General features: G+C 70.0%; 46 protein-coding genes. 28 read left to right on the forward strand and 18 right to left on the reverse strand.

Features of this window, described 5'->3' with window-relative positions:
* Positions 1 to 113: 113 nt before the first annotated feature.
* The 4 genes from AB0F44_RS26335 to AB0F44_RS26350 are packed head-to-tail and all read left to right on the forward strand — an operon-like array spanning position 114 to position 4,031.
* On the forward strand, positions 114 to 1,109 hold the full coding sequence (locus AB0F44_RS26335) for an ABC transporter substrate-binding protein (protein ID WP_357359848.1): 996 nt from the start codon (positions 114 to 116) through the stop codon (positions 1,107 to 1,109).
* A complete protein-coding gene (locus AB0F44_RS26340; RefSeq protein WP_357359768.1) occupies positions 1,109 to 1,960 on the forward strand; it encodes an ABC transporter permease in 852 nt (283 codons plus the stop codon). The genes AB0F44_RS26335 and AB0F44_RS26340 overlap by 1 nt, the downstream gene beginning before the upstream one ends.
* A complete protein-coding gene (locus tag AB0F44_RS26345) occupies positions 1,933 to 2,685 on the forward strand; it encodes an ABC transporter ATP-binding protein (protein ID WP_357359770.1) in 753 nt (250 codons plus the stop codon). The genes AB0F44_RS26340 and AB0F44_RS26345 overlap by 28 nt, the downstream gene beginning before the upstream one ends.
* Entirely contained in the window at positions 2,685 to 4,031 is a 1,347-nt protein-coding gene (locus AB0F44_RS26350) for an LLM class flavin-dependent oxidoreductase (protein ID WP_357359772.1), read from the forward strand. Before AB0F44_RS26345 ends, AB0F44_RS26350 begins: the two co-directional genes overlap by 1 nt.
* On the opposite strand, the gene AB0F44_RS26355 is transcribed toward AB0F44_RS26350, so the two are convergent.
* Positions 3,968 to 4,381, reverse strand: a complete 414-nt coding sequence (locus AB0F44_RS26355) for a helix-turn-helix domain-containing protein (RefSeq protein WP_357359774.1) — start codon at positions 4,379 to 4,381, stop codon at positions 3,968 to 3,970. The genes AB0F44_RS26350 and AB0F44_RS26355 overlap by 64 nt on opposite strands.
* A gap of 47 nt (positions 4,382 to 4,428) precedes the next feature.
* Between AB0F44_RS26355 and AB0F44_RS26360 the strand changes: the two genes are divergently transcribed.
* Positions 4,429 to 5,391, forward strand: a complete 963-nt coding sequence (locus AB0F44_RS26360) for an MBL fold metallo-hydrolase (RefSeq protein ID WP_357359776.1) — start codon at positions 4,429 to 4,431, stop codon at positions 5,389 to 5,391.
* A 25-nt stretch (positions 5,392 to 5,416) separates the two neighbouring features.
* Here the strand turns inward: AB0F44_RS26360 and AB0F44_RS26365 are convergent, their stop codons facing one another.
* Positions 5,417 to 6,448 carry an LCP family protein gene (locus AB0F44_RS26365; protein WP_357359777.1) on the reverse strand — a complete coding sequence of 344 codons (1,032 nt, stop codon included), beginning with the start codon at positions 6,446 to 6,448 and terminating at the stop codon, positions 5,417 to 5,419.
* A 308-nt stretch (positions 6,449 to 6,756) separates the two neighbouring features.
* On the opposite strand from AB0F44_RS26365, the gene AB0F44_RS26370 reads away from it, so the two are divergent.
* Positions 6,757 to 7,512 (forward strand): ATP-binding protein, encoded by a 756-nt coding sequence (locus AB0F44_RS26370; RefSeq protein ID WP_357359779.1) that lies wholly within the window; start codon positions 6,757 to 6,759, stop codon positions 7,510 to 7,512.
* Complete coding sequence (locus tag AB0F44_RS26375) at positions 7,499 to 8,173, forward strand: response regulator transcription factor (RefSeq protein WP_357359781.1); 675 nt, start codon at positions 7,499 to 7,501, stop codon at positions 8,171 to 8,173. The genes AB0F44_RS26370 and AB0F44_RS26375 overlap by 14 nt, the downstream gene beginning before the upstream one ends.
* Before the next feature lie 19 nt (positions 8,174 to 8,192).
* Here the strand turns inward: AB0F44_RS26375 and AB0F44_RS26380 are convergent, their stop codons facing one another.
* Genes AB0F44_RS26380 through AB0F44_RS26395 form a run of 4 tightly spaced genes read right to left on the reverse strand, consistent with a single transcriptional unit; the run spans position 8,193 to position 11,833 of the window.
* Complete coding sequence (locus tag AB0F44_RS26380; protein WP_357359783.1) at positions 8,193 to 8,825, reverse strand: DapH/DapD/GlmU-related protein; 633 nt, start codon at positions 8,823 to 8,825, stop codon at positions 8,193 to 8,195.
* A gap of 60 nt (positions 8,826 to 8,885) precedes the next feature.
* Complete coding sequence (locus AB0F44_RS26385; protein ID WP_357359785.1) at positions 8,886 to 9,917, reverse strand: hypothetical protein; 1,032 nt, start codon at positions 9,915 to 9,917, stop codon at positions 8,886 to 8,888.
* Positions 9,914 to 11,164, reverse strand: coding sequence for an MFS transporter (locus tag AB0F44_RS26390; protein WP_357359787.1), 1,251 nt, complete (start codon positions 11,162 to 11,164; stop codon positions 9,914 to 9,916). Before AB0F44_RS26390 ends, AB0F44_RS26385 begins: the two co-directional genes overlap by 4 nt.
* A 6-nt stretch (positions 11,165 to 11,170) precedes the next feature.
* The gene (locus tag AB0F44_RS26395; RefSeq protein WP_357359789.1) at positions 11,171 to 11,833 is read right to left on the reverse strand and encodes a hypothetical protein; all 663 of its coding nucleotides are present in this window, start codon (positions 11,831 to 11,833) and stop codon (positions 11,171 to 11,173) included.
* Positions 11,834 to 11,997: 164 nt separating this feature from the next.
* Here AB0F44_RS26395 and AB0F44_RS26400 point away from each other — a divergent pair, with 164 nt between their 5' ends.
* The 5 genes from AB0F44_RS26400 to AB0F44_RS26420 all read left to right on the forward strand — a co-directional run bounded on the left by AB0F44_RS26400 (position 11,998) and on the right by AB0F44_RS26420 (position 16,945).
* Positions 11,998 to 13,569, forward strand: coding sequence for an AMP-binding protein (locus AB0F44_RS26400; protein ID WP_357359791.1), 1,572 nt, complete (start codon positions 11,998 to 12,000; stop codon positions 13,567 to 13,569).
* Positions 13,570 to 13,571: 2 nt separating this feature from the next.
* Positions 13,572 to 14,447, forward strand: coding sequence for an SGNH/GDSL hydrolase family protein (locus AB0F44_RS26405; protein ID WP_357359793.1), 876 nt, complete (start codon positions 13,572 to 13,574; stop codon positions 14,445 to 14,447).
* Between the two features lie 28 nt (positions 14,448 to 14,475).
* Complete coding sequence (locus AB0F44_RS26410) at positions 14,476 to 14,883, forward strand: 4'-phosphopantetheinyl transferase superfamily protein (RefSeq protein WP_357359794.1); 408 nt, start codon at positions 14,476 to 14,478, stop codon at positions 14,881 to 14,883.
* Positions 14,876 to 15,277, forward strand: coding sequence for a VOC family protein (locus tag AB0F44_RS26415; RefSeq protein ID WP_357359796.1), 402 nt, complete (start codon positions 14,876 to 14,878; stop codon positions 15,275 to 15,277). The genes AB0F44_RS26410 and AB0F44_RS26415 overlap by 8 nt, the downstream gene beginning before the upstream one ends.
* 393 nt (positions 15,278 to 15,670) lie before the next feature.
* Complete coding sequence (locus tag AB0F44_RS26420; protein ID WP_357359798.1) at positions 15,671 to 16,945, forward strand: DUF222 domain-containing protein; 1,275 nt, start codon at positions 15,671 to 15,673, stop codon at positions 16,943 to 16,945.
* Positions 16,946 to 17,690: 745 nt separating this feature from the next.
* Here the strand turns inward: AB0F44_RS26420 and AB0F44_RS26425 are convergent.
* The 6 genes from AB0F44_RS26425 to asnB all read right to left on the reverse strand — a co-directional run bounded on the left by AB0F44_RS26425 (position 17,691) and on the right by asnB (position 22,986).
* Positions 17,691 to 18,026 (reverse strand): metalloregulator ArsR/SmtB family transcription factor, encoded by a 336-nt coding sequence (locus tag AB0F44_RS26425; RefSeq protein WP_357359799.1) that lies wholly within the window; start codon positions 18,024 to 18,026, stop codon positions 17,691 to 17,693.
* Positions 18,027 to 18,030: 4 nt separating this feature from the next.
* Positions 18,031 to 18,672: an SRPBCC family protein gene (locus AB0F44_RS26430; RefSeq protein ID WP_357359801.1), complete on the reverse strand. Its 642-nt coding sequence runs from the start codon at positions 18,670 to 18,672 to the stop codon at positions 18,031 to 18,033.
* A 43-nt stretch (positions 18,673 to 18,715) separates the two neighbouring features.
* Positions 18,716 to 19,651, reverse strand: coding sequence for a hypothetical protein (locus AB0F44_RS26435; protein WP_357359803.1), 936 nt, complete (start codon positions 19,649 to 19,651; stop codon positions 18,716 to 18,718).
* Entirely contained in the window at positions 19,644 to 19,871 is a 228-nt protein-coding gene (locus AB0F44_RS26440; protein ID WP_357359804.1) for a hypothetical protein, read from the reverse strand. Before AB0F44_RS26440 ends, AB0F44_RS26435 begins: the two co-directional genes overlap by 8 nt.
* Positions 19,872 to 19,951: 80 nt before the next feature.
* Complete coding sequence (gene nadE / locus AB0F44_RS26445; RefSeq protein ID WP_357359806.1) at positions 19,952 to 20,971, reverse strand: NAD(+) synthase; 1,020 nt, start codon at positions 20,969 to 20,971, stop codon at positions 19,952 to 19,954.
* The gene (gene asnB / locus AB0F44_RS26450; protein WP_357359808.1) at positions 20,968 to 22,986 is read right to left on the reverse strand and encodes an asparagine synthase (glutamine-hydrolyzing); all 2,019 of its coding nucleotides are present in this window, start codon (positions 22,984 to 22,986) and stop codon (positions 20,968 to 20,970) included. Before asnB ends, nadE begins: the two co-directional genes overlap by 4 nt.
* A 182-nt stretch (positions 22,987 to 23,168) precedes the next feature.
* On the opposite strand from asnB, the gene AB0F44_RS26455 reads away from it, so the two are divergent.
* The 10 genes from AB0F44_RS26455 (at position 23,169) to AB0F44_RS26500 (ending at position 35,898) form a co-directional block, all read left to right on the forward strand.
* A complete protein-coding gene (locus AB0F44_RS26455) occupies positions 23,169 to 23,444 on the forward strand; it encodes an acyl carrier protein (protein ID WP_357359810.1) in 276 nt (91 codons plus the stop codon).
* Positions 23,445 to 23,454: 10 nt separating this feature from the next.
* Positions 23,455 to 24,063 carry a serine acetyltransferase gene (locus tag AB0F44_RS26460; protein WP_350661960.1) on the forward strand — a complete coding sequence of 203 codons (609 nt, stop codon included), beginning with the start codon at positions 23,455 to 23,457 and terminating at the stop codon, positions 24,061 to 24,063.
* Positions 24,060 to 24,890 carry a glycosyltransferase gene (locus tag AB0F44_RS26465; protein ID WP_357359812.1) on the forward strand — a complete coding sequence of 277 codons (831 nt, stop codon included), beginning with the start codon at positions 24,060 to 24,062 and terminating at the stop codon, positions 24,888 to 24,890. Before AB0F44_RS26460 ends, AB0F44_RS26465 begins: the two co-directional genes overlap by 4 nt.
* A 19-nt stretch (positions 24,891 to 24,909) precedes the next feature.
* On the forward strand, positions 24,910 to 29,664 hold the full coding sequence (locus AB0F44_RS26470; RefSeq protein ID WP_357359814.1) for a DUF4082 domain-containing protein: 4,755 nt from the start codon (positions 24,910 to 24,912) through the stop codon (positions 29,662 to 29,664).
* Positions 29,665 to 29,745: 81 nt separating this feature from the next.
* The gene (locus AB0F44_RS26475) at positions 29,746 to 30,816 is read left to right on the forward strand and encodes a Gfo/Idh/MocA family oxidoreductase (protein WP_357359816.1); all 1,071 of its coding nucleotides are present in this window, start codon (positions 29,746 to 29,748) and stop codon (positions 30,814 to 30,816) included.
* Positions 30,813 to 31,829, forward strand: coding sequence for an NAD-dependent epimerase/dehydratase family protein (locus tag AB0F44_RS26480; protein ID WP_357359817.1), 1,017 nt, complete (start codon positions 30,813 to 30,815; stop codon positions 31,827 to 31,829). The genes AB0F44_RS26475 and AB0F44_RS26480 overlap by 4 nt, the downstream gene beginning before the upstream one ends.
* Positions 31,826 to 32,959, forward strand: a complete 1,134-nt coding sequence (locus AB0F44_RS26485) for a DegT/DnrJ/EryC1/StrS family aminotransferase (protein ID WP_357359819.1) — start codon at positions 31,826 to 31,828, stop codon at positions 32,957 to 32,959. The genes AB0F44_RS26480 and AB0F44_RS26485 overlap by 4 nt, the downstream gene beginning before the upstream one ends.
* The gene (locus AB0F44_RS26490; RefSeq protein WP_357359820.1) at positions 32,956 to 33,609 is read left to right on the forward strand and encodes an acetyltransferase; all 654 of its coding nucleotides are present in this window, start codon (positions 32,956 to 32,958) and stop codon (positions 33,607 to 33,609) included. Before AB0F44_RS26485 ends, AB0F44_RS26490 begins: the two co-directional genes overlap by 4 nt.
* Complete coding sequence (locus AB0F44_RS26495; RefSeq protein WP_357359822.1) at positions 33,606 to 34,715, forward strand: DegT/DnrJ/EryC1/StrS family aminotransferase; 1,110 nt, start codon at positions 33,606 to 33,608, stop codon at positions 34,713 to 34,715. The genes AB0F44_RS26490 and AB0F44_RS26495 overlap by 4 nt, the downstream gene beginning before the upstream one ends.
* The gene (locus AB0F44_RS26500) at positions 34,708 to 35,898 is read left to right on the forward strand and encodes a glycosyltransferase (RefSeq protein WP_357359823.1); all 1,191 of its coding nucleotides are present in this window, start codon (positions 34,708 to 34,710) and stop codon (positions 35,896 to 35,898) included. Before AB0F44_RS26495 ends, AB0F44_RS26500 begins: the two co-directional genes overlap by 8 nt.
* A gap of 16 nt (positions 35,899 to 35,914) precedes the next feature.
* Here the strand turns inward: AB0F44_RS26500 and AB0F44_RS26505 are convergent, their stop codons facing one another.
* Genes AB0F44_RS26505 through AB0F44_RS26515 form a run of 3 tightly spaced genes read right to left on the reverse strand, consistent with a single transcriptional unit; the run spans position 35,915 to position 39,594 of the window.
* Positions 35,915 to 37,465, reverse strand: coding sequence for a glycosyltransferase (locus tag AB0F44_RS26505; RefSeq protein WP_357359825.1), 1,551 nt, complete (start codon positions 37,463 to 37,465; stop codon positions 35,915 to 35,917).
* Positions 37,458 to 38,927, reverse strand: a complete 1,470-nt coding sequence (locus tag AB0F44_RS26510; RefSeq protein ID WP_357359827.1) for an oligosaccharide flippase family protein — start codon at positions 38,925 to 38,927, stop codon at positions 37,458 to 37,460. Before AB0F44_RS26510 ends, AB0F44_RS26505 begins: the two co-directional genes overlap by 8 nt.
* Positions 38,920 to 39,594 (reverse strand): hypothetical protein, encoded by a 675-nt coding sequence (locus AB0F44_RS26515; protein ID WP_357359829.1) that lies wholly within the window; start codon positions 39,592 to 39,594, stop codon positions 38,920 to 38,922. Before AB0F44_RS26515 ends, AB0F44_RS26510 begins: the two co-directional genes overlap by 8 nt.
* 120 nt (positions 39,595 to 39,714) lie before the next feature.
* Here AB0F44_RS26515 and AB0F44_RS26520 point away from each other — a divergent pair, with 120 nt between their 5' ends.
* Positions 39,715 to 40,464, forward strand: a complete 750-nt coding sequence (locus AB0F44_RS26520) for a hypothetical protein (protein WP_357359831.1) — start codon at positions 39,715 to 39,717, stop codon at positions 40,462 to 40,464.
* Positions 40,465 to 40,474: 10 nt separating this feature from the next.
* A complete protein-coding gene (locus tag AB0F44_RS26525; RefSeq protein ID WP_357359833.1) occupies positions 40,475 to 41,803 on the forward strand; it encodes an O-antigen ligase family protein in 1,329 nt (442 codons plus the stop codon).
* 33 nt (positions 41,804 to 41,836) lie between these two features.
* On the opposite strand, the gene AB0F44_RS26530 is transcribed toward AB0F44_RS26525, so the two are convergent.
* The 3 genes from AB0F44_RS26530 to AB0F44_RS26540 all read right to left on the reverse strand — a co-directional run bounded on the left by AB0F44_RS26530 (position 41,837) and on the right by AB0F44_RS26540 (position 45,427).
* Complete coding sequence (locus AB0F44_RS26530; protein ID WP_357359835.1) at positions 41,837 to 43,450, reverse strand: DUF4082 domain-containing protein; 1,614 nt, start codon at positions 43,448 to 43,450, stop codon at positions 41,837 to 41,839.
* 128 nt (positions 43,451 to 43,578) lie between these two features.
* Positions 43,579 to 44,637, reverse strand: coding sequence for a hypothetical protein (locus AB0F44_RS26535; protein ID WP_357359837.1), 1,059 nt, complete (start codon positions 44,635 to 44,637; stop codon positions 43,579 to 43,581).
* A 124-nt stretch (positions 44,638 to 44,761) separates the two neighbouring features.
* Positions 44,762 to 45,427, reverse strand: a complete 666-nt coding sequence (locus AB0F44_RS26540) for a polysaccharide deacetylase family protein (RefSeq protein ID WP_357359838.1) — start codon at positions 45,425 to 45,427, stop codon at positions 44,762 to 44,764.
* 122 nt (positions 45,428 to 45,549) lie between these two features.
* Between AB0F44_RS26540 and AB0F44_RS26545 the strand changes: the two genes are divergently transcribed.
* The 4 genes from AB0F44_RS26545 to AB0F44_RS26560 are packed head-to-tail and all read left to right on the forward strand — an operon-like array spanning position 45,550 to position 48,842.
* Positions 45,550 to 46,488, forward strand: coding sequence for a glycosyltransferase family 2 protein (locus tag AB0F44_RS26545; protein WP_357359840.1), 939 nt, complete (start codon positions 45,550 to 45,552; stop codon positions 46,486 to 46,488).
* Positions 46,485 to 47,339 carry a hypothetical protein gene (locus tag AB0F44_RS26550; RefSeq protein ID WP_357359842.1) on the forward strand — a complete coding sequence of 285 codons (855 nt, stop codon included), beginning with the start codon at positions 46,485 to 46,487 and terminating at the stop codon, positions 47,337 to 47,339. The genes AB0F44_RS26545 and AB0F44_RS26550 overlap by 4 nt, the downstream gene beginning before the upstream one ends.
* A gap of 1 nt (position 47,340) precedes the next feature.
* The gene (locus tag AB0F44_RS26555; RefSeq protein ID WP_357359844.1) at positions 47,341 to 48,540 is read left to right on the forward strand and encodes a pyridoxal-dependent decarboxylase, exosortase A system-associated; all 1,200 of its coding nucleotides are present in this window, start codon (positions 47,341 to 47,343) and stop codon (positions 48,538 to 48,540) included.
* A gap of 35 nt (positions 48,541 to 48,575) precedes the next feature.
* Positions 48,576 to 48,842: an acyl carrier protein gene (locus tag AB0F44_RS26560; protein WP_357359846.1), complete on the forward strand. Its 267-nt coding sequence runs from the start codon at positions 48,576 to 48,578 to the stop codon at positions 48,840 to 48,842.
* Positions 48,843 to 48,994 lie beyond the last annotated feature (152 nt).

Here is a 48,994-nt window from a genome sequence, read left to right on the forward strand (position 1 = left end):
TCGTACGCAGCACCTACGGCCCCGCTGCCGAGGCCGTTCTCGGGCTCTACCCGGCGAGCGCCTACGACGAGCCGCGGCACGCCCTGGCCGCGATCTCGACCCTGCTCCTGGGGCTGACGGCCTGCGGCGGTGCCGATGCCTCCAGTGCCTCCAAGCTCGCCGCCGACGCGGCGCTCCCCGACCAGGTCCCGGAGGGGACCGTCCTGCGCCTCGGGCTGCCGCCCATCGAGGTGGCGCTGAAGGCGTCCGGCCTGATCGACGAGGTCGAGGGCTACGAGATCGAGTGGGCCAACATCTCCGGTGGTCCGAAGAGCATCGAGGCGTTCCGCGCGGATGCGCTGGACGCGAGCTACGTCGCCGACATCCCGCCGCTGTTCGCGACCTGGACCGACACCCCGGTCAAGATCGTCGCGGTCACCGAGAACCCGGACCCGCTCGAGAACCCGATCTACGAGCTCGGCATCGCGCCGAAGTCGAAGGTCAAGACGCTCGAGGACCTGAAGGGCAAGAAGATCGCCTACTCGCCCGGCCAGGCCCAGGGTGCGCTGGTCCTCAAGACGCTCAAGGCTGCCGGGCTCACCCAGGATGACGTCGAGCTGGTCGAGATCCAGAGCGTCGACGACACCTTCTCCAACGCGCTGGCCTCCAACCAGGTCGACGTCGCCCCGCTGGGCGGGCCGCAGCTGACCTCCTATCTGGCCAAGTACGGCCGTGACGGTGCCACCTCGATCCGGACCGGCATCCGCGACGACGCGACCCTGATCTACGGGCCGGAGGAGACCTTCGAGGACGCCGGCAAGGCGGCCGCGTTCAAGGACTTCCTCGCGCTGTGGGTCAAGGCCGAGAAGTGGGTCGACGAGCACCCGGACGAGTGGATCCAGGCCTACTACGTCGATCACGAGGGACTCACGTTCGAGGACGGCAAGAAGGTCTTCGAGGGCTCCGGCCAGAACGTCATCCCGGAGAACTGGGACGACTTCATCAAGCGCCAGCAGGAGACCGCGGACATCCTCTCGAAGGAGCAGAACCATCCGGAGCTGGACGTGACCGAGCTCTACGACCGCCGCTACGAGAAGGTCATCGCAGAGGCCGTGAAGGGCGGTCAGTGATGGCCACCACCGCAGTCGAGGCGCCGATCGTCGGCGTCGTCTCCGAGAAGACCACAGACAAGAGAGTCGTACGCCGCCGCCTCGGCCCAGGGCCGCGGGTCCCCGGCACGCTGTGGATCGGACCGGTCCTGCTCCTGGGCCTGTGGTTCCTCGCTTCAGCGACAGGCGTGCTTGACCCGCGTACGTTGTCCGAGCCGTGGGTGGTGGTCGAGACCGCGCAGCGGCTGATCGCCGACGGACGGCTTCCCGAGGCGCTGGCGACCTCGGCCTACCGGGCCTCGCTCGGACTGGTGATCGGGGTCGGCGTCGGGTTGGCGCTCGCGCTGGTCTCCGGGCTCAGCCGGGTCGGTGAGGCGGTGATCGACGGTCCGGTGCAGGTCAAGCGGGCCATCCCGAGCCTGGCGCTGATGCCGCTGCTGATCCTGTGGCTCGGGATCGGTGAGCCGATGAAGGTGATCACGATCGCCCTCGGCGTACTCATCCCGATCTACATCCACACCCACAACGGGCTGCGTGGCATCGACAGCCGCTACGCGGAGCTCGCCGAGACCGTCAGCCTGGGGCGCGGCGCGTTCGTCCGGCATGTGGTGCTGCCGGGCGCGACGCCGGGCTTCCTGCTCGGGCTGCGGTTCGCGGTGCTCAACGCGCTGCTGTCGCTCGTGGTCGTCGAGCAGGTCAACGCGACCAGCGGCATCGGCCACATGATCACCCTCGCGTCCAGCTACGGCCAGACCGAGATCATCGTCGTCGGCCTGGTCGTCTACGCCCTGCTGGGCCTGGTCGCCGACGGCATCGTCCGCTTCACCGAGAGGAAGGCACTGGCATGGCGACGCACGCTGGAGAGTCACTGACAGCACCCGAGGGACCCGCCGTACGCGTCGAGGGGCTGCGTCGCAGCTTCTCCGAGGCCGGCGGGGTGCTCAACGGGCTCGACCTGACGATCGCCCGCGGCGAGTTCGTGGCGCTGATCGGGCGCTCGGGCTCCGGGAAGTCCACGCTGCTGCGGGCCCTGGCTGGTCTCGACCGCTCGGTCTCGGGATCGGGTGTCGTGGACGTGCCCGAGCGGGTCTCGGTCGTCTTCCAGGACTCCCGGCTGCTGCCGTGGCGGCGGGTGCTGGACAACGTGATCCTGGGGCTGTCAGCCTCCGATGCTCGTGCCCGTGGTCTCGAGGCGCTCTCCGAGGTCGGGCTCGAGGGCCGTGACAAGGCCTGGCCGCACGAGCTCTCCGGCGGCGAGCAGCAGCGCGCGGCGCTGGCGCGGTCGTTGGTTCGCGACCCGCAGCTGCTCCTCGCCGACGAGCCGTTCGGCGCCCTGGACGCGCTGACGCGGATCAAGATGCACAAGCTCCTCAAGAAGCTGTACGCCGCCCACAACCCCGCCATCCTGCTGGTCACCCACGATGTCGACGAGGCGATCGCGCTCGCCGACCGGGTGATCGTGCTGGGCGACGGCGTCGTCGGCTCCGACCTCCGGATCGACCTGGGCGCGAAGCGGAGCCCGGGCGACCCGCGGTTCGCGTCGCTGCGGGCCCAGCTGCTGGCCGAGCTCGGCGTGGTCGAGGAGGAGGTGGCCTGATGGGTGCCCGACAGCTCCACTTCAACCTGTTCCTGCTCGACACCGGTCACCACGAGGCGTCGTGGCGGCTGCCTGCCTCGGACCCGCACGCCAACCTGTCGCTCGCGGCGCATCAGCACCTGGCGCGGGTGGCGGAGGAGGCCAAGTTCGACTCGCTGTTCCTGGCCGACTCCCCGGCCCTGTTCGGCGAGCCCGGCCGTCGGCCGTCGGGGCGGATCGAGCCGACCGTGCTGCTGTCCGCGCTGGCGGTCTCCACACAGCACATCGGCCTGATCGCCACGGCCTCGACGTCGTACAACGATCCGTTCAACCTCGCCCGCCGGCTGGCCTCGGTCGACCACATCTCCGGCGGACGGGCCGGGTGGAACATCGTCACGACGGCGGGGGACGCCGCGGCGCGCAACTTCGGTCTGGAGGGGCAGCCGCTGCACAAGACCCGCTACGAGCGGGCTTCGGAGTTCCTGGATGTCGCCACCAAGCTGTGGGACAGCTGGGACGACGACGCGATCGTGGCGGACAAGGACGCCGGAGTGCATGCAGTCGGAGACCGGATTCGGCCGATCTCTCATGTTGGGCCTCACTTCTCGGTCGAGGGTCCGCTCAACCTGGCGCGGTCGCCGCAGGGCCACCCGCTGCTCGTCCAGGCAGGCTCCTCCGACGACGGCAAGGAGTTCGCGGCCCGCTGGGCCGAGGCGATCTTCACCGCCCAGCCGACACTGGCCGAGAGCCAGGCGTTCTACGCCGACATCAAGCGGCGCGTCGTCGCCGCCGGCCGCAACCCGGATCACGTGCTGGTGCTGCCCGGGATCGTTCCGGTCCTCGGCGAGACCGAAGCCGAGGCGCGTGAGCTGGAGGCCGAGCTCGACCGGCTGATCGCTCCGGAGTACGCCGTCGCCCAGCTCGCTCAGCTGCTCCGGGTCGATCCTTCGCGGCTGGACCTGGATGCGGAACTGCCCGACGATCTACCTTCGGAAGACTCCATCGAGGGTGCCAAGAGCCGCTACACGCTCGTCGTCGACTGGGCTCGTCGTGATCGGCTGACCGTGCGGGAGCTGATCGGGAAACTGGGTGGTGGGCGCGGTCATCGCACCTTCACCGGGACCCCTGTCCAGGTTGCTGACACGATCCAGCACTACTTCGAGAACGGTGCCGCTGACGGGTTCAACATCATGCCCGCTGTGCTTCCGTCGGGGATCGAGGCGTTTGCTTCCTCTGTCGTGCCGATCCTGCAGGAGCGTGGGCTTTTCCGGACTGAGTACACCGGGGTCACTCTTCGGGATCACTATGGGTTGCCGCGTCCGGAGCGGGTCGATCTCGGGGAGGTTGCCTCCCCGGCGATCGCGTAGTCGCGGCACTGCCGGCACTCGTCGACGACCGGATGCTCACACTCCGCGGTGTGGCGCAGGAAGGTGGCTGCCGCATCGAGTCGGTTCGCCTCCGCGGCCATCCGCTCGGCTGAGGCTGTCAGCCGGGCCGAGCGGTGGCCAGCGGGGGCGGATCGGAGCTCTCTGATCTCCGCGAGGCCGATGCCGGCTTGGCGAAGGCGATGGATGATCCGCGCCTCGTTCACGTGCTGATCGGTGAAGTCTCGCTGATTTCCGTTCTGCCGGCTCGGCGCGAGCACCCCTTCGTCCTCCCAGTGCCGCAGGACGTGGGCGGGTACGCCGACGAGGTCGGCGGCCAATGAGATCCGCATGAAAGCATCTTGCCTTCAGGTCGACCTGAAGTTCTAGCGTTCGGGACATGGAACTACGCAACCGACCCAACCCGTTCGCAGGACTCGATCCACTGCCCGCCGCCTACACCTCCCGGCAGCTGGTGGAGACGGCTGTGGCGGGAGCTCGCTCGTTCGTGGCGCCGAGACGAGCCGACCGGCGCCTGCTGGACTCGTTGTCGGAGCGCGCGCAGGGTCCGCTGCCACCGGCGACGAGAACCGTCCGGCTGCAGACGCTGCGGCAACGACCGCGCCCGGTTCCGAGCCGACTGTTGTACGAGGGGATGCCGGGCGCGGGGCGGCTGAGCCTCCAGTCCTTCGTGGTCCATCATCCCGAGGCGACGATCCTCATCGACCCGGCGGTGCCACGAGACGCTGACGCCCAGGCGGTGTCCGAGCTCCAGCCGCTGCTACGGCGGATCGTACGACCGCCGGCGACGACGATCCCGACGGTCGAGGCCCTCGCGACGGCGGGAGTCAGACCCGACCTCGCCCTGAGCACTCACGCCCACTGGGACCACGTCTCGGGGCTGCTCGACCTCCCGGGTCTGCCGGCGGTCCTCCATGACGAGGAGCTGACCTGGGCCGCTGCCGGGGACCAGGCACCGGTGGGCGGCGTACGCCGTGGGCTCGCGGATCGGGACCTCCTGGAGTTCTCCCTCGACGGGCCGCCGGTCCTCACCTTCGAGCGGAGCCACGATCTGTTCGGCGACGGCAGCGTCGTGCTGGTGGACCTGGCCGGGCACACGCCCGGGAGCGTCGGCGTCCTGCTCGCCACCGCGGGCGGGCCCGTCCTGCTCGTCGGAGACGCCGCGTGGCACGGGCTGCAGATCGAGCACCTGCGCCAGCGTTCCGGCTTCCCCGGCTGTCTGGTGGACGTGGATCGTGAGCAGACCTGGCGCGCGCTGCACCGTCTCCATGCCCTGCCGGCCTCGGTGAAGGTGGTCCCTGCCCACGACCACGAGCGGGCGTCCGACTGGGCCACCCCGTGAGCAACCGGTGATCGACGATCTCAGGTCAGCGGACGACGTCGGGTGTCAGCAGATCCTGGTTGTCCTCAGCCCACTCACCCATCCGATCCTCACGGACGGCCCGCCATAGGTCGCGGTCTCGGGAGGGGTCCAGGCGTACGACTGACTGGTCGCCGACCATGCCGGTGCCGTCGGTGGGGACGGTGAGGTAGCTGATGTCGTCGGTGCGCAGGTTGCGGAGGGAGGCGGCGAGCTTGGCCATCTGGGTCGTCGACCAGTCGTCGTCGACGGAGGCGTGCTTCGAGAAGAGGGAGAGGAGGTCGACGACCTGGTCGGGGTTCTTGCGCAGCTCCTGCTCGAGGGTCTGCTTGAGCAGCGTGCGCAGGAAGGCCTGCTGGCGGGCGACGCGGTCGAGGTCGCCGTCCTTGAGGCCGTAGCGCTGGCGTACGTAGAGGAGTGCCTCCTCGCCGTTGAGGTGGTGGCGGCCGGCTTCCCAGCGGACGTCGCGGGCGGAGTCGTAGACGGTCTTCGGGATGTCGATGTCGACGCCACCGATCGCATCGGTGAGGGCCTTGAAGCCGTCCCAGTCGATGACGGTGAGGTGGTCGATGCGTACGTCGGTCATCTTCTCTACGGTCTCGACCGTGAGGTTGGGGCCGCCGAAGGAGTAGGCCCAGTTGACCTTGCCCTTGCCATGCCCGGGGATGTCGACCCAGGAGTCGCGCGGGATCGAGATCACCGAGGCGGAGTCGCGGTCGCCGTCGATGTGGACCAGCAGCATCGTGTCGGAGCGTGCCTGACCCGGCTCCCAGCCGGGCGCCTCGGCTCCGGTGGTGGGTGCGTCCGAGCGGGTGTCGGTGCCGAGGACCAGGATGTTCGTCGCGTCGGCGGCCGACCCGGAGGAGGGCTTGGCGGGCCGGTCGGTGAGCCCGGTGAACGTGTCGGGCAGCCGCTGGATGTTCCCCTCCACCTTCGCCTGGAGCCACAGGACCCCGGTCAGAGCCGCGGCGCAGAGCAGGAGAAGACACACCAGCAGCCCGATCAGCGGCTTGCGGGCACGACGCCATCCGCGCCGCACGGGGGGCTCGTCCGCAGGTTCCGGCTGCGGCGGCACGGGCGGATGATCGAGGATGGCCACCCGAGTATGGGACCCGGGACTCCCTCCATATGGGGTCCAGATGCTCGCCATTCCTCAATTTGAGGCACCAGTCGGTAACGGCCGGTAACCAAAAATAGGTAGGCGATACGTCCTCCGGACTGAGTGAGTAAAGTCCCTTTGCCGTACGGCGCTGTTCGTGGCGGACCTTCAGGTCCACGCGTGTTTCATGCGCCTGGCTGCGTCTTGGGAGGGCGTGGCACGAGGATGACCAGGGGAGAGCTGTGTCAATGTCAAGAGTCGGTCGGGATGAACGTGCCCGGCTGCACGAGGCTGCCTCGGCGCTGGCCGGGATCCGGGCGGCGACCACGCTGCTCAGCTCGCCGGGCGCGATCGGTGACGACCGGCGGGCCGCGATGACGGCGATGGTGCAGAGCGAGCTGGAGCGGCTCGAGCGGATGGTCCGCCGGCAGCAGGATGCCGCGAGGCCGGGGATCCCCGAGCCGCGTGGCGATGAGATGCAGGCCGGCGAGATGCGGGCCGAGGTGATCGACCTCGACTCCGTGGTGGCCACCATGGTGCTCGCTCACGAGGCCAAGGGCACAGACGTCGTGTGGCGCCCCAGCCGGATGCTGGCGCTGGGCGACTCAGACCAGCTGACCGAGGCGCTCAACGTGCTCCTCGACAACGCCGCGGACCACGGGAGCGGTTCGGTCCGGATCGAGGTACGTGCCGCCGACCAGGCGAGCACCTCGGTCGAGATCGCGGTGACCGACGACGGGCCGGGGGTTCCTCCCGAGCTGCGCCGGCGGATCTTCGCCTGGGGCGTCAGCCGACCGGGCTCCACCGGCCAGGGCATCGGCCTCCACGCCGCGCGAGACCTGATGGAACGCCAGGGCGGCTACCTCGAGCTGGTCGAGGCGGGCGAGCAGACCACCTTCGTCCTCGGCATCCCGATGCTCGGCTGTGCCGACGGCGGGGCAGGCGACGGGGCCGACCAGCACGACACCCCGACCCGGGGAGGTCGCCGTGGTGTCGCCGCGTAAGAGGGTGAAGGTGGTCATCGTCGAGGACCACACCCTGTTCGCCGAGTCGCTCGAGCTGGCTCTCACCTTCGAGGGCTACGACGCCCACCGCGTCGACCTGCCCGAGGAGCCGCCCTCGGAGGCCAAGCTCACCTCGCTGATCATGCGCTCCCAGCCGCGCATCGTCCTGCTCGACCTCGACCTGGGACAGCACGGTTCGGGCGTACGCCTCATCGCACCGCTCGCCAGGGCTGGTGCCGATGTCGTCGTGGTGACGGGATCGACCGACGAGACCCGCTGGGGGCATGCCCTGCACGTCGGGGCTCGCACGGTCCTGTCCAAGACGGTGCCGCTGGGCGAGATCCTGGGCACCGTGCGCAGGCTCAACTACGGTCTCAGCGTGCTCGACGTCGACGACCGTGAGCGCCTGATCCGGGCGTGGGTGGGGCAGGAGCAGGACGTCATCGAGATCCGTCGCCGGCTCGCCCAGCTCTCCCCGCGGGAGTCGCAGGTGCTCGAGCACCTGATGGACGGCTTCACGGTCGGCGAGATCGCCAAGCTCCGTGTCGTGTCCGAGGCGACGGTGCGCACCCAGGTGAAGTCGATCCTCGCCAAGCTCGGCGTCTCCTCCCAAATCGCGGCGGTCAGCATCGCCCACAAGGCCGAGTGGCGGGCCGCCTGACCCTCGGTCGACCGGGTCCTCAGACCGCGACCAGGCCGTCGTCCTCGCTCGTGCCGCGCAGGACGTAGAGCGTGCCGGTCCTCGGGCAGCGCCAGGCATCGCCCTGGGCGACCAGCGGCGCGCCCGCGTGCCCGACCCAGCCCATCCGCTGCGCCGGGACCCCGACAACCAGCGCGTGGTCGGGTACGTCGCGGGTGACCACCGCGCCCGCCGCGACCATCGCCCAAGCGCCGATCGTGACCGGCGCGATGCAGACGGCCCGGGCGCCGATGCTCGCGCCGGTGCGTACGGTCACGCCGACGGCCTCCCAGTCCTCGCCGTCCTTGAGGGTGCCGTCAGGGTTGACGGCGCGGGGTAGGTAGTCGTTGGTGAACACCACCGCCGGCCCCACGAACGCACCGTCCTCGAGCACCGCCGGCTCGTAGACCAGCGCATGGTTCTGGATCTTGCAGCGGTCTCCCACCACGACCCCGGGACCGACGTACGCCCCGCGGCCGATGATGCACTCGCTGCCCACCCGCGCGTGCTCGCGGACCTGGGCCAGGTGCCAGACAAGGGTCCCGTCCCCGATGGTGGCACGATCGTCGACGTCCGCGCTGGGCTCGATTCTGGGCTCGTCCCTGGGAGCGGCGTGAGTCTCCTCAACGGTCATCCCCACAGCAAACCGGGACTGGTGCGGCGAGTGGCGCGGACCGGGGAAGGAGTACCCGATTCAGCGTAGAACCGCGGGCGAGGCCGCCTCCGGGACGAGCACGCGAGGGGTCGCGGAGGCCGTGGTGTCGAGGGCCCAGATGTCGCTGACCGGCTCCCCCTCGCGCTCCAGGCCGTAGAGGACGGTGTCGTCGTCGAGCCACTCGATCTGGTCGTCGATGCTGTGCGTCTCACCGGCGAGCACGGTGCGTCGGCCGGTGGCGAGGTCGAGGACCGCGGGCGTCCACCGGGTGCTGTCCTTGTCGGCCTGCTTGAACGCGATCCGGGTGCCGTCGGGCGAGAGCGAGGGACACTCGACGTGGTCGGCGATGGTCGTCAGCGAGCGTTCGGTGAGGTCGCCGCGGGCCAGGTAGGTCCGTCCGCCCGTGGCGACGGTGGCGTAGAAGGTGCGGTCGTCGTCGGCGAAGGTGATGCCCCAGATGTTGCGGTCGACCGGGGCGACCCGGCGGCCGTCGACGACCAGCTTGAACTTTTCCAGGTCCCCGTAGCTCGCCCCACCGATCCGGCGGATGAGGGTGCGCGTCGAGAACCCGCTGACCATGTAGGAGTCTCCGTTGACGAACACCGTCGAGGCGACGAGCTTGCCGTCCGGCGAGATCCGGGTGCGGCTGGGCAGCCCGGGCAGGTCGGCCCCGTCGACCTCCCGCCACTCCTCACCCGGGGTCGAGCTCGCCAGGTCGGTCGCCCGGTAGCGGCTCACCACGCCCCGCTCGGTCGTCAGGCAGGAGATCGATTCGGCTTGGGCGTAGACCCGGTCACAGCTCAGGTCGGTGAGCGCCCGGGCGCCGCCAGGGTCTGCCAGCGCGACCGCACCGACGTGGCCGTAGTCGGCGTCGCGTCCGGTGTGCTGGAAGAGGATCCTCGGCCCCTTCTCCACCTGCGCCAGGGAGGTGGTCGTCGCGGCCGTCGCCGTGGACGTACGCCTGTCGTTCTCCGCGATCGCGGAGAGGGCGTACGCCGTCACGCCGGCGGTGACGAGCACGACGATCGCGCCGAAGACGGTCGTGCGCTGCTTGGCCCAGAACGTTGTCATCGCACCGCCCTGCGCATCACCGCGAGCCCGGCCGGAATGGCGGCGACCAGCACCACGCACACCGCGAGCATCGCGACCCGGGGGCCGACGGCGTACCAGAGCAGGCCGAAGCCGGTGGCCGCGACGAGCCGAGCCAGCGCGACCGCGGTCTGGGCGGTGGCGATGCCGCTGGCGCGTACGGTCTCGGGGACCAGCTGCCCGGCGACCGCGGCCAGGGTGCCGTCGGTCGCGGCGTAGAAGACGCCGAGGAGGAGCACCGCGGCGCACGTCGTCCAGAGCATCCCTGACCCGGTCGCGGCGCACAGATAGGCGGCCGCGAGCGGAAGGTGGCCGAGCACGAGGACCCTGACCCGCCCGACCCGGTCCGCGAGCCGGCCCATCGGGACGGCCAGGGCGAGGTAGGCGAGGTTGGTCCCGACGTAGAGGACCGGGAACCACTGCGCCGCGAAGCCGCCGGTCTCCAGCAGCGCCAGGTAGACGAAGCCGTCACCGATGGTGAGCAGGGCGAGCACGGCGGACACACCGGTCACCCGCGCGAGACCTGGCGTGAGCACGGTGCGCCAGCGCACCTTGGGGGCCTTGACGCGCGGCTCGCTGCGGCGAGGAGTCACCCGGCGTACGGCTCCGGTCCGGAACGGCACGAAGAACGCCATCGTCGCCACCCCGAGCACCGCGAAGCCGAGCGAGACGACCAGGACGGTGTCGTAGCCGTCGGCGATCCGCCACAGGATCACGAACGCCAGCAGCGGCCCGAGCGTGGCTCCGATCGTGTCCAGCGCCCGGTGGACGCCGAAGCTGCGGCCGAGGTGCGCCGGGTCGCTGGAGGCCGCGATCATCGCATCGCGCGGAGCGGTGCGTACGCCCTTGCCGACCCGGTCCAGCGAGATCGCCGCCGAGATCGTCCCGAAGCCGCCGGCGAAGATCAGGCCTAGCCGCGCGACCGCGCTCATCGCGTAGCCCGCCAGCGCCACCGGCTGCGGCCGGTCGGTGCGGTCGGCCGCCCACCCGGCCGCGATCCGCACCAGCGAGGAGACGCCCTGGTAGAGCCCGTCGATGAGTCCGTACGCCACCGGCGAGAGCCCCACCACCGCGGTCAGGTAGAGCGGCAGGATCGCCGAGACCGACTCCGAGGAGATGTCGGTCAGCAGGCTGACGATGCCGAGGGTGACGACGGTCCGGGATACCCGCCCGCCTGTCTGCCGCGGCTCGGCACCCGTGGTGGGTCGGTCGCTGAGAGAGAGGTACACCGGCGCTCAGGTCTTCGTGCGGAGGACGGAGTAGAGGGTGAACTCGACGTTGCGGCGGCCGGTGTGGGTGACCGTGACGCTCACGGTCTCGTCGCCGCGGTTCAGCGACAGCGCGGGAGTGTTCTCGACCGACGTGGTCGTGACCTCCTTGAAGCCGTGCTGCGCGAGGCGGGTCCGGTAGTGACGGAGTACGTCGCAGGGTTTCCGGCAGCTCGCGGTCAGCGCCACCTGGAGCACGCCCTTGGTGGGCGAGACGCTGGAGACGTCGACCGTGGTGCGGGACGGGGGTGCGAGCGCCGTCGGGTAGCCGGCCACCAGGGCGTCCTTACGGACCGCCTGCTTCGGCAGCGGCTCCGAGATCAGCGCCGCCGTCTTGGTGCGTGGCTTCTGGGTGAGTCCGGGCAGGCCCGACTCGGTCGGCGTCGAGGCCGCCTCCGGCAACGCCTCGGTCGCGGGCTCGGGGTCCTTCTCCGACTTCTTGCCGGATCCGGATCCGGTGCCGGCTTCGGAGCTCGGGTCGGCGCCCGGCGAGCCGGACTGGGACGAGGAGCTCGAGCCGCCGCCGTCGTTGCCGGACGAGGAGTCGGCGAAGCGTCCCGGCGCCCAGAAGATTGCGACGCCGACGAGCACGCCGAGCAGCACGAACATGAGGAGGCGCTTGGGGTTCACGAGACCAGTCGACGCGTAGCGGGGCCGAGTCGGGACCGATGGGTCGGTCGCGTACTCAATTTCAGGCAGCCTGCCGAGCGGCCCACCGCCGGTCGAGGTGAGGCATGCGACGTTGCCGTTGCCGGGAACGGTCCCGGCCCAAGCATCCCGGGGGACGGGCCACGTTGAACACTGCCGACTTTCTTCTCGAGCAAGCGCCCGAGGATTCGATCGCGCTCGCCGAGGCGGGTCGCGAATACACCTTCGAAGAGCTGCGATCCAGCGTGTCCGTGCTCATGGGACGGCTCTCCGTGCTCGGTCTGACTCCGGGTACGCCGGTCGGGATCATGGCGCCCAACGGGCTGTTCTGGACCTCGGCCTATCTCGCCGCGCTCCGGATGGGGCTCGTCGTGGTGCCACTGGCCGTCACGCTGCCGACCGAGGAGGTCGTGGCCCGCGCGCGCTGGGTCGGCGCCGACGCGCTGTTGGTGGGGCGTGCGCAGGCCGAGGCGCTGAGGCTGAGCCTGCCCAGGAGTCTCCCGGTCGTGGTGGAGCGGAAGGAGCGGCTCGTCCCGAAGCAGCGGTCGACGCCGGTCGAGCTGTCCGAGGCGGTCGAGGTCGACCCGGACCAGGACGCGCTCTACATGTTCACCTCCGGCACCACCGGCGACCCGCGCGCGGTGCGGATCACCCACCGCAACATCCAGGCCAACACGACCTCGATCCTCGGCTACCTCGGCATCACGTCGGAGGACCGGATGCTGGTCGTGCTGCCGTTCACCTATGTCTTCGGGCTCTCGCTCCTGCACACCCATCTGCGCGCCGGTGCCGCGATGGTCATCCAGCCGACGTTCGTCTTCCCGCAGGCGGTGGTGGACCGGATGACCTCCGCGCGCTGCACGGGGTTTGCCGGTGTGCCATCGACCTTCGGGATGCTGCTGCGCAACAGCACCTTCGGCAGCACCGCCATACCGTCGCTGCGGACGATCCAGCAGGCGGGTGGCCGGCTGGCCCCCGCTCTGGTGGAGCAGATGGCGTGCGCCCAGCCGCAGGCCCGGGTCTTCGTGATGTACGGCGCGACCGAGGCCACCGCCCGGCTCTCCTACCTCCCGCCGGAGGAGGTCACCCGGCGGCCCGGGTCGATCGGCCGGGGCATCCCGGGCGTGGACTTGCGGGTGCTCGACCGCGACGGCGTGCACGTCGCCCCCGGTGAGGTCGGCGAGATCTGGGCCAGCGGCGCGAACATCTCGCCCGGCTATCTCGACGATCCCGAGGCGACGGCCCGCAAGATGCCCGGCGGGATGCTGCGTACGGGAGATCTGGCGAAGGTCGACGAGGACGGCTACATCTACGTGGTCGACCGGGTCGAGGACTTCATCAAGTCGTGGGGGCACCGGATCGCGAGCCAGGACGTCGAGTCCGCGGTCCTCTATCTGCCGGACGTGGTGGCGGCTGCCGCGGTCGGGCTCCCGGACGACGCTGCCGGCGAGCGGGTCGAGCTCGTGGTGGTGCGGCGGCGCGGGTCGCTGCTGCGCGGCGCCGACGTGATCGCGCACTGTCGCGAGCGGCTCTCGAAGCACATGGTGCCCGAGGTCGTCCGCTTCGTCGACGCGCTGCCGCTGAACGCGAACGGAAAGGTCATCAAGCGCGACGTACGCGCGATGTGTCTGCGGCTGGCCCAGGAGCCGGCCGAGGGGCAGGACGACGACGTCGATGATGCGGATGATGCCGGCTTCGAAGGGGTCAAGGTGGGTTGAGGATGTCGATGCGAAAGGTGTCCGGTTCGGTGAAGCTGCTGGCCGGAGTGTGGGCAGGAGTGCTGGTGGTCGCGGTCGCGCTGGCCGGGGCATGGTTGCTGAGGAGTCCAGGGATGAACGAGCACATCGCGATCGCAGAGCCCAGCGAGTCCGAGCTGCAGGTCGCGGGGCAGACCAAGGTGCTCTTCGGGCACAACTCCGTCGGGATGAACATCCTCGACGGGGTCTCGAAGGTGTACGCCGACGCCTCTGTGCCGGCGCCGGCCATGGCCGATGTGACTGGTCCCGAGATCTCCGGTGCCAGCATGACTGATGCCGAGGGCGCGACGATGCGGCATGCGTACATCGGGGTGAACGAGGACCCGCTCAGCAAGTTCGCGGCGTTCACGGAGCTGGTGGACAGCCCGGCCGGGAAGGACGTCGACGTCGCGCTGATGAAGCTCTGCTACGTCGACATCATCGCCGCCACCGATGTGCAGGCCGTCTTCGACGGCTATGTGTCGATGATGGAGGAGGTGGAAGCAGCCCATCCGGACGTACGTTTCCTCTACACGACCGTGCCGCTCACCGCCGACCGCAACTGGAAGTCCAAGGTGAAGGCGGCCCTGGGTCGTGACGACGAGATGGGACCGGCCGACAACATCGCCCGGGAGCGCTACAACGCGATGATCCGGGAGAAGTACGGCGCCACCGGCCGCCTCGTCGACATCGCCGCCGCCGAGGCCGACGGCACCGGGGAGCGCAGCCAGGACGGCAGCACCTACTACGTGCTCAACAAGAACCTGACCTTCGACCGCGGTCATCTCAACGAGGTCGGCTCGGAGGCCGTCGCCGCCGAGTTCCTCAAGATGGTGGCGACCCACAGTCCGGTCGCCTGAGGTGCTGACAAAGGGCGATGAGCGTGCGATGAGCCTGCAGGGGGTCGGGATCGACATCGCCGACATCAGGCGCTTCGCTCGGCTCCTGGCGATGCGTGGTTCCGGGTTCGCGGTGCGCTGGTTCACCGACGCCGAGATCGCCCAGTGCATGGCCGCGACCACCCCCGCCACGGCCTTCGCGATGAGGTACGCCGCCAAGGAGGCCGTCTGGAAGGCCCTCGGTCCCGGCGAGTGGTCCGGGCCGCTGCCGTGGCGCGGGATCACCGTGCTCGAGGATTCTCCTGGGTCTCTCGAGGTCACCCTCGAAGGCCCTGCGGCCGATCTCGCGGCTCTGGCCGGTGTCACCGCGGTCCGTGTCGCCACCGTTCCCGGGCCCCGGATGGCCATCGCCACGGCCGTCGCCGAAGGCGCCGTGATGCGAGGCGACGATGCCTGACCTACGACTCGACCACATCGGCATCCAGGTCCGCGACCTGCACCGCACCGCCGAGGCCTTCGAGCGGCTCTTCGGCTACCGCCGCGCCACCGACCCGGTCGTCAACACCCGCCACGGCGTCCGCGGGATCTTCCTGGAGAAGCCCGACTCGATCGCCATCAAGCTCATCACCCCGGTGACTCCTGGGCCGCATGCGTACGGTCTCCATCACCTGGCCTTCATGGCCCCTGATCTCGAGTCGACGCTTGTCGAGCTCGGAGTTGCTGGGGCTCGTACGCTCAGTCCGCCGCAGCCGGGGGAGATGTTCGACGACGAGCTCATCGCGTTCGTTCGTGCTGCTGGGATCAATGTCGAGCTCATCACTACTGATCGGCGTCGGGCTCGGATCCGCTGACCTTGGCTGTCTGTCGCGGACTGTGTTTTCGGGGTTGGTGTGGGCCGCCGACCCGTTTTGGAGGGTCTTCTCGATCTGGACCGGCGTCAAGGACGCCCTTCGGGCGCCGGCTTCGCCGGCCGCCTTCGGCGGTCCTGGACTCCGGACCAGATCGAGAAAGATTTGGCTGGCTATCGGGGCGGCGGCCCGGGTGTGGCGCAGCGGATTCTTGTTTGGGCCGGGTGAGGTTGATGGGGCGGAAGGGTGGCCCTTCGGGCCACTTACCATCCACAGATGCGAGGTTGTTCACTCAACGCCAAACCGCCTTTGACCTGCATAAATGGGTGGTCAGACGCGCGTTCGAGGCGTAGAATCAGACCCATCACAGCACACCTCTGAAGGAGAGGGATGGCGATGAGTCTCGGCCGCTCGATCGACCACTGGGGCACCAACCCCGGCGACGCGATCGATGCTGCCTTGAAGGCCATCGAGACCGCCGTTCAGGAGCTGCTGGCCACCGATCCCGCGTATTGGCGTACCGGGCAGAAGAAGGACTTGCTGGAGCGGTTGGAGAAGCTTCAGGCCCAGCAGGCTGCGTTGAAGCTGAGGGTGCTCGCCTTTGCTGGCGACATCGCCGAAGAGACCGGCGCCAAAGACGCCTCCGCGTGGATGCGCGCTGAACTCTTGATCGACAAGGGCGTGGCCCGGTCCCAGATCAAACTCGCGGCCAGTGTCGCGAGGTACGACCTCGTCGCCGCCGGCCTCGCCGAGGGTGTGGTGTCCCAGGACAAGGCCCGGGTGATCACCAAGGCGTTGGACAAGATCGTGGCCGACCCGGTCGCGAGTGTTGAGGACCTGGTGTTGGCTGAGAAGCTGCTGGTCGACCACGCCACCCGGTTGACCGCGAACGAGCTCCGCATCGTCGGCAAGCGGATCCTGGCCGAGATCGACCCGGTCCGGTTCGAAGACGCCGAGGCCAAAGCCCTCCTGGCTGAAGAGGAACGCGCCCAGCAGAAGACCGCGCTGCGGGTCTGGGACAACCACGACGGCACGATCGGGTTCGACGGGGTGTTGCCGACGTCGATGGGGATGAGGTTCAAGCGGCTGGTGGAGGCCTACGCCCAACCCCGCAAGCAGCAGTTGGTCGCCAAGAGTGCTCCGTTGCCGCTGTGGGAGCGGTTGATGGGTCAGGGCTTCGCCCGGCTCCTGGAGACCATCGACCCGGCCGCCCTGCCCCGCCACGGCGGCGATGCCACCACCATCAACGTGGTGATCAGCCTCGAGGAGCTCCGCAAGGACCTCGGCATCGCGACCCTGGGCTACGACGAGACCAACGGCGCCACGATCTCCGCGGCCGAGGCGCGTCGGATGGCGTGCAACGCCACCATCATCCCCTGGGTCCTGGGTGGTGATGGTGAGGTCCTCGATGCCGGTCGAGGCAGCAGGTTCTTCCAACCGATCCAGCGCAAGGCGATGCGACTCCAGCAGAAGTGCTGCCAAGCAGAAGGCTGCGACATGCCACCGGAATGGTGCGACGCCCACCACCTCGACCCCTGGGCCGCAGGCGGAAAGACCGACCTCAAAGACGGCGCGCTGCTCTGTCCGCACCATCACCGCCTCGCGCACAACCCGGCTTACGTTCATGAGCGACTACCGGACGGCACGATCCGGTTCACCCGCCGCCCCTAACCGGGTGGGTTAAAAGTGACTCCACCGGGACCTGCCCCACCAGGCCCGACGACATCACGGCTGACCGGTCTCGGCTCTCGCGCTGAAGCTGCCGCGCTCTACCGAGCGACGTGGAGCGCATGGATGCTCGTCGCTCTCGGACGTCGGCCGTCGCCAGGAGCTGTCCGAGGATCGGGCTCCGTCGAGACAGACGTTCGCGCGGCTGATCGCGCCGTCCCCTACCTGTGCCCAAAGAGCGTGTCGGCCAACTCTCGACTCCACGCTCGGCGTTCCCTGCTGGTGGGGACACTTCCCCACGGCGGCGAAGGTTCCCCACGCTCCGGAGGATGGGGAAGCTCCGCGCCCGTTGGGAACTCTTCGGATGAGTGGGGAGATGGTGCCCGGCGGCACCGAACCGACCCGACCAAAGCGCCGGCTCACTTGTGAACGATTCACAAGGTCGCGTCCACTGCCGTAGGCACCGACGAGGCACCAGGCGCCCGCGCACGACCAGCCACAGCCCCACGCCCATACCCAACTGAATCCGCCGCGCCACACCCTCGCCGCCGACCCGATACAGGCGAAGTCTTTCTCGATCGGGTGCCGGGTCAAGGATCGCCGGAGGCGACCGGCGAAGCCGGCGGGCGAAGCCCGTCCTTGACGCGGTGCATGATCGAGAAACAATCGAAGCAAGGGTCGGCGGCGAACACCGAAACGAAGCCACGGTCACCTCCGCGCGCCTTCCCGGTCCCACCCCAATGCAGTTTCAGTCCCCCGTAGAACCCTCTCGACGCCCCCGCCGAATCTCAGTGTCGAGAGCGTCCAGGTGCTGGGTCCAGAAGCGACGGAAAGGTGTGAGCCAAGCGTCGACCTCGGCCATGGGCCCGGTGTCGAGGGAGTAGATGCGGCGGGTGCCGTTGGGGCGTACGTTGGCGAAGCCGTGCTCGCGCAGGACCTTGAGCTGCATGGAGACGGCGGGCTGGCGGATGCCGAACTCGGCCGAGATGGTCTCGACGATCTCGCCGGAGGTGAGGTCGTCGGCGGCCAGGAGCTCGAGGATGCGGCGGCGTACGGGGTCGCCGAGGACGTCGAAGGCGTGCAAGCGGCTAGTCCGGCATCGCGGTGTAGGCGGCGACGCAGCGCTCGCCGGCGGCGCGGGCCTGGTCGGGGGAGGTGCCGAAGGCGATGTCGGCCTCGACCCAGGCGGCAGCGGAACCCTTCGTGTGCTCGATCATCGCGGGCAGTACGTCGGGGGACATCGGGTCCATCTTCTCGGCCTCGGGGGCGGAGAGGTGGAGGGCCAGGCCGAGCAGCATCTGCTCCCAGCCGATGCCGACGGCACTGGGGCCGAACTCCTTCCACTGCTCCGGCGGGACGGGGGCGGAGTGCTCGAGGCGGAGCAGCGTACGGCCGCCGGAGGCGGTCAGGGTCGCGTCGACCCAGGACATCATGTCGCCGTAGGCCCAGGTGATCGAGAGCAGCTTCGGGCGGTCGCAGGCGAGGATCTCGCCGCCGGCGTTGCCCTCGAGCTGGTAGCGGCCGCCGACCTCGAAGTCGCCGGTGACCGGCATCAGCCAGCGCGGGATGCGCTCCTTGGTGGTCAGCGCGTCCCAGACCTCGTCGGGCTCCGCGTCGTAGCTGCGCTCGACGACGAGCACGCGCAGCTCCTCGCCGCCGCGGGTCGTGGTGGTCAGGGCGCGGTTCACGGCGCCTAGGTGGTCGGCAGGGATGAAGGGTGGTGTGCTCATGCCTGCCGACATTATATCAACGAATCTTGATATTCAACCCTGATCAGCCGGGCAGGTGCGCCTCGGGCCCGACGAACCGGAACGCGATCTGTAGCTTCTTGAGGCTCCGGGGATCCGGCGTGGACTTTGCGCCGGTTCCGCCCATCTTGAGCTCGAACTTCTTCCAGGTGGCGAGGGTGGCGTCGTCCACGATGCCGTTGACCACGAGGTTGGCGCCCGCCTTGACGTTGAGCGCGTTCTGGATCCACCCAACGCCGTTGGTGCGGATCCGCTTGCCCTGGCGGAGCCCCGCGGCGATCTGGAACTGCTGCTGGACGATCGCCAGGTTCGACTTGGTGTTCTTCGGCTTCCACACGGGCTTGGCCCTCGACCTCGCGTACGCCGCGTAGTCGAAGATCGTCGCCCTGATGTCGGCGGGGTGCCAGGCCTTGTCTGTGTTCGCGCCGTGCTGGCCCTTCAGGCCGAACGCGTGGTGCAGGTAGTCGTCGAGCTGCGAGCTCGTGGCCCGGAAGCCGAAGAGCGCCGAGCCCCCGTCGACGTACTTCCCCACCCTGACCCCGAGGTCGCGGAAGTCGTCGGTCCGGACCACGCCGGACTGCGGCGGAAGCGTGAACCCGTGGATGTGGTGGCCGAAGGCCGGCGGGAACCGGTACCAGCAGGTGTACCCGAGCGCCCGTAGCCACTTCTCCTGGGTCCGCCAGTTCACGCCCGGGATGTGCAGGTCGGTGCACGCGTCGTGGTCGTGGGTGCCCGCGGACGCCCTGACGGTGTCGTTGAACGGCGCCTGGATGATGACGATCCTGGTGCCGAACTTCTTCTGCGCAGCGGTGTCGATCGCGCACAGGTGCGCGATGGTCCGAGCCGACCCCTTGACCTGCTTGCCGCTCGAGGTCGTTCGTGACCACAGCGCCAGATCGGTCTGCTTCGGGGGGTTGTTCCAGTCGATCGACTTGCCGTTGAGGGTGAGCATCTCACTCATAGATCAGGTCCTCCGGAAGATCCTCGGCAGGGATCATCGCGTCGGTGCCTGCGGTCTCCGCAGCCTCGCCGTCCTCGGTGTCCTCGTCGAAGATGTTGATTGCGGTGACGGCCTCGTCGATCTCGATCTCGAGTGCATCGATCATCGGCTTGGCTTCGGCGTCGGAGAGACCGAGTGACAGGTCTACGATCTCGCCGGGTTCTGGTGATGGATCGGACATGGAACCTCCTGGGTTCTGGGTGGGACATGCCTCCACCACCCTGTTCCGGTCACCGAACGGCGAGCCGCAGCCTCGGAGATCTACCTAGGACTGGCGATCTCGGCGACGTCCTCGACGAGCATCGGGGCCGCATGGAAGTAGGCGGTGGTACGCCGCTTCTGCTCGATGTCGCGGTAGACGCGCTCGACCTGCTCGACGGTGAGCCCGGTGGCCTCGGCGACCTCGGCGGTCGGTACGCCGTGGTTGAGCCCGTAGAGGCACAGGTCCATCCGCTGGTAGGGCAGCGAGAAGTAGAACTCCTCCTGCGACTGCTCCAGGGAGTAGGTGTCGGTGGTCGAGGGACGGGCCTGGATCTCTTCGGGCACGCCGAGGTGGGCGGCCATCGCGTAGACCTGCGACTTGTAGAGGTGCGCGATCGGCTTCACGTCGGCGGCACCGTCGCCGAGCTTCACGAAGAAGCCCTGGTCGTACTCGAGCCGGTTCGGGGTGCCGGCGACGGCATAGTTGAGCCGGTCGGCGTGAAAGTACTCCAGCGCCTTGCGGGCACGCTGCTTGAAGTTCGTCGCGGCCACGATCTCGAGGTAGGCCTCGGTCGTCAGCCGGTGCGTGCTCTGGGCGCCGGAGGGGTCCTCGACGACGACCGAGAAGAGCCGGAACGCGTCGGAGTCGACCACGCTGGGCAGCACGATCTTCGACTTCCAGCCCTGCCCGTACGCCGGCACGACCCGCCGGATCGCGTCGTCGCGGCGCTGGTAGGCACCGAGGCCGACCAGCACCGGCGAGATGTCCTCGAGTGTCGAATCGATCCCCAGGGCGTCGGTCAGCTTCGTACTGAACCCGATCGTGTCCTCGGAGGACTCCTGCTCGGGCATGTGCAGCGCGAAGACCCGATCCGGGCCGAGCGCCTTGACCGCCAGCGCGGCCACCACGCTGGAGTCGATCCCGCCAGAGACCCCGAGCACGATTCCCTTGCGCTTGTTGGCCACCAGGTAGCGGCGGATCGCGTCGCCGATCCGGATCGCCTCCGCCTCCTCGTCGATACGGAGCGTCTCCAGTCCGTACGCTGCGTTCTGGCTGTTCGCGGTCATGATGGTGGTCATGCTGGGGTCCTTCCGGTGGGCTCGAGGCTGGTGGTCCCGAGAATCTGGTCGAAGACGGTGAGTGGCGTTGGCGGTGAGGCCGATGCGATTGGTGCGGTGAGCAGCTCGCTGTGCAGCAGCTGGGTCGACAGGACGGCGACCAGGCGCATGTTGTCGGTGTTGCCGAGGCCGCGTCCGCCCGTGCGCCGGGCCTTCTCCAGCAGCCGCTGGACGAGGTCGGGCCGGAAGACCCCGGCGGCCTCCAGCGCGGAGCCGGAGGTGACGTCGAAGACCCAGTCCGGGGTGCCGCCGGCGAAGAATGCGGCTGCGTCAGGCGCCCGGTAGGGCTGCTTGGGGCGGCGCAGGATCTCCTCGGGGACCAGGTCGGCGAAGGCCCGCTTGAGCAGGTGCTTCTCGTCCATGCCGAAGATCTTGTGCTCGGCCGGGACCCGTCCGGCGAGCTCGGCGACGTGCGGGTCCAGGAACGGGAACCGGCCCTCGACCGAGTTGCCCATCAGCATCCGGTCGCCCTGGGAGGCCAGGATGTAGCCGGGCAGCAGGGTCGTCATCTCCAGCCACTGGGCGCGCGCGACCGGGTCCCACGAGGCGGCCGAGGCGGGTATCGCGTCGACGACGCCGGCCGCACTGCCACCGACCGACCGGATCTCCGGCCGCAGCATCGAGGCCAGCACCGCCGTGGAGTCCCACCGCGGCCGGTGCGACATCGCCAGGTCGTCGGCAGAGAGGTTGCGGGAGAAGAAGCTGCGCGCGAACGCCGGCGCCTGGTTGGGGGAGCGGTGCATCCACGGGTAGAGCTGCTGGACCGCCGCCTCGGCGGCCTCCGGGTCCCGCAGCCACAGGTCGCGGATCTTGGCCTCGCGGAAGATGTCGTAGCCACCGAGCACCTCATCGGCGCCCTCGCCGGTCACGACCACCTTGAAGCCGGCCTCCCGCACGAGCCGGGAGAGCAGGAACATCGGCGCCGGGGCGGTCCGCAGCAGCGGCGACTCGGCGTGGCGTACGACCTGGGGGAAGACGTCGGCGATGTCGCGCTCGCTCACCACGACGTCGTGGTGGACGGTGCCGAGCCGCTCGGCCATCAGCGCCTGGAAGCCGCCCTCGTCGAACTCGGCCTCGGCGAACCGCAGCGAGAAAGTGTGCAGGGGCGCCGACGTGAAGCCCGCAATCGCCGCGGCCGTGACCGCGGAGTCGATCCCGCCGGAGAGGTACGCCGCCACCGGCACGTCGCTGCGCTCGAACCGCAGCCGGGTGGCGGCCATCAGCGTCGTACGCAGCGCCTCGGCGTTGGCCTCCAGGTCGGTGAGCTCCTCGGCCCCCGCCGGCGGGAACGAGGGCGCCCAGTAGCGGCGCTCGACCTCGACCCCGTCCCGGAAGGAGAGATACGAGCCCGGCGGCACCTGAGCGATGTCGCGGAAGACGGTGCGCGGCGCGACCGCCGACCACAGCGTCAGCACCTGGTCCAGACCGGCCGGGTCGAGCTCGCGCGGGACGTCGGGGGAGGCGTACAGGGCCTTGACCTCGGAGGCGAAGAGCAGCTGCCCGGCGGCGCGCGTGTAGAAGAGCGGGCGTACGCCGAAGCGGTCCCGGGAGAGGACGAGCGTTCCGGTCCGGCGGTCCCAGATCGCCAGCGCCCATTGGCCGTTGAACCGCTCGAAGCAGCCCGGTCCCCACTCCTCCCAGGCGTGCACGATGACCTCGGTGTCCGAGCGGGTGTCGAAGACGTGGCCGCGGGAGCGGAGCTGGGCGGCCAGCTCGACGTGGTTGAAGATCTCGCCGTTGAAGGTGACCCAGACCTGTTCGCTCTCGCCTGCCGTTCGGCACGAGCGGTTGGTCATCGGCTGGGTGCCGCCGGCCGTGTCCACGATCGCCAGACGGGTGTGGCCGAGCGCGACCCGCTCGTCGCGGTAGTAGCCGCTGCCGTCGGGGCCACGGTGGGCAAGGGCGCCCAGCATGTCCCGCACGAGGGCAGGGTCAGGCGCCTCGGTGCTGCTCAGCACCCCACAGATCCCGCACATGGCGCTCCTCGATCGATCCCGGACGGTGCCCGAAGGTTTGCTCGTGCAGGTATGGCAGGGCATCGGGATCGGCCGGTTTATCACCCAATGTCGGCATCTCCGGGCCTGATTTCGGCTCCCGACCCGCTTCGGCTGACAGAACAAAGGGGCATTCGTAGACCGTTCACAAACAGGGAGATGTGATGACGGACGTACAGCGCACGATCGAAGGCTTCATCCTCGACAGCCTGCTGCTGGGTGATGAGACCCGGCTGCCCGGGCCGTCGGAGTCGCTGGTCGAGTCGGGCGTGATCGATTCGACCGGGATCCTGGAGCTCATCGAGTTCCTCGAGGCGGAGTTCGAGATCTCCGTCGACGAGGCCGAGACCGTGCCCGAGAACCTCGACGGGGTCGCCAATCTGGTGGCGTACGTCGGCCGGAAGACAGCGGCCCAGGATCGAGAGAGCCTTGCTAGTTGACGGTGCCCGGGTGACAGGCGACTTCGACGTCGACCTGGCCAAGATGTACGCGATCGTCCTCGACGGTCCGCGTACGTCTTGGCTGTCCAGGCTGCGGTTCTGGCTCTTCGACTACGAGCTGCACTGCGTCGCCTGCTACCGCTTCGGACGCTGGGCGACCCGGCTGCGCACCCGCAACCGCCTGCTCGGCGTGCTCGCGCTGGGGGTCTATTGGTTCTGGAACCGGCGCAACATCCGCGTCCACCACGCCGACATCTTCCGGCGCGCCGACATCGGGCCCGGGCTGCTGCTCATGCATCGCTCGGGGATCATCGTCGGCCCGGCCGTGGTCGGCAGCAACTGCGTCCTCCACCAGAACGTCACCATCGGCCAGCGCATCGCCGACGGCGACCAGGGCCTGCCCACGATCGGCGACGACGTCTGGATCGGTCCGGGCGCGGTGATCACCGGCGCGATCACGGTCGGCGACGGCTGCACGATCTCCGCCGGGACGGTGCTGTCGAAGGACGTGCCGCCCCACAGCCTCGTCTGCGGCAATCCCGGCCGGGTCATCGCCAAGGACTACGACAACAGCAACATGATCAACTTCGTCGTTCCCAACGGGGTGCGACCGTCATGATCGCGAGCGTCGTGGTGCCGGCGCACAACGAAGCCAAGGGGCTGTCGGCGAACCTGACGGCCCTGCTCGACGGCATCCCTCACGGGGCCGTCGAGGTGGTGGTCGTGTGCAACGGCTGCACCGACGACACCGCCGCGGTGGCGCGGAAGGTCCCGGGCGTACGCGTCCTGGAGATCGCCGAGGCCTCCAAGGCGCGCGCGGTCGAGGTCGGCAACGCCTCGGCGACGACCTATCCGCGGCTGCACCTCGATGCCGACGTTCGCCTCACCGGCACCGACCTGCTCCGGCTGGTCGACGCGCTCGACGAGGACGGGGTGCTGGCCGTCGCGCCCGGACGGAGCATCCCGACCGAGCACTCCTCCTGGCCGGTCCGTGCCTACTACCGGGTGTGGCAGTCCCTCCCAGCCGTACGCAGCGGCCTGTTCGGCCGCGGAGCCTTCTGCCTCACCGCCGAGGGTCAGGCCCGGGTCGCCGCCGGCGCGAGCCTGATGAACGACGACCTGGTCGCCTCGGAGCTGTTCACGCCCGCCGAGCGCCGTGTCGTCACCGACGCGACCGTGGTCGTGCGGCCGCCGCGTACGGTCAAAGACCTGGTCAGGCGCAGGATCCGCGTCGCGACCGGCAACGCTCAAGCCGACGCCCATGGTGCTCGGCACGGATCCACATCACTCTCGGATCTCCTCATGCTCGGGCTGCGTCAGCCTGCGATCGGACTTCGGGTTCCGGTCTTCATGACAGTCACCCTCGTCGCCCGGATGCTCTCCCGCAGAGCTGTCCGGACCGGCGACTACACCACCTGGTTACGCGACGAGAGCTCGCGAGCCTGATCCGAGAAGGAGCACGACTGTGAAGCTGCGAACGGGACTGGCCGCGTTGCTCGGAGTTGTTCTTGTCACCCCTGTCATCTCGCTCGTCACTGCCACGAGCGCCAGTGCCGACCCATGTGGCCCGGAGGGCAATGCGATCGCATGTGAGAACAGCAAACCGGGGAGTCCCTCGAGCGAATGGGGTATCACCGGCGCCGGCGACAGCTCGATCCAGGGGTTTGCCACCGACATCAGTGTCGACGCCGGCAACCGGATCGACTTCAAGGTCGACACGAATGCCTCGGCGTACACGGTCACGATCTACCGGATGGGCTACTACGGCGGTGACGGCGCTCGCAGGATCACCTCGGTGACCCCGTCGGCGAGCCTCCCGCAGAATCAGCCCAACTGCTATCGCGACACCACCACCGAGATCACCGACTGCGGCAACTGGGCGGTCTCGGCCTCCTGGAACGTGCCGGCGACCGCGGTCTCGGGTGTCTACGTCGCCAAGCTGGACCGCGCCGACACCAACGAGTCGAGCCACATCACCTTCATCGTCCGTGACGACGACAGCACCTCCGACGTCGTCTTCCAGACCTCCGACACCACCTGGCAGGCCTACAACAACTACGGTGGATCCAGCTTCTACACCGGTGGCGGGAACGGCCGGGCCTACAAGCTCAGCTACAACCGCCCGTTCGCGACCCGCTCCGGCGGGACGTCCCACGACTTCTTCTTCGCCAACGAATACCCGCTGGTGAGGTTCCTGGAGCGCAACGGCTACGACGTCAGCTACATCGCCGGCATCGACACCGACCGCCGCGGCGGACTGCTCACGAACCACGAGACCTTCTTGAGCGTCGGGCACGACGAGTACTGGAGCGGGCAGCAGCGCGCCAACGTCGAGGCCGCGCGCGACGCGGGCGTGAACCTGCAGTTCCTCAGCGGCAACGAGGTCTACTGGCGGACCCGCTACGAGGCCTCGAAGGACGGCACCAACACGCCCTACCGGACCCTGGTCACCTACAAGGAGTCCTGGGCGCAGGCCAAGCTCGACCCGGCGCCGGAGTCGACCGGCACCTGGCGCGACCCGCGCTACACCCCCAAGAGCCTGGGCGGCGGCAAACCCGAGAACTCCCTGACCGGCACCATCTTCATGTCCAACCTGACCGACCTGCCGGTGACGGTGAAGAAGTCCCAGGGCGGGCTACGGCTGTGGCGCAACACCGGGCTGTCCGGGATGACCGCCGACCAGACCGAGCTGGCACCACACACGGTCGGCTATGAGTCCGACGAGGACCAGGACAACGGGTTCCGACCACCCGGCCTGATCCGGATGTCGGAGACGACCGGGTTCATCGACAACCAGTACATGACCGACTTCGGCCGGACCACGGGCGACGGCACCACGACCCACGCGCTCACGCTCTACAGGGCCGCCAGCGGCGCGCTCGTCTTCGGTGCGGGATCGGTCCAATGGACCTGGGGCCTCGACTCCGAGCACGACAACCCGTACCACGACGAGACCGCCGACCGCCGGATGCAGCAGGCGCAGGTGAACCTGCTGGCCGACATGGACGCCCAGCCGACGACGCTGATGAGCGGCCTGGTCGCGGCGACCAAGACCACTGACACGACCGGTCCGTCGGTCGCCATCACGTCGCCGGCTGCCGGCTCGACGCAGCCCAACGGCACCAAGGTGACGCTCACGGGCACCGCAGCCGACACGGGCGGTGGCGTGGTCGCCGGAGTCGAGTACTCCCTCGACGAGGGCACCTCGTGGCACCCGGCGAACGGCACGACCGCCTGGTCGGTGACGTACGTCCAGCCAGGGGTGGGCAGCACCCCGGTGCGGGTCCGCGCAGTCGACGACAGCGCCAACATCGGCACCGCTGCGACCAGGAGCTTCGCGGTCACCTGCCCGTGCAGCATCCTCGGCCAGCGGGAGGTGCCGACGACCTGGAACGCCGTCACCAGCCCGGCGACACCGTCGGCCAACGACGGCGGCGCGGCCGAGCTCGGGCTGCGCTTCACGCCCCAGGCCGACGGGTACGTCGCGGGCGTCCGCTTCTTCAAGGGCGCCGGCAACACCGGCACCCACGTGGGCTCCCTGTGGAGCAGCAGCGGCGAGCGGCTGGCCCAGGTCACCTTCGCCAACGAGTCGAGCGGCGGCTGGCAGTCGGCGACGTTCAGCCAACCGGTCGCGGTCGCCGCGGGAGCGAGATACACCGTCTCCTACACGGCTCCGGCCGGGCACTACGCCGTGGCGCCCTGGGCGTTCGCGGCACAGGGGTTCGAGGCGTACCCGTTCGAGGTCGAGGGTGGCTATGGTGCCGCTCCGGCAGGGGTCTACGCAGGTGCCGGGCAGTTCCCGGCGAGCTCCTACCAGAACCCCAACTACTTCGTGGACGTGCTGTTCACGACCACGGACAACTCGCCGCTGGCCGCCACCAACCAGTGGCCGCTGGCCGACTCGTCCTCGGTCCCGCGCAACACCACGGTGAGCGCCAGGTTCACCAAGCCGGTGGTCGCCTCGACGGTCGGGCTGCGACTGACCGACTCCCTCGGCAACGTGGTGGCCGGGTCGACGGCCTATGACTCGACGACCAGGACGGTGACCTTCACCCCGTCGGCCAACCTCGCCGGGTTCGTCACCTACACCGCCACGCTCTCGGGCCAGGACAGCGGTGGGACGGCGATCACGACCGGGAAGACGTGGTCGTTCCGTACGGCCAAGCCGCCGGCCGCGGCAGGAGTCTGCCCGTGCTCGATCTATGACGAGGACGCCACGCCTACGGTCCTCCAGGATCCGGAGAACGCGCAGCTGACGCTGGGCGTCAGGTTCCGCGCCGACGTGGCCGGCACCGTCACCGGGGTCAAGTTCTACAAGGGAATCAACAACGCCGCCCCGCACACCGGCACCTTGTGGTCGGCCAGCGGCGCCGTGCTCGCCCAGGGCACCTTCACCGGCGAGTCGACCAGTGGTTGGCAGACGCTGACCTTCACCGAGCCGGTGCAGATCCAGGCGAACACCGACTACGTCGCCTCCTACCGCACCAACGGCTACTACTCGGCCACCCCGAACGCCTTCGCCTCGGCCGACCTGTCGAAGCCGCCGTTGAGGGTGACCTCGACTGCAGGTGCGTACGCCTATGGCACGGGCTTCCCGGCGGGGACCTCGCCCTCGAGCTACATGGTCGACGTCGTCTTCGAGAAGGGCGCGCCGTCGCTGACGATGACCTCGCGCAGCCCGGTTCCCGGGGCGGTCGAGGTGCCGCGCTCGAGCAACGTGGTGGCGTCGTTCTCCTCGGCGATCAGCCCCGGCTACTCGGTGTCGGCGACCTCGGACGGCCAGCCCATCCCGGGGACGACGACGCTCGGCAACTCCGGGACGACACTCACCTTCGACCCGACCTCCTCGCTGCCCGCATCCGCGGACGTGACGGTCACGATCAGTGGGGTCACCTCGACAGAGGGGGCGAGTCTGTCTACACAGACCTGGACGTTCCGGACCAGATCCGCGGAGACACCATCCAGCCAGACGCTCTTCGGTGACGTGGTGCCCGCGGTCGAGGCCCAGGACGACAGCTCTCCGGTCGAGGTCGGGACGCTGTTCAGTCCCACCCGAGACGGGCGGGTGACGGCGATCCGGTTCTACAAGGGAGCCGGCAACGGCGGCACCCACGTCGGGTCGCTGTGGACCTCGACCGGCCAGCGGCTCGCCCAGGTGACCTTCACCGGTGAGACCGCCTCCGGCTGGCAGCAGGCAACGCTGTCCAGTCCGGTCGAGGTGCAGGCAGGGGTGTCGTACATGGTCTCCTACCTGGCTCCGCAGGGGCACTATGCGACCACGTCGCAGTTCTTCGCGACCGCCTACTCCTCGGGTGACCTGACCGCTCCGGCGGGCACCAACGGTCGCTATCTCTACGGTGCCGCGGGTGGATTCCCGCAGTACTCGTTCGGGTCGACGAACTACTTCGCCGATGTCGTCTTCGAACGGGCGGGCGCGACCATCTCGGTCACCGAGCAGGATCCGGACCCGGGCACGACCGAGGTGGCTACCTCGGTGAACCCGTCGATCACGTTCTCGGCACCGATCGCGACCGGGTGGAACATGTCGGTCACGGCCAACGGCTCCTCGGTGGCGGGTTCGGCTGCGCTGAGCAGCGACGGACGTACGCTGCGCTTCACCCCGACAGCGGCGCTGCCGTCCGGGGCGACGGTGTCGGTGTCGGTCTCGGGCGTGGTCTCGACCGACGGGGCGAACCTGCCCACGCAGACGTGGTCGTTCACCACGGTCCCGGCCGTCGTGACCGAGGTGTCGCTGTTCACCGGGGTGACTCCGCAGAACGCGTCGACGCTCGACCTGATGCCGATCGAGGTCGGAACCGCCTTCAGAACGTCGGTGGCCGGCTCGGTGACGGCGATCCGGTTCTACAAGGGCACCGGCAACACCGGCACCCACACCGGCTCGCTGTGGAACGCTGCCGGCACCAGAATCGCGCAGGTGACCTTCACCGGTGAGACCGCGACCGGCTGGCAGACGGCCACGTTGCCGACACCGGTCGCGCTCACGCCGGGGGCGACGTACGTCGTGTCCTATTACGCGCCCAACGGACGCTACGCCTCGACGCCCGCTGCGCTCACCCAGTCTCGGACCGTCGGCCCGCTGACCGCTCCGGGCGGAGCCAACGGCAGGTATCGGTACGGGTCCGGAGGGGGGCTCCCGAACCGATCCTGGAACTCCACGAACTACTTCGTGGACGTGAGGTTCCGCCCGGCCTCGCCGTAGGCCGGCTGAGCGGTCCCTAATTGGGGGGATAGGTGGGGCGAGGCTCTTCGGAGCCTCGCCCGCGCCGATTTCATGGTCGTCATGACTGATGTGGATCCGCTCGGCGTGGCAGTGGTCGGGGCCGGTTACTGGGGGCCCAACCTGGTCCGCAACTTCCGGAACGCACGGGACTGGACGCTGGTAGCGGTGGTCGACCTGGACCTCGCGCGGGCCCAGGAGGTGATCGGTGGCGGCACGGACGTGCTGGCCACGAACGACCTCGACGAGGTGCTCGCGCGCGAGGACGTGGACGCGGTCGCGATCGCGACTCCGGCGGGCACGCATCGCCAGCTCGTCGAGCGGGCGCTTCGGGCCGGGAAGCACGTGCTCGTCGAGAAGCCGCTGGCCGACGACGTGGAGTCCGGGCGGAGCATGGTCGAGGCCGCGCGCGCAAACGACCTCGTGCTGATGGCCGACCACACCTACTGCTACACGCCGGTCGTGCAGAAGATCCGCGAGCTGATCGAGGACGGGTCGCTCGGCGAGATCCTGTTCGTCGACTCGGTGCGTATCAACCTTGGGCTGGTGCAACCCGACGTCGACGTCTTCTGGGACCTGGCCCCCCACGACCTCTCCATCCTCGACTTCATCCTTCCCGGCGGGCTGCGCCCCACCGGGGTCGCCGCGCACGGCGCCGACCCGCTCAGAGCGGGCAAGTCCTGCGTGGGCTACCTGACCCTGCCGCTGGAGGGCGGGGCGATGGCCCACGTCCACGTCAACTGGCTCAGCCCCACCAAGATCAGGCAGATGGTGATCGGCGGGAGCCGGCGTACGTTGGTCTGGGACGACCTCAACCCGCAACAGCGGCTCAGCGTCTTCGACCGAGGTGTCGACCTGGTCCAGCAGAGCGTGGACATCGCCGACCGCGCCGCCGCGACCATCTCCTACCGGCTGGGCGACACCTGGGCGCCGGCACTGCCCGAGTACGAGGCGCTCTCCCGGATGGTCGGCGAGTTCGCCGGGGCGATCCGGGGCGGGCGCGCACCGGTTACCGACGGGGCCGCCGGGCTCCGTGTCCTCTCCGTCCTGGAGGCGGCCCAGACCAGCCTCCGAGCCCGTGGCGCCCTCGTCGAGGTGGCCGCCGAGACCCCGACCCTGGAGCTGATCCGATGACCTCTCCCGACCTCACGAAACTGAACGGCGCGAACGTCCTGGTCACCGGGGGTGCGGGCACGATCGCCTCCACCATCGTGGATCAGCTCCTCGACGCGGGGGTCGCGCACGTCGACGTGCTCGACAGCCTGATCCGGGGCCGCAAGGCCAACCTCGACGACGCCCTCGCCACCGGTCGTGTACGGCTGGTGGAGGGCGACATCCGCGACCGCGACCTGGTCGGTGACCTGACCGCCGGCAAGGACCTGGTCTTCCACCAGGCCGCCATCCGGATCACGCTGTGCGCCGAGGAGCCCCGGCTGGCCAACGAGGTGCTCGTCGACGGCACCTTCAACGTGGTCGAGGCCGCCGTGCAGGCACGGGTGGACAAGCTGATCTACGCCTCCTCGGCCTCGGTCTTCGGGCTCGCCGAGGAGTTCCCGACTCCGGAGGGGCACCACCACAACAACAACGACACCCTGTACGGGGCCGCGAAGTCCTACAACGAGGGCCTGGTGCGGTCCTTCCGGGCGATGCACGGGCTCGACTACGTCGGGCTGCGCTACTTCAATGTCTACGGACCCCGGATGGACGTGCACGGCGCCTACACCGAGGTGCTGGTGCGGTGGATGGAGCGGATCGCCGACGGCAAGCCGCCGCTGATATTCGGTGACGGGCGCCAGACGATGGACTTCGTCTGCGTCCCCGACATCGCCCGCGCCAACATCCTGGCGGCCGCCTCCGAGGTGAACGAGGGCGTCTACAACATCGCCTCCGGCACCGAGACCTCGCTGCTGGAGCTGGCCGAGGCGCTGCTGCGGGCGATGGACTCGCCGCTCGGGGTCGAGCACGGTCCGGAGCGCGCGGTCAACGGGGTCACCCGCCGGCTCGCCTCCATCTCCGCCGCCCGCGACGACCTGGGCTGGACCCCGACGATTGGACTCGAGGAGGGGCTGCGCCAGCTCGTCGAGTGGTGGGCGCCGCTGCGCTCCGAGATCGCGGCGGGGCGCGAGCTCAGCGGAGGTACGTCGTGAGTCGCATCAACGTCATGCAGCCCTGGCTGGGCGAGGAGGAGGTCGAGGCGGTCGCCGAGGTGCTCCGCTCCGGCTGGGTCGCCCAGGGGCCGCGCGTGGCCGAGTTCGAGCGCCGCTTCGCTGCCTCGCAGCAGGCTGCTCACGCGGTCGCCACCTCGAGCTGTACGACGGCGCTCCACCTGGCGCTGGTCGTGGCGGGAGTGAGCCCCGGTGACGACGTCGTCGTCCCGTCCTTCTCCTTCATCGCGACCGCCAACGCCGCGGTCTATGTCGGCGCCCGGCCGGTCTTCGCGGACGTCTCACCGGTCTCCGGGAACCTCACCGCGTCGACCGTTCGGGAAGCCCTCACGCCGCGGACGACCGCGGTGATCGTGGTCGACCAGGGTGGGGTGCCGGTCGACCTGGACTCGATCCGGAAGGTCTGTGACCCGCTCGGCATCATGGTGATCGAGGACGCCGCCTGCGGCGCCGGGTCGACCTATCGAGGTCGTCCCGTGGGCGCCGGCGCCGAGATCGCTGCCTGGTCCTTCCACCCGCGCAAGATCCTCACCACCGGCGAGGGCGGGATGCTCACCACCTCGCGCGCTGACCTGGCCGAGCGGGCACGCAAGCTGCGAGAGCACGCGATGAGCGTCTCCGCCGCCGACCGGCACGCCAGCCTGGTCTCCCCGCCGGAGTCCTACGACGAGGTCGGGTTCAACTTCCGGATGACCGACCTGCAGGCCGCGGTCGGCCTGGTGCAGCTCGACCGGCTGCCCGAGGTCGTCGCCCGGCGCCGCGAGCTTGCCGCCGTCTACGCGAAGTCGGTCGCCGAGATCGGCGGGCTGCGGGCCGTGGCCGACCCGGCCTGGGGCACCTCCAACTTCCAGTCGTTCTGGATCGAGGTGGGGTACCCCTACGGGCTGGACCGGGAGGGGCTGCTGAGCGCCCTCGCCGAGGCCGGGGTCTCGGCGCGACGCGGGATCATGGCGTCGCACCGGCAGCCGGCGTACGCCTCGCCGTCCGTCAGCCTGCCGGCCACCGAGCACCTCACCGACAACACGCTCATCCTGCCGCTCTTCCACCAGATCTCGGATTCGGAGCAGGCGCGGGTCATCGACGTACTCCGGCAGGGGGGAGGGCGTCGATGACCACGCTCGTCCTGGTCGCGGCCAGCGGGCTCGCCGGAGAGATCGCGGCGGCGGCGGAGTACGACGAAATCGTCGCCGTCGACGACGACCGCGAGTGCTGGGGCCAGATGATCGGCTCGGTCGACGGGACCGGCGGGGTCAAGGTCATCGGGCCGGTCGAGGTCGCCACCGACTGCGGTGACGACCTGGTCATCTGCGCCGGGGCCGGGTCGACGCGCCGACGCCTCTACAACCGGCTGATCGGCTACGGGGTGGCGCCGGAGCGCTACGCGACCATCGTTCATCCCGCCGCCTCGGTGCCTCCGGGCTGCGAGCTCGGTGCCGGGACCGTGCTGCTCGCCGGGGTCGTGCTGACCGCCGGCGTACGCGTCGGGCGCCATGTCGTCGCGATGCCCAACGCGGTCCTCACCCACGACGACATCGTCGGCGACTACGCGACCATCTGCGCCGGGGTGACCCTCGGCGGCGAGGTCGTGATCGGTGAGGCCGCCTACCTCGGGATGAGCTCCTCGGTGCGTCAGCGCACCACCGTCGGAGCCGACTCCGTCCTCGGCATGGGAGCGGTCCTGCTCAACGACCTGCCCGCCGGGGAGACCTGGGCCGGAGTGCCCGCCCGCCGTCTCAATTCACGTCAGGAGCTGATCTGGTGAAGGTGCCCTTCGTCGACCTCGGGTCGCAGCAGTCGGAGATAGAGGACGAGGTACGCCTCGGGCTGGACCGCGTCTTCGAGCGCACCGCCTTCGTGGGCGGGCCGGAGGTGACCTCGTTCGAGAACGCGTACGCGGCCTTCGTCGGTGCTCGTCACTGTGTCGGGGTCGGGAACGGGACCGACGCGCTCGAGCTGGCGATGCGGGCCGTCGGGGTGCGGCCCGGTGGCGAGGTGATCGTGCCCGCCAACACCTTCATCGCGACCGCCGAGGCGGCCAGCCGGATCGGTGCCGTACCGGTGCCCGTGGACGTCGACGAGTCGCACCTGTTGATCGACCCGGCCGCGGTCGAGCGGGCGCTCACGCCGCGTACGCAGGCGATCGTGCCGGTGCACCTGTTCGGGCAGACCGCGTTCGTGGAGCAGCTGCTCCTGCTCGCGTCTGCTGCCGGGATCCCGGTGATCGAGGACGCGGCGCAGTCGCAGGGCGCTCGTCGGAACGGTCGCCCGGGCGGCTCGCTCGCCACCGTCGCGGCGACCAGCTTCTACCCCGGCAAGAACCTCGGCGCGGCCGGTGACGCGGGTGCGGTGACGACCTCCGACCCGGAGATCGCGCGGATGGTACGGCTGCTCGCTGCCCACGGCTCGGAGACGAAGTACGTCCACGAGGTCGTCGGGATGAACTCCCGTCTCGACACGGTCCAAGCCGTCGTACTGTCTGCGAAGCTGGCGCGGCTGGAGAAGTGGAACGAGCTGCGCCGTCAGGCCGCCGACCGCTACCACGCTCTTCTCGACGGGGTGCCCGGTCTTCGGCTGCCTTCGTCCGCGCCGGGAAACGTCGACGTCTGGCACCTCTATGTCGTCCGGGTCGATGACCGTGACCGGGTGCTCGAGGCGCTGCTGGAGGCCGGGATCGGCACCGGGATCCACTATCCGTTCCCGGTTCATCTGACTGCTGCGTACGCCTCGCTGGGGTTCGGCGAGGGCTCCTTCCCGGTCGCGGAGCGGGCGGCGGGCGAGATCCTGTCGCTGCCGATGTTCCCGCACCTGAGCCCGGAGCAGCAGGAGTACGTCGCCGATGTGCTCACCGCGGCGGTGAGGCATGGGTGAGGTGCGTACACCGGTCTCCATCGTCTGCGTCTACAACGACCCGGCGGTGCTGGAGTCGTGCCTGGCGGCCTCGATCAAGGCCGGTCCGGGAGCATCGCGGCAGACCGAGGTGATCCCCGTCGACAACGTCTCGAATGCGTTCGCGAGCGCCGGTGCGGCGCTGAACCACGGCGCCCGGATGGCACGCAACGAGGTCGTCGTCTTCGTCCACCAGGACGTCTACCTGCACTCGCTGCCCGCGCTCGAGGCCGCCGCCGCGACCCTCCTCGCCGACCCGGCGATCGGGGTGCTGGGTGCGGTCGGGGTCAGCCACCGCGGCGAGGTCGTCGGCGCGATGCGCGATCGGGTCGTCCCGCTCGGCCGCTCCACCTCGGTCCCGGTCGACGTCGACTCGCTCGACGAGGTGCTCTTCATGGTCACCCGCTCACAGGTCCTGCGCGAGCCGCTCTCCGAGTCGCCCGACCTGGCCTGGCACGCGTACGCCGTCGAGTACTGCCTCCGCATGCGCGCCTCCGGCCGCCGCGCCGCCGCCGTCGACATCCCGCTGACCCACAACAGCATGACCACCAACCTCGCCCGCCTCGACGTCGCCCACCGCAGCGTCGGTCACACCTACGCGAGCCTCGTGCCCGTGCGTACGACGTGCGGGATCGTGGCCGGTGAGCACGGTGCCGCGACCACCTCCTGGCCCGTCCGGCGCGCCCGTGGCGCGCGTACGTTCTGGGGCGAGTCCGTCCGCGCCCGCCGGGTGAGGCGCTCGCTGCGCGGGGTCGTTCCGGCCCCGGGCCATGCTCGGGGCCAGGTGGTGCTCGCCGACATCCGGCTGCTCGTCGACGACGTCGCCCGGCTCGCCGGCAGCTCCTCGATCCGCGTCATCGACCCCTCCCGCGACGGCACCGTCGGCGAGGCCGAGGGTCTCGAGCGCAACGGCATCGCCTTCTCCGCCGCCACCCTCCGCTGGCCCGGTGTCGTAGCCGCCGTCGCCGCCACCACCCCCGACCAGCTCCTCCTCGTCTCCGGCCTGCGCCCCGAGGAGATCGCCCCCCTCGCCGCCACCACCACCGGCCCCTACGTCGTAGGCCTAGCCCGCGACACCGGCCTCTGGCTCCTCCTCGGCGCCGATCCCGCCGCCCTGGCTCCGCTGTGGAGTCGGCCGCGGAACCGGCCGTTCTTCGTGGGGTGACCCGGTCGGCCGGGTGTCACGCCGGCCGGCGGCGCAGCCGCGCGCGAACCGCAGCAGCGGCCCACTCGGGGGCGAGGTCGCGGACACGGCCGGCGCCGCCGCGGCGAGTCTGGCGCCACATGGAGATCCGGTCGGTGAGCGGCATCGCGCCGAGGAGACCGGCGGTGATGTCGGCGCCGGTGCGGCTGAACGGGTTGGTCGCCTGGACGGAGACGGTGAGCAGGTCGAGGTGGCCGCGGCCGCGTACGGGGGCGAGCAGGTCGTCGCCGAGGCGCTGCGGGGTCAGGTAGAGCGACTCGGCGTCCGCGACCCACCCGGGGCCGGTGTGGCACTCGAGGATCGCCTGGGCGGTCGAGCTGCCGCGTGAGACCCGCTCACGCGGGCGGCGGACCAGGTCGAGGAGGGTGTCGCGCAGCTGGTCGGCGGTCTTCGGCCGCAGCATCAGGTGGTCGATCCCCGGGGAGTCGGAGCCCCACACCGCACACTCGGGCCGATGGCCGCGGAAGGTGACGACCGGGTTGCCGAGGCCGCCGGACTCGAGCAGCGAGGTGAGCCCGGCGAACGGGAACGAGTCGAGATAGACGTCGGCGGCATGGTGCAGCGGGGCCACGTCGGGGAGCATGCCGACGGCCTGGATCCGTCCGGACGTACGCCGCGCCAGCCCGGCCCATGGCTCCGACTCCGGGTTGGGGCCGGCGACCCGCCACTGCAGGCGGGGTTCGGCTGCCACGGCGGCCTCGACGGCCGCCAGGTAGGTGTCGCCGCCCTGGAACTTGCTCGAGTCGGCGGCGGTCACGACCAGCACGTCGGACGCGCGTACGTTCCACTGCGGCTTCGCGGTCTCGCGACGCTTGGTCCGGCCGCGGACGGACAGCGGCCGGTTGCGCACGATCGACCGCTCCATCGGCAGACCGCGACGGTGCTGGGCGAGGTCCTGGCCGCTGCGGCGCAGGTGGACGACCCGGTCGTAGGCCCGCACGCCGACCCAGAAGACGTGGTCGGTGTTGTCGATGTAGATCACGGGTGGCAGGTCGCGACGGTCGGCGAAGGCGAGGGCGGGGACCACGTCGAAGGGGTGGCAGTGGGAGACCACCAGGTCGGCGGTCGAGGCGAGCGCGCGCAGCCGGGCGGCGCGGTGGAGCAGGCTCCCGGGCATCGTGTCGAGCAGGGTCAGACCGACCCGGTCCCCGACGCGAGAAGCGATCTTGGCCGGCACCGGCGAGGTCATCTGCCGGGTGGCGACGATCTCGTGGGACCGTTCGGCGAGCTGGTCGGTCCAGCCGGCGATGATCTGGGTGTGCCCGCCGCTCTGGTACATCTGCGTGACCACGTGCAGCGTGCGCCGCGGGCGGGTCGGCACCGGCACCGACGGGAGCGAGCGACCCAGCTCGGTGAGCAGCAGCTCGAGCGGCTTGTACGCGAACCAGCCGGTGTGGTTGCCCCAGGCGAACTCTGCCGCGGCCTGGGCCAGAGCGGCCGCGCGCTGCGGCCTTCGTCGAGCGGCAGCCGCGGCGGCTGCGTACATCTCCTCGAGGGTGTCGTGGTTGTCGTCGAGACGGTCAGACATGGACGTCCTCGTTCAGTGTCGTGGGGGGCTCACTCGGGGTGGGGGAGCCGGCGCCCGAGCGGAACCAGCTCACGTCCTCGCGCCGGCGCCGCAGCAGCACCGCCCACACGGCGGCGAGCACCAGGCCGGTGACCGCGCAGGTCACCCAGACCGACGGCTGCGCGACGCGCATTCCGACGGCCGCAGCCCAGACGCCGAGCGCGCCGAGAGCCGGCAGGGCGGCCCCGGCGGCGAGGCCACCGAGCCCGATCCCGGCCCGCGCGAGGTAGAAGAGGTGCAACGGCAGGATGACGACGAGCCCGACCGCGAACGTGGCCAGCCCGACCCCGCCGACGCCGGACCACGCCGCCCCCGCCAGCAACGCCGGCACCAGGGCGATCAGCCAGACGATCTGGATCGTCATCAGGCTGCGGGTCGAGCCGGCGATGACCAGGAAGTCGTACGCGAGCTCGAAGGAGATCCGCAGCACGGCCAGCGCGCCGAGCCAGAGGAGCGGTGCCGCGGCCGCCTGCCAGACATCGCCGTAGACGAGACCGATCACCTCGGGGGCCAGCGCGGCCAGCGCCGAGCAGCCCGGGAGCGTCACGGTCAGGACCAGCGCGGAGAGCCGCGTGAAGGCGTGCCGCATCCCGGCCGGGTCGCGCTGCAGCCGGGCGAAGATCACCGGCGTGACCTGCCGCAACGGTCGCGACAGCATCGTGACCGGCCAGCTGGAGAGGTTGAAGGCGACCACGTAGAACCCGAGCGCGGTCGCACCCAGCATGCTGCCGATGACGATCTGGTCGGCGAACCCCACCGCGAAGACCAGGATGCTGGTCACCGCCAGCGGGGCGCCGAAGCGGAGCAGCGTGACCGCGTGCGCACGGGAGAGCCCCATCCGCCACGGCAGCGGCGACATCCGCAGGAACATCACGGTGGTGACGGATACGCCGAGAAGGTGACCGATGACCAGGGAGTACGGACCGGCGCCGGCCAGCGCCAGCCCGAGCATGACGGGGACCGCCACGAGCGTGGCCATCTGGTCGATGAGCATCCGTTTGCCCTGCATCAGGTTGCGCTGCAGCAGCGCCGCGGGGGTCGCGGTGATCCCGCTGAGCACGACCGGGACGGCGAACATCGCCACCAGAACCGCTGCGTCCGGTTCGCCCATCGCCCGCGCGTAGGGGCCGGCCCCGATCACCATCCCCGCGGCGATGAGCAGGCTGGCCACGACCGAGATCGTGGTCACCGTCGGCGCGATCTCGCGCGGGTCGTCCTTCCAACGCACCACCGCGAGGCTCACGCCGAGCTCGTTGAAGCTCAGCACCGCCATCAGGGCAAGGAAGGCGACGGCGTACGTCCCATAGCTCTCCGGCCCGAGCAGCCGCGCGACGAGGATGCCGACGACCATCGTGCCGAGCTTGGTCACCGCCGTGTTCGCGATGCTCCAGGCGAGGGCGGTGTGGGGGCGGGTCTCAGCCAAGGTCGGTCTCCGGCGGCGTCTCGGCGCGGCGCGCTTTGCGCCGCAACAGGATCGGGTCGATGCGTACGACCAGGTAGAGGGTCGCCGCGGCGCCGAGCAGCCCGGAGACGGCGAAGGCCCGCTTCGAGCTCCCGCCGACGGGGTAGACCACGGTCGAACCGGGGGCCTCCTTGGTCGTCATCCGGAACGCCTTGTCCACCCGGTACTCGTCCTGCACCCGGTCGAGCTCAGCGGTCATCTCCTCGACCAGCTGCTCCTTGCGGGTGCGGACGGTCTCCGGGTCGGGGCCGACGACCTCGATGATCAGCCACTGGTCGGTGTAGTTGGGCGCCCACTGGCCGCCGGTGTCGGGCAGCCGGACGGTCCATCCGTCGCGTACGCCCATCCCGATCAGCCCCGCGTCGGTGGCGGTGAACTTCGGAATCTGCCGGGTGCCGACGACGAGCTTGCCGACCACGCCGGCGGTGATCACCAGATCCTCGGAGGTCGCCCGCAGCGCGTTGGGATACTGCGCGTTCTTCGGAGCCAGGAAGACCAGATCCGTACGCGTCCAGTAGACGCTGCGGTCCTGGCTGGCGTAGTTCGCGGCGGCGAGGGTGAGGATCGCGCCGACCACCACGATCGGCCATCGTCGGACCATCGCCCGCAGCAGGTCCCACAGCGCCATGGTCGGAACGCTAGGTCCGCCGAGGCCGAGTCCGCCCAGGTCAGCGGGGTCATCGCCCAAATCGGGTAGGACCTCGGCGAGGTTGGCTCGCGCCGATCCTGGATCGGTACGTTCGGGCGCATGGTCTTGTCGGAGTTCGTCGGTGCGATCCGGCGGCGTTGGTATCTCGCGGTGGTCGGCATCCTCCTGACCGGCGTGCTCGGCTGGAGCGCGTCGGCCTTCGTGGCGCCGACCTACACCGCCCGGGGCCTGGTCCTGATGCTCCCCTCCAAGAACGCGGTCGGCCCCGGCGGCAACCCGTTCCTGGGGCTCGGCGGGCTCGACCTGCCGGCCCGGGTCGTGGTCGCCTACTACACCAGCGCGCCCGCCCAGGAGGCGATCGCGGAGGTCACCCCGGGTGCCGCGGTCACGGTCTCGATGGAGGAGTCGACACGCGGCCCGGTGATCGCGATCGATGTCAGTGCGGACAGCGAGGCCAACGCCATCGAGGCGCTCGACTTCGTCGCCGAGTCCATCCCGGAGACCCTCGGCAGGCTCCAGGACGAGGTCAACGCGAAGGGCAATGCCCGGCTGCGCTCCCGGCCGCTCGCGCTGGACGAGACGGCAGCCATCGACGGCAGCGGTCCGCTGCGGGCGCGGATCATGGCCGTTGTGCTCGGTCTCGCGATGACCGCGGTGCTGGTCTATGCGATCGACGGGATCGTGCTGCGCAGGCGCCTGGCTCGCGAGGAGCGAGCCGCGTCCCTGGCTGCCCAGGACGCCGCCTACGACGACGAGCCTGAAGACGACCAGTACGTCCAAGGCGACCGGAACGACCGCGACCGGGACGACCGGGGCGACGACCACGTCGTCCAGCGCCTCCACGGCTGAGGCGAGAACGATGGCCGTACGCCGTGGTGTCGATGCGGTGACGTGGCTGAGCCTCTACACGTTCGCCGTCTTCGTGATCCCTTCCTGGCTGGTCTTCCGGCCGTTGGGCAGCGCCGGCTCGGTCTCGATGCTGATGGGGCTGGGCAGCTTCGCGCTCTGGGTGCTGCTGAGCATCGGCCGGCCGCTGCCGGTCGACCGGCCCCCGCAGCCGATGCGGTTGGTGCTCGCGCTGTTCCTGTTCAGCGTCGGAGTCACCTATGTCATCGCGATGTCGCGTCCGATCAGCCGCGACGAGATCAGCCCGGCCGACGTCGCGATCCTCGCGATGGTCTCCTGGGTGGGCACGCTGCTGCTTGCCGGCGACGCCATCCCGAGCATGGCCAGGGTCCACGTGCTGGTGTGGCGGCTGGTCGTGGGCGGCAGCTTCCTCGCGGTCCTCGGCCTGGCCCAGTTCTTCCTCCGGCAGATCTTCGTCGACCGGATCTCGGTCCCCGTCCTGACGCCGATGACGACGGTCGAGCTGGCGATGCGCAACGGCCTCGTACGTCCCGCCGGCACCGCCCTGAGCCCGATCGAGTACGGCACCCTGATGGGGATGCTGGTGCCGATCGCGCTCCACGTCGGCTTCCAGCACCGCAACCTCAACCCGCTCGTCCGCTGGGCCCCGGTCGTGCTGATCTGCATGATCATCGCCGCCTCCTCGAGCCGGTCGGCCTACCTCGGCGCCGCCATCGCGGTGGCGGTCTGCATGATCGGCTGGTCGCGCAAGCAGCGGGCGATGGTGCTCGGGCTCGCGGTCGGCGGGCTGGGGCTGGTGTTCCTGGTCGCGCCCCGGATCATCAACTCGGTGACCGGCATGTTCGTCGGTGCCGAGGAGGACCCGAGCGTCACCTCGCGCACCGACAGCTACGGGGTGGCCTGGTTCTTCGTCGACCGCAACCCCTTCTTCGGGCGCGGGCTGGGGACGTTCCTGCCGAAGTACCGCATCTTCGACAATCAGTACCTCCAGATGATGGTGAGCATCGGGATCATCGGCGTGCTTCTCTTCGTAGCGTTCGTCGTCGCGACGTTCATCCAGCTCGCCAGGGTCTATCGCGCCTGCGAGGACCCGAAGACGCGCGACCTCGTCGTCGCGCTCATCGGCGCTGCCGCCGCCGGCTTCGCCGGGCTGGCCTTCTTCGACGCGTTCGCCTTCCCGATGACGATGGGCACGATCTTCCTGGTGCTCGGGTTGGCGAGCGCGGTCACCCGGCTGAACGCACGGTCACCATCTGCGAAGGCGCCACCGGATCGCACCGAGGCCAGGGGCGAGGTCGCGCAGACCGTACGCCCCGGGTGACCCGCGTTAGCCCGCCCCGTCAGCGCATCCCGATCAGGTCGTGCAGGGCAGGTTGCGCACCACGACGGGCTGGCCGGCGGAGTTCAGCGTCGCGGTCGCTGCCTGCCACTGGGTGACCAGGCTGCACCTGACGTCGAGCGGCCCGAAGACCCAGCTCCGGTCGACCACGTACAGGTTCCTCACCGTGCCGGGTGTGCCGAGCCGGAAGGGGTAGCCGCCGCCGCTCACGATCAGGCCGTCGATGTCGACGGAGGTGTTGTCCTGGTCGGGGTAGAAGAACGGGGCGGTGCCGCCGCAGTTGTTGGTGTCGACGAAGTCGATGACCGTCTTCCGGACGGTGAGCGCCCCGCCGCCGTAGCCCTGGATGCCGTCACCGTGCCAGTCGGTGCAGACGTCGGGAGAGACGACACGTACGTAGGAGTCGTGGATCGCGACGCCGCCGCACGCCGACTTCCCCTGGGCCCGGAAGCCCTCGGGAACCCCGTCGATGAGTACGTTGCGCGCCGTGTAGCCGCCCGAGGTGACCGCCGGCCAGGCCTCGTCCGTCGTCGGGGCCGAGCCACGGACGATCTCGGAGTCCTCGATGACGAGGCCGGTCGCGCAGGTGGCGCTGGCGTAGTTGACGATCACCGAGCCGACCGCCTGCACCCGGCGCAGGGTCACGTTCTTGGCGGTGACGTTGATCGTCCCGTTCGTCACGCGCAGGTCCTCGACGACTGCCCCCGGCGTACTGATCGTGTACGTCCCGGTCGCCGACCGCTTCGGCTGCCAGCCGTCCGGCAGCCCGGCCGAGGCGCGGGTCGGGAACCCACCGGCGGGAGGGGCGGAGGTCGGCGATGGGGCGGACGTCGTCGGGGTGCTGGCCGGGGAGCTCGGGGAGGTCGACGGAGCTGTCGGCGAGCTCGCCGGCGCGCTCGGGCTGACGCTCGTCGAGGGACTGGGACTCTGGGACGGAGAAGCGCTGGAGGGCGACGCACTGCCGGACGGTGTCGGTGAGGTCGTCGGCTCCTCGCCAGAGCCGGTCGGCCGCACGACGACGTCGACCTGATAGTTGGTGGCGCGGTAGGTCGAGCGGGGGAACTCGCCCGGCTGGTAGGTGTAGACACCCGCGTTCGGGCGGGCCGACAGCGGACCGTTACTGATCGAACGGTCGAAGAAGTCCTCGTCGGTCGAGTAGTGACCACCGGGGGCGGTGTAGGAGACGACGTAGGAGCGGCCTGGCTCGAGACGTACCGGCCGCTCGAGCGTGACGGCCCGCAGGCCGTCTCCGGCCGCGCCGCCGAGCTGGGCGCGGGCGCGGGCGAGCGGGCGGCCTCGTCCTGACCATAGGGTGGCCTGGTGCGGGCCGTGGTTGTTCGGGCCCAGGTACACCTGGACCGCGACCGCCTCGACGGGCTCCGAGGTCCGGAACCGCAGCCCGAGCTCGACCGGCCGGGAGTCGGGGTCCGTCAGGACCGCGGGGACCGCGTCGTCGGGGAGAAGGCTGACCGTCTCCGGGTGCGCGGTCGCCGTGCCGAACGCCCAGAGGCCGCTGCCGGCGATCAGGGTGACCAGGACGCTGGCGAAGGCGGTACGCCGCCACCGGGTGGTCCCGCGGCGACCGTGGGGAGGTCGGTCGATCCGTCGTCGATGCGTGCTGGGGGGCATGCTGTGGGAGGGCATGAATGCACCTGTTCGTATGGGATACCGCCGAAGGCATCGACACTACGTTTGATCCGTCCGGAACAGACACCCCCAAAACTCGGTATCTATGGCGGGTTTTCCAGCCCCAGACGTCACTCGCAGGGTAGGTCGCGGATCGGGACCGGCTGGCCCGCTGAGTCCATCGTGACCACGGCCGCGCTCCATTCGGTGACCACCGAGCAGTTGACGTCGAGCGGGCTGTAGACCCAGCTCTGGTCGACCACGTAGAGGTTGCGGACCGGCCCAGGCATGCCATTGCGGAACGGATAGCCGCCGCCGGCCACGACCAGGCCGTCGATGTCGACCGATTCGTTGCCCTGATCGGTGGGATTGAAGAAGGGGGCGGTGCCGTGGCACTCGTTCTTGACGTCCAGGATCATCACCGTACGGCGTACCTTGACCTTGCCGCCGCCGTAGCCCTGCAGGCCGTCGCCGTGCCAGTCGCTGCACACGTCCGGCGAGGTGACCCGGATGAAGGAGTCCTGGATCCCGATGCCGCCGCAGCGCTCCTTGTTGGAGGCGCGCAACCCCTCGGGTACGCCGTCGATGACGACGTTGCGCACCGTGTAGCCGCCCGCGGAGACCGCCGGCCAGGCCTCCTCGGTCGTGGGGGCGCTGCTGCGGATGAAGTCGGAGTCCTCGATCAGCAGCCCGGTGTTGCACTGGTCGTTGTAGTCGTTGACCACGACCGAGGCGATCGCCTCGACGCGGCGCAGGGTGACGCCGGGCGCGGTGACGTAGATGACGCCGTTGGTGATCCGCAGGTCCTCCACGACAGCTCCGCGATGCCGGATCCAGTAGTCCCCGGTCGCGGTGCGCTTCGGCTTCCAGCCGTCGGGCAGCCCCGCGGACTCACGGGTGGGGAAGCCCTTGGCAGGCGGCGCGGCGGTCGAGGACTGCGTACGCCCCGGGGTCGCCGACGGCGCCGGCGTCGGTGTCGGCGGGGTCGAGGAGACCAACGGGCTCGGGTCGGCCGAAGGAGTGGGGGAGGGGGACACGCTCGCGGGTGGCTTGACCGTCGGCAACGAGTCGGAGCCGACGTTGCGTACCGGGCTCGAGTTGGGCCACAGGAACCACGTCAAGGCGACCAGCAGCAGAGCCAGCCCACCCGCGATCGCGATCCGCCGGCGCCGGCCTGGCTTGGTTGGCATGTGTTCGCACCCGTTCGCGTCTCGATGGCCATTGTCTTGTCGGCACTGTTGCGTCGACACTGCCCGACCTCATGGTCGGGGGCATCCTTCAAACTGGTTACTTCTCTCGGGCCGGCGCAGAGGTTCAGCGCAGCCTCTTGACCAGGCCCGCAGCCTGGCGCTCCACCCTTCTGGCGATGCCCTGCCCGGTCAGGATGTATCTGCGTACGCTGGCCCCGTCGTCGTCCGCGGTGATGCTGAACCTCGGCTGCAGCCAGGCTCCGGACACCGCCTGGGCACGGTCGCTGGTGTAGACGTGCTCATAGCTCAGACGGCGCAGGTGACGCAGCGTGGCGCGGTCGTAGCGGCCCAGCGGGAGCGCCGCCTCGTCCACGGTCTCCCCGGCCGCCATGGTGATGTGCTCGCGGGCCTGGATCAGCTCGCGGCGTACGCCCGCGGCGTCGAGGCCACGCCAGCTGACGTGGTCCATGCCGTGGGTGCCGATCCGCATGCCCGCCACCCGGAGGAGACGGACGTCGAGACGGTCGACGCTTCCCGGCTTCCCGAGCCGTCCCGCCAGGACGAAGAAGGTCGCGGTCAGGCCGCGGGCCTGCAGACCCGGCAGCCCGATCGCGACGTCGGAGTGGTTGCCGTCGTCGAAGCTGATTCGCACCTCGGGGCGGCCGGCGACGGCATCGAGGATGTCCTCGTAGGCGTCCTGGCTGATCCAGTAGCGGTCCTCGCCCGGCTCCAGCTCGCGCTCGGGCTCGCCAATGCCGTGGAAGCAGATGTTGGTCACGTGGGCGGGCATGTCCTCCACGCTAAGGATCCGGAGACCGCGTCCGGCCCACCTGTGGGAAGGCCTACCTCATACGGGGGATCTGCGGTCGGGAGGAGGGTCCGGTGGGGGTGGACCCCGCCGAGACTCATGACGTGTCGCTCCCCATCCGAACCATCGCCGTCGTGGTGGTGACCTACAACAGCGCTCATCTGCTGGCCGATCTCGTCGGCTCTCTGCCGGGTGGGCTGGCCGGTCTCGGGTGGCGGCTGGTGGTCGCCGACAACGCCTCCGCCGACGACACCGTGGCGACCGCGCGCCGCCTAGCGCCTGACGCGACCGTCATCGAGACCGGCCGCAACGGCGGCTACGCCGCCGGGATCAACGCAGGTGTCGCGGCCGCCTTCGCCTCTGATCCCGATGTCGACGCGGTGCTGGTCCTGAACCCGGATGTACGTCTCGAGCCCGACTGTGTCGCGGCGCTCGCCCGCGAGCTCGTGTTCGGAGTCGGCGTCGCCGTGCCCCGGCTGGTCGACGCCGAGGGCCGGCTGATCGAGTCGATGCGTGGCGCACCGAGCCTGGTGCGGGCCTTCGCCGACGCCGTAGTGGGCGCCAACCGCGCCGGCCGCGTCCGGTGGGCGGGGGAGATCGTGGCCGACCCGGCGGAGTACGAGCGCGGCCAGGACACCGACTGGGCCGAGGGGTCGACGCAGCTGATCAGCGCCGAGTGCTGGCGCGCGTGCGGCCCCTGGGACGAGTCCTACTTCCTCTACTCCGAGGAGACCGAGTTCCACCTGCGCGCCCGCGACCGGGGCTTCCGGGTGCGGTTCGCGCCCGCCGCCCGCGCCGTACACCTTGGCGGCGAGTCCACCACCTCACCTGGACTGTGGGCACTCCTCGTCGCCAACCGGGTGCGGCTCTTCACGGTCCGCCGCGGGCGGGTCCAGGGGGCTGCGTACTGGCTGATGGTGCTGGCTCGCGAGTGCAGCCGGGCGCTGCTGGGAAAGCAGACCTCCCGGCGTGCGGTACGCACCCTGGTCAGCCCGCGCCGGATGAGCGCCCCGCGTGGGCCCGAGTGGGTGGCGAGCGCATGAAGGCCGTGCTCGCCCCGATCACCGCCGAGGACCTCCCGGCCGTCTCGACGTTCCTGCACGAGCAGCTGAACCCGCGGGTGCGGGAGCTGGAGTGGACCCAGGCGCTGCGCGTGCCCTGGGACGTACCTCAGGCCAACCACGGGTTCTTCCTCGCCGAGGGGGAGCGGGTGGTCGGGGCCTACCTCGCCTACTACTCCGAGCGTCGGGTCGGCGCGGACACGCTGCAGATCTGCAACCTCGGCGCCTGGTGCGTGCTCGACAGCCACCGCCATCAGGGGCTGCGGCTGCTGACCACGCTGCTCAAGCAGCCCGGCTACGAGTTCACCGACTTCTCGCCCTCGGGCAACGTCATCGCGCTCAACCGGAAGCTCAAGTTCACGGACCTGGACACGACCACCTCGCTGGTGCCCGCTGTGGCGCTGCCGAGGCGGCGCGGGGTGCGGGTGAGCAGTCGTCCCGACGTACTGGACTCGGTCCTGCAGGGCGAGGAGCGGGACCTCTATGCCGACCACCGTGCCGCGGCGGCGGCCCGACACGTCGTGCTGAGCACGGGCTCCGAGCACTGCTATGTCGTGGCCCGCAAGGACACGCGCAAGGGCGTACGCGCCTTCGCCTCGGTCCTCTACGCGAGCAACCCGGAGCTGCTCCGGCGGCACGCGCCGCGGCTGGCCTCGCACCTGCTGACCCAGCACGGCGTCGCGGCGACCCTGGTCGAGCACCGGGTCGCCGGCGGGGCGCCGGACGGTTCCTACCGGCTCTCGCGGTCGCGGCCGAAGATGCTGCGCAGCGACGCCCTCGACCCGGCCCGGGTCGATTACCTGTACAGCGAGCTGACATGTCTGGAGTGGTGAGATGCCGAACGTTGGGGGCATAGCCGTCGGGGGTGTGCCCGTGCGGCTGCTGGCGGAGCGGGTCGGATCGACCCCGTTCTTCGCCTATGACCGGGCTGCGATCGACGCCCGGGTCGCCTCGTTGCGGTCCGCGCTGCCCGGGGATGTGCACCTGAGCTACGCGGTCAAGGCCAACCCGATGCCCGCGGTGGTGCAGCACCTGGCCCGCACCGTCGACGCGCTCGACGTCGCCTCCGGGGCCGAGATGCGGGTGGCGCTCGACACCGGGACGGATCCAGGGGCGGTGAGCTTCGCGGGACCGGGGAAGTCGGTCGGCGAGCTGACCCAGGCCGTCGCAGCCGGGGTGCTCGTTGAGATCGAGTCGCCGCTGGAGGCCGACCGCCTGGTCGAGGCCGCCGAGCGCCTCGGGATCCGGCCGCGGGTCGCGGTGCGGGTCAACCCGGACTTCGAGGTCAAGGGCTCCGGGATGCGGATGGGCGGCGGCGCCCAGCAGTTCGGGGTCGACGCCGAGACGGTCCCGCTGCTGCTCAAGACGCTGCACGACCGCGACGTCGAGGTGGCCGGCTTCCATGTCTTCTCCGGTTCCCAGAACCTGCACGCCGAGATCCTCGCCGAGGCGCAGGAGCGCACCGTCGACCTCGTCCTCCGGCTGTCCGGTGACCTTCCTTCGGCGATGACGTATCTCAACATCGGCGGCGGCTTCGGCATCCCGTACTACACCCAGGATCAGCCACTCGACCTCCCGCTGGTCGGATCGCGCCTCGAGGAGTTGCTGGTCACCCGCGTACGTCCTGCGCTGCCGTCCGCGCAGGTCGTCATCGAGCTCGGTCGCTACCTGGTCGGCGAGGCCGGTGTCTATGTGACCAGGGTCGTCGACCGCAAGATCTCCCGCGGCAAGACCTTCCTGATCGTCGACGGCGGCATGCACCACCAGCTCGCCGCCTCCGGCAACTTCGGCCAAGTCATCCGCCGCAACTACCCGATCTCCGTCGCGGCTGCTCAGGACGCCGAGGCTGTAGAGGAGACCGTGCAGGTCGTCGGCTGCCTGTGCACACCCCTGGACCTGCTCGGCGACAAGGTGAGCCTGCCCCGCGCTGAGGTGGGCGACCTGGTCGTGGTCCACCAGGCCGGGGCGTACGGCCTCACCGCCAGCCCCACTGCCTTCCTCAGCCACCCGGCGCCGCTCGAAGTGCTCGTCTGAGTCCCCTGAATCTTCCGAACCGAAGGAGTACGTCCATGACCATCGACACCACCGAATCGATCCTCGACCGGGTGGCCGAGGCGATCACCGAGGTGATCGGCACCGACCACAGCGCCGGCACGCTGAGCGCGGGCACCCTGCTCTTCGGCTCGCTGCCCGAGCTCGACTCGCTCGCCCTGGTCGAGCTGATCACCGTCCTGGAGGACCGCTTCGGCTTCGAGATGGACGAGGACGACATCAACGCCGAGGTCTTCGAGTCCGTCGGGTCCTTGGCGGAGTACGTGCGCACGCAGGTCGGTTGACCGCTGGTCGAGCCGGCCCCGCTGGCGAGCCGGCCCCGCTGGTCGAGCCGCGAGCGCCAGCGAGCGTGTCGAGACCAACACGGTCCCATCGAGCGCTGAGGGGACCGACACGGTCCCCTCAGCGCGCGATCCGACAGCTCGGCTCTGTCGGC

The sequence above is a fragment of the Nocardioides sp. NPDC023903 genome, assembly GCF_040639295.1.
Lineage (GTDB): Bacteria > Actinomycetota > Actinomycetes > Propionibacteriales > Nocardioidaceae > Nocardioides.

Coding starts and splice junctions, on each gene's coding strand:
- AB0F44_RS26505 (WP_357359825.1), bottom strand. CDS start 37,465: ATGTCTGACCGTCTCGACGACAACCACGACACCCTCGAGGAGATGTAC.
- AB0F44_RS26380 (WP_357359783.1), bottom strand. CDS start 8,825: ATGACCGTTGAGGAGACTCACGCCGCTCCCAGGGACGAGCCCAGAATC.
- AB0F44_RS26360 (WP_357359776.1), top strand. CDS start 4,429: ATGGAACTACGCAACCGACCCAACCCGTTCGCAGGACTCGATCCACTG.
- AB0F44_RS26520 (WP_357359831.1), top strand. CDS start 39,715: ATGGTCTTGTCGGAGTTCGTCGGTGCGATCCGGCGGCGTTGGTATCTC.
- AB0F44_RS26355 (WP_357359774.1), bottom strand. CDS start 4,381: ATGCGGATCTCATTGGCCGCCGACCTCGTCGGCGTACCCGCCCACGTC.
- AB0F44_RS26350 (WP_357359772.1), top strand. CDS start 2,685: ATGGGTGCCCGACAGCTCCACTTCAACCTGTTCCTGCTCGACACCGGT.
- AB0F44_RS26465 (WP_357359812.1), top strand. CDS start 24,060: ATGATCGCGAGCGTCGTGGTGCCGGCGCACAACGAAGCCAAGGGGCTG.
- AB0F44_RS26340 (WP_357359768.1), top strand. CDS start 1,109: ATGGCCACCACCGCAGTCGAGGCGCCGATCGTCGGCGTCGTCTCCGAG.
- AB0F44_RS26525 (WP_357359833.1), top strand. CDS start 40,475: ATGGCCGTACGCCGTGGTGTCGATGCGGTGACGTGGCTGAGCCTCTAC.
- AB0F44_RS26560 (WP_357359846.1), top strand. CDS start 48,576: ATGACCATCGACACCACCGAATCGATCCTCGACCGGGTGGCCGAGGCG.
- AB0F44_RS26540 (WP_357359838.1), bottom strand. CDS start 45,427: ATGCCCGCCCACGTGACCAACATCTGCTTCCACGGCATTGGCGAGCCC.
- AB0F44_RS26370 (WP_357359779.1), top strand. CDS start 6,757: ATGTCAAGAGTCGGTCGGGATGAACGTGCCCGGCTGCACGAGGCTGCC.
- AB0F44_RS26515 (WP_357359829.1), bottom strand. CDS start 39,594: ATGGCGCTGTGGGACCTGCTGCGGGCGATGGTCCGACGATGGCCGATC.
- AB0F44_RS26440 (WP_357359804.1), bottom strand. CDS start 19,871: ATGTCCGATCCATCACCAGAACCCGGCGAGATCGTAGACCTGTCACTC.
- AB0F44_RS26385 (WP_357359785.1), bottom strand. CDS start 9,917: ATGACAACGTTCTGGGCCAAGCAGCGCACGACCGTCTTCGGCGCGATC.
- AB0F44_RS26420 (WP_357359798.1), top strand. CDS start 15,671: ATGAGTCTCGGCCGCTCGATCGACCACTGGGGCACCAACCCCGGCGAC.
- AB0F44_RS26455 (WP_357359810.1), top strand. CDS start 23,169: ATGACGGACGTACAGCGCACGATCGAAGGCTTCATCCTCGACAGCCTG.
- asnB (WP_357359808.1), bottom strand. CDS start 22,986: ATGTGCGGGATCTGTGGGGTGCTGAGCAGCACCGAGGCGCCTGACCCT.
- AB0F44_RS26550 (WP_357359842.1), top strand. CDS start 46,485: ATGAAGGCCGTGCTCGCCCCGATCACCGCCGAGGACCTCCCGGCCGTC.
- AB0F44_RS26415 (WP_357359796.1), top strand. CDS start 14,876: ATGCCTGACCTACGACTCGACCACATCGGCATCCAGGTCCGCGACCTG.
- AB0F44_RS26410 (WP_357359794.1), top strand. CDS start 14,476: ATGAGCCTGCAGGGGGTCGGGATCGACATCGCCGACATCAGGCGCTTC.
- AB0F44_RS26475 (WP_357359816.1), top strand. CDS start 29,746: ATGACTGATGTGGATCCGCTCGGCGTGGCAGTGGTCGGGGCCGGTTAC.
- AB0F44_RS26480 (WP_357359817.1), top strand. CDS start 30,813: ATGACCTCTCCCGACCTCACGAAACTGAACGGCGCGAACGTCCTGGTC.
- AB0F44_RS26430 (WP_357359801.1), bottom strand. CDS start 18,672: ATGAGCACACCACCCTTCATCCCTGCCGACCACCTAGGCGCCGTGAAC.
- AB0F44_RS26555 (WP_357359844.1), top strand. CDS start 47,341: ATGCCGAACGTTGGGGGCATAGCCGTCGGGGGTGTGCCCGTGCGGCTG.
- AB0F44_RS26405 (WP_357359793.1), top strand. CDS start 13,572: ATGTCGATGCGAAAGGTGTCCGGTTCGGTGAAGCTGCTGGCCGGAGTG.
- AB0F44_RS26500 (WP_357359823.1), top strand. CDS start 34,708: ATGGGTGAGGTGCGTACACCGGTCTCCATCGTCTGCGTCTACAACGAC.
- nadE (WP_357359806.1), bottom strand. CDS start 20,971: ATGACCACCATCATGACCGCGAACAGCCAGAACGCAGCGTACGGACTG.
- AB0F44_RS26535 (WP_357359837.1), bottom strand. CDS start 44,637: ATGCCAACCAAGCCAGGCCGGCGCCGGCGGATCGCGATCGCGGGTGGG.
- AB0F44_RS26490 (WP_357359820.1), top strand. CDS start 32,956: ATGACCACGCTCGTCCTGGTCGCGGCCAGCGGGCTCGCCGGAGAGATC.
- AB0F44_RS26530 (WP_357359835.1), bottom strand. CDS start 43,450: ATGCCCCCCAGCACGCATCGACGACGGATCGACCGACCTCCCCACGGT.
- AB0F44_RS26345 (WP_357359770.1), top strand. CDS start 1,933: ATGGCGACGCACGCTGGAGAGTCACTGACAGCACCCGAGGGACCCGCC.
- AB0F44_RS26435 (WP_357359803.1), bottom strand. CDS start 19,651: ATGAGTGAGATGCTCACCCTCAACGGCAAGTCGATCGACTGGAACAAC.